At 42.2% G+C, this 57671-nt stretch carries 57 protein-coding genes and 1 pseudogene (2 of these 58 cut by a window edge); 38 read left to right on the top strand and 20 right to left on the bottom strand.

Annotation, left to right across the window (positions count from 1 at the left end):
• Window positions 1-4: the end of a response regulator gene (locus RMX89_RS01630; protein WP_292814634.1), read on the top strand. It extends 446 nt beyond the left edge of the window; the window shows 4 of its 450 coding nt (coding positions 447-450); the start codon falls outside the window, past its left edge; it ends in the stop codon at window positions 2-4.
• A gap of 5 nt (window positions 5-9) precedes the next feature.
• A complete protein-coding gene (locus RMX89_RS01625) occupies window positions 10-2292 on the top strand; it encodes a response regulator (RefSeq protein WP_322687761.1) in 2283 nt (760 codons plus the stop codon).
• Between the two features lie 274 nt (window positions 2293-2566).
• Here the strand turns inward: RMX89_RS01625 and ychF are convergent, their stop codons facing one another.
• The 3 genes from ychF to yidD all read right to left on the bottom strand — a co-directional run bounded on the left by ychF (window position 2567) and on the right by yidD (window position 4361).
• A complete protein-coding gene (gene ychF, locus RMX89_RS01620; RefSeq protein WP_322687686.1) occupies window positions 2567-3658 on the bottom strand; it encodes a redox-regulated ATPase YchF in 1092 nt (363 codons plus the stop codon).
• Between the two features lie 44 nt (window positions 3659-3702).
• Window positions 3703-3930, bottom strand: coding sequence for a hypothetical protein (locus tag RMX89_RS01615; protein WP_322669727.1), 228 nt, complete (start codon window positions 3928-3930; stop codon window positions 3703-3705).
• A gap of 194 nt (window positions 3931-4124) precedes the next feature.
• Entirely contained in the window at window positions 4125-4361 is a 237-nt protein-coding gene (gene yidD, locus RMX89_RS01610; protein WP_012412579.1) for a membrane protein insertion efficiency factor YidD, read from the bottom strand.
• Between the two features lie 61 nt (window positions 4362-4422).
• On the opposite strand from yidD, the gene RMX89_RS01605 reads away from it, so the two are divergent.
• Window positions 4423-5127, top strand: coding sequence for an SEC59/DGK1/VTE5 family protein (locus tag RMX89_RS01605; protein WP_322687685.1), 705 nt, complete (start codon window positions 4423-4425; stop codon window positions 5125-5127).
• Window positions 5128-5404: 277 nt separating this feature from the next.
• On the opposite strand, the gene RMX89_RS01600 is transcribed toward RMX89_RS01605, so the two are convergent.
• Window positions 5405-5782: a hypothetical protein gene (locus RMX89_RS01600; protein WP_322687684.1), complete on the bottom strand. Its 378-nt coding sequence runs from the start codon at window positions 5780-5782 to the stop codon at window positions 5405-5407.
• Window positions 5783-5911: 129 nt separating this feature from the next.
• On the opposite strand from RMX89_RS01600, the gene RMX89_RS01595 reads away from it, so the two are divergent.
• Window positions 5912-6100 carry a hypothetical protein gene (locus tag RMX89_RS01595; protein WP_322687683.1) on the top strand — a complete coding sequence of 63 codons (189 nt, stop codon included), beginning with the start codon at window positions 5912-5914 and terminating at the stop codon, window positions 6098-6100.
• Between the two features lie 300 nt (window positions 6101-6400).
• Here RMX89_RS01595 and RMX89_RS01590 read toward each other — a convergent pair whose 3' ends face one another.
• Window positions 6401-7303, bottom strand: a complete 903-nt coding sequence (locus tag RMX89_RS01590) for an alpha/beta fold hydrolase (RefSeq protein ID WP_322687682.1) — start codon at window positions 7301-7303, stop codon at window positions 6401-6403.
• 448 nt (window positions 7304-7751) lie between these two features.
• On the opposite strand from RMX89_RS01590, the gene RMX89_RS01585 reads away from it, so the two are divergent.
• The 5 genes from RMX89_RS01585 to RMX89_RS01565 all read left to right on the top strand — a co-directional run bounded on the left by RMX89_RS01585 (window position 7752) and on the right by RMX89_RS01565 (window position 11459).
• Window positions 7752-8306: a thioredoxin family protein gene (locus RMX89_RS01585; RefSeq protein ID WP_322669723.1), complete on the top strand. Its 555-nt coding sequence runs from the start codon at window positions 7752-7754 to the stop codon at window positions 8304-8306.
• Between the two features lie 71 nt (window positions 8307-8377).
• Window positions 8378-9106: a UMP kinase gene (gene pyrH, locus RMX89_RS01580; RefSeq protein WP_322669722.1), complete on the top strand. Its 729-nt coding sequence runs from the start codon at window positions 8378-8380 to the stop codon at window positions 9104-9106.
• Entirely contained in the window at window positions 9093-9641 is a 549-nt protein-coding gene (gene frr, locus RMX89_RS01575; protein WP_322677384.1) for a ribosome recycling factor, read from the top strand. Before pyrH ends, frr begins: the two co-directional genes overlap by 14 nt.
• 194 nt (window positions 9642-9835) lie before the next feature.
• Window positions 9836-10957 carry a geranylgeranyl reductase family protein gene (locus tag RMX89_RS01570; protein ID WP_322687681.1) on the top strand — a complete coding sequence of 374 codons (1122 nt, stop codon included), beginning with the start codon at window positions 9836-9838 and terminating at the stop codon, window positions 10955-10957.
• Window positions 10958-11033: 76 nt separating this feature from the next.
• Window positions 11034-11459, top strand: coding sequence for a hypothetical protein (locus tag RMX89_RS01565; RefSeq protein WP_322687680.1), 426 nt, complete (start codon window positions 11034-11036; stop codon window positions 11457-11459).
• A gap of 18 nt (window positions 11460-11477) precedes the next feature.
• Here the strand turns inward: RMX89_RS01565 and RMX89_RS01560 are convergent, their stop codons facing one another.
• A complete protein-coding gene (locus RMX89_RS01560; RefSeq protein WP_322687679.1) occupies window positions 11478-12035 on the bottom strand; it encodes a Uma2 family endonuclease in 558 nt (185 codons plus the stop codon).
• Between the two features lie 122 nt (window positions 12036-12157).
• On the opposite strand from RMX89_RS01560, the gene lysS reads away from it, so the two are divergent.
• A complete protein-coding gene (lysS, locus tag RMX89_RS01555) occupies window positions 12158-13681 on the top strand; it encodes a lysine--tRNA ligase (RefSeq protein ID WP_322687678.1) in 1524 nt (507 codons plus the stop codon).
• Window positions 13682-13899: 218 nt separating this feature from the next.
• Here the strand turns inward: lysS and purF are convergent, their stop codons facing one another.
• From purF to RMX89_RS01540, 3 genes are all read right to left on the bottom strand, one after another.
• Window positions 13900-15399, bottom strand: a complete 1500-nt coding sequence (purF, locus tag RMX89_RS01550) for an amidophosphoribosyltransferase (protein WP_322687677.1) — start codon at window positions 15397-15399, stop codon at window positions 13900-13902.
• A gap of 346 nt (window positions 15400-15745) precedes the next feature.
• A complete protein-coding gene (gene purL / locus RMX89_RS01545; protein ID WP_322687676.1) occupies window positions 15746-18142 on the bottom strand; it encodes a phosphoribosylformylglycinamidine synthase subunit PurL in 2397 nt (798 codons plus the stop codon).
• Window positions 18143-18918: 776 nt separating this feature from the next.
• Window positions 18919-19404 (bottom strand): allophycocyanin subunit alpha-B, encoded by a 486-nt coding sequence (locus tag RMX89_RS01540; protein WP_094348587.1) that lies wholly within the window; start codon window positions 19402-19404, stop codon window positions 18919-18921.
• A gap of 289 nt (window positions 19405-19693) precedes the next feature.
• Between RMX89_RS01540 and rlmD the strand changes: the two genes are divergently transcribed.
• Window positions 19694-21064 (top strand): 23S rRNA (uracil(1939)-C(5))-methyltransferase RlmD, encoded by a 1371-nt coding sequence (gene rlmD / locus RMX89_RS01535; protein WP_322687675.1) that lies wholly within the window; start codon window positions 19694-19696, stop codon window positions 21062-21064.
• Between the two features lie 426 nt (window positions 21065-21490).
• Complete coding sequence (locus RMX89_RS01530; RefSeq protein WP_322687674.1) at window positions 21491-21940, top strand: anti-sigma regulatory factor; 450 nt, start codon at window positions 21491-21493, stop codon at window positions 21938-21940.
• Window positions 21941-22008: 68 nt separating this feature from the next.
• On the opposite strand, the gene RMX89_RS01525 is transcribed toward RMX89_RS01530, so the two are convergent.
• Window positions 22009-22287 (bottom strand): DUF6439 family protein, encoded by a 279-nt coding sequence (locus RMX89_RS01525; RefSeq protein WP_322687673.1) that lies wholly within the window; start codon window positions 22285-22287, stop codon window positions 22009-22011.
• Between the two features lie 125 nt (window positions 22288-22412).
• On the opposite strand from RMX89_RS01525, the gene RMX89_RS01520 reads away from it, so the two are divergent.
• The 11 genes and pseudogenes from RMX89_RS01520 (at window position 22413) to RMX89_RS01470 (ending at window position 34773) form a co-directional block, all read left to right on the top strand.
• Window positions 22413-22775: a hypothetical protein gene (locus RMX89_RS01520; protein WP_322687672.1), complete on the top strand. Its 363-nt coding sequence runs from the start codon at window positions 22413-22415 to the stop codon at window positions 22773-22775.
• A gap of 137 nt (window positions 22776-22912) precedes the next feature.
• The gene (gene asnS / locus RMX89_RS01515) at window positions 22913-24304 is read left to right on the top strand and encodes an asparagine--tRNA ligase (RefSeq protein WP_322687671.1); all 1392 of its coding nucleotides are present in this window, start codon (window positions 22913-22915) and stop codon (window positions 24302-24304) included.
• A gap of 83 nt (window positions 24305-24387) precedes the next feature.
• Window positions 24388-24618 (top strand): DUF2281 domain-containing protein, encoded by a 231-nt coding sequence (locus RMX89_RS01510; RefSeq protein ID WP_229456950.1) that lies wholly within the window; start codon window positions 24388-24390, stop codon window positions 24616-24618.
• On the top strand, window positions 24612-24851 hold the full coding sequence (locus RMX89_RS01505) for a type II toxin-antitoxin system PemK/MazF family toxin (protein WP_322687670.1): 240 nt from the start codon (window positions 24612-24614) through the stop codon (window positions 24849-24851). The genes RMX89_RS01510 and RMX89_RS01505 overlap by 7 nt, the downstream gene beginning before the upstream one ends.
• A 173-nt stretch (window positions 24852-25024) precedes the next feature.
• Window positions 25025-25144 (top strand): annotated as a pseudogene (locus tag RMX89_RS01500) (amino acid--tRNA ligase-related protein); the annotation flags it as partial.
• Window positions 25145-25395: 251 nt separating this feature from the next.
• Complete coding sequence (locus tag RMX89_RS01495; RefSeq protein ID WP_322686716.1) at window positions 25396-25872, top strand: chemotaxis protein CheW; 477 nt, start codon at window positions 25396-25398, stop codon at window positions 25870-25872.
• 21 nt (window positions 25873-25893) lie between these two features.
• Window positions 25894-27165 carry a CheR family methyltransferase gene (locus tag RMX89_RS01490; protein WP_322687669.1) on the top strand — a complete coding sequence of 424 codons (1272 nt, stop codon included), beginning with the start codon at window positions 25894-25896 and terminating at the stop codon, window positions 27163-27165.
• Window positions 27166-27848: 683 nt separating this feature from the next.
• On the top strand, window positions 27849-29426 hold the full coding sequence (locus RMX89_RS01485; protein WP_416211956.1) for a methyl-accepting chemotaxis protein: 1578 nt from the start codon (window positions 27849-27851) through the stop codon (window positions 29424-29426).
• 187 nt (window positions 29427-29613) lie between these two features.
• The gene (locus RMX89_RS01480; protein ID WP_322687668.1) at window positions 29614-31383 is read left to right on the top strand and encodes a methyl-accepting chemotaxis protein; all 1770 of its coding nucleotides are present in this window, start codon (window positions 29614-29616) and stop codon (window positions 31381-31383) included.
• Between the two features lie 9 nt (window positions 31384-31392).
• Window positions 31393-32133 carry a chemotaxis protein CheW gene (locus RMX89_RS01475; protein ID WP_322687667.1) on the top strand — a complete coding sequence of 247 codons (741 nt, stop codon included), beginning with the start codon at window positions 31393-31395 and terminating at the stop codon, window positions 32131-32133.
• Between the two features lie 381 nt (window positions 32134-32514).
• Window positions 32515-34773, top strand: a complete 2259-nt coding sequence (locus tag RMX89_RS01470; protein WP_322687666.1) for a hybrid sensor histidine kinase/response regulator — start codon at window positions 32515-32517, stop codon at window positions 34771-34773.
• Window positions 34774-35012: 239 nt separating this feature from the next.
• On the opposite strand, the gene RMX89_RS01465 is transcribed toward RMX89_RS01470, so the two are convergent.
• Window positions 35013-35414 (bottom strand): hypothetical protein, encoded by a 402-nt coding sequence (locus tag RMX89_RS01465; RefSeq protein WP_322687665.1) that lies wholly within the window; start codon window positions 35412-35414, stop codon window positions 35013-35015.
• A gap of 271 nt (window positions 35415-35685) precedes the next feature.
• On the opposite strand from RMX89_RS01465, the gene RMX89_RS01460 reads away from it, so the two are divergent.
• The 3 genes from RMX89_RS01460 to RMX89_RS01450 all read left to right on the top strand — a co-directional run bounded on the left by RMX89_RS01460 (window position 35686) and on the right by RMX89_RS01450 (window position 38819).
• Entirely contained in the window at window positions 35686-36663 is a 978-nt protein-coding gene (locus tag RMX89_RS01460; RefSeq protein ID WP_322687664.1) for a chemotaxis response regulator protein-glutamate methylesterase, read from the top strand.
• A 196-nt stretch (window positions 36664-36859) separates the two neighbouring features.
• On the top strand, window positions 36860-38254 hold the full coding sequence (locus RMX89_RS01455; protein WP_322687663.1) for an ATP-binding protein: 1395 nt from the start codon (window positions 36860-36862) through the stop codon (window positions 38252-38254).
• Window positions 38255-38510: 256 nt separating this feature from the next.
• Window positions 38511-38819, top strand: coding sequence for an NIL domain-containing protein (locus tag RMX89_RS01450; RefSeq protein WP_322669699.1), 309 nt, complete (start codon window positions 38511-38513; stop codon window positions 38817-38819).
• Between the two features lie 70 nt (window positions 38820-38889).
• Here the strand turns inward: RMX89_RS01450 and RMX89_RS01445 are convergent, their stop codons facing one another.
• Both RMX89_RS01445 and RMX89_RS01440 read right to left on the bottom strand, forming a co-directional pair.
• Window positions 38890-39567 (bottom strand): response regulator transcription factor, encoded by a 678-nt coding sequence (locus RMX89_RS01445; protein WP_012407592.1) that lies wholly within the window; start codon window positions 39565-39567, stop codon window positions 38890-38892.
• 605 nt (window positions 39568-40172) lie between these two features.
• Complete coding sequence (locus tag RMX89_RS01440) at window positions 40173-40367, bottom strand: hypothetical protein (protein ID WP_322686726.1); 195 nt, start codon at window positions 40365-40367, stop codon at window positions 40173-40175.
• 301 nt (window positions 40368-40668) lie between these two features.
• Here RMX89_RS01440 and groES point away from each other — a divergent pair, with 301 nt between their 5' ends.
• The 3 genes from groES (at window position 40669) to RMX89_RS01425 (ending at window position 43647) form a co-directional block, all read left to right on the top strand.
• Entirely contained in the window at window positions 40669-40980 is a 312-nt protein-coding gene (groES, locus tag RMX89_RS01435) for a co-chaperone GroES (protein ID WP_094348596.1), read from the top strand.
• Between the two features lie 133 nt (window positions 40981-41113).
• A complete protein-coding gene (gene groL / locus RMX89_RS01430) occupies window positions 41114-42748 on the top strand; it encodes a chaperonin GroEL (protein WP_322686727.1) in 1635 nt (544 codons plus the stop codon).
• Between the two features lie 95 nt (window positions 42749-42843).
• A complete protein-coding gene (locus RMX89_RS01425; protein ID WP_322687662.1) occupies window positions 42844-43647 on the top strand; it encodes a DUF4351 domain-containing protein in 804 nt (267 codons plus the stop codon).
• 19 nt (window positions 43648-43666) lie between these two features.
• Here the strand turns inward: RMX89_RS01425 and RMX89_RS01420 are convergent, their stop codons facing one another.
• Together RMX89_RS01420 and RMX89_RS01415 are read right to left on the bottom strand one after the other, a co-directional pair.
• Window positions 43667-44086, bottom strand: coding sequence for a hypothetical protein (locus tag RMX89_RS01420; RefSeq protein ID WP_322687661.1), 420 nt, complete (start codon window positions 44084-44086; stop codon window positions 43667-43669).
• Window positions 44086-44946, bottom strand: coding sequence for a ParA family protein (locus RMX89_RS01415; RefSeq protein ID WP_322687660.1), 861 nt, complete (start codon window positions 44944-44946; stop codon window positions 44086-44088). Before RMX89_RS01415 ends, RMX89_RS01420 begins: the two co-directional genes overlap by 1 nt.
• A 100-nt stretch (window positions 44947-45046) precedes the next feature.
• On the opposite strand from RMX89_RS01415, the gene RMX89_RS01410 reads away from it, so the two are divergent.
• The 6 genes from RMX89_RS01410 (at window position 45047) to RMX89_RS01385 (ending at window position 50144) form a co-directional block, all read left to right on the top strand.
• Window positions 45047-45826: a class I SAM-dependent methyltransferase gene (locus RMX89_RS01410; protein ID WP_322687659.1), complete on the top strand. Its 780-nt coding sequence runs from the start codon at window positions 45047-45049 to the stop codon at window positions 45824-45826.
• Between the two features lie 74 nt (window positions 45827-45900).
• A complete protein-coding gene (locus RMX89_RS01405) occupies window positions 45901-46737 on the top strand; it encodes an urease accessory protein UreD (protein WP_322687658.1) in 837 nt (278 codons plus the stop codon).
• Window positions 46738-46779: 42 nt separating this feature from the next.
• Complete coding sequence (ureA, locus tag RMX89_RS01400) at window positions 46780-47082, top strand: urease subunit gamma (protein WP_322687657.1); 303 nt, start codon at window positions 46780-46782, stop codon at window positions 47080-47082.
• A 21-nt stretch (window positions 47083-47103) separates the two neighbouring features.
• A complete protein-coding gene (locus RMX89_RS01395; protein ID WP_322687656.1) occupies window positions 47104-47409 on the top strand; it encodes an urease subunit beta in 306 nt (101 codons plus the stop codon).
• 62 nt (window positions 47410-47471) lie between these two features.
• On the top strand, window positions 47472-49187 hold the full coding sequence (gene ureC, locus RMX89_RS01390) for an urease subunit alpha (RefSeq protein WP_322687655.1): 1716 nt from the start codon (window positions 47472-47474) through the stop codon (window positions 49185-49187).
• 3 nt (window positions 49188-49190) lie between these two features.
• Window positions 49191-50144, top strand: coding sequence for a transposase (locus RMX89_RS01385; RefSeq protein WP_322687654.1), 954 nt, complete (start codon window positions 49191-49193; stop codon window positions 50142-50144).
• A gap of 109 nt (window positions 50145-50253) precedes the next feature.
• On the opposite strand, the gene RMX89_RS01380 is transcribed toward RMX89_RS01385, so the two are convergent.
• On the bottom strand, window positions 50254-50673 hold the full coding sequence (locus RMX89_RS01380; RefSeq protein WP_322687653.1) for a hypothetical protein: 420 nt from the start codon (window positions 50671-50673) through the stop codon (window positions 50254-50256).
• Window positions 50674-50682: 9 nt separating this feature from the next.
• Window positions 50683-51027 carry a CU044_2847 family protein gene (locus RMX89_RS01375; protein WP_322687652.1) on the bottom strand — a complete coding sequence of 115 codons (345 nt, stop codon included), beginning with the start codon at window positions 51025-51027 and terminating at the stop codon, window positions 50683-50685.
• 186 nt (window positions 51028-51213) lie between these two features.
• Here RMX89_RS01375 and RMX89_RS01370 point away from each other — a divergent pair, with 186 nt between their 5' ends.
• Together RMX89_RS01370 and RMX89_RS01365 are read left to right on the top strand one after the other, a co-directional pair.
• The gene (locus tag RMX89_RS01370) at window positions 51214-52359 is read left to right on the top strand and encodes a hybrid sensor histidine kinase/response regulator (protein WP_322687651.1); all 1146 of its coding nucleotides are present in this window, start codon (window positions 51214-51216) and stop codon (window positions 52357-52359) included.
• Between the two features lie 189 nt (window positions 52360-52548).
• Entirely contained in the window at window positions 52549-53931 is a 1383-nt protein-coding gene (locus RMX89_RS01365) for an aldehyde dehydrogenase (protein WP_322687650.1), read from the top strand.
• A 155-nt stretch (window positions 53932-54086) separates the two neighbouring features.
• Here RMX89_RS01365 and RMX89_RS01360 read toward each other — a convergent pair whose 3' ends face one another.
• The 3 genes from RMX89_RS01360 to RMX89_RS01350 all read right to left on the bottom strand — a co-directional run bounded on the left by RMX89_RS01360 (window position 54087) and on the right by RMX89_RS01350 (window position 55974).
• Window positions 54087-54692 carry a sulfite oxidase-like oxidoreductase gene (locus tag RMX89_RS01360; RefSeq protein ID WP_322687649.1) on the bottom strand — a complete coding sequence of 202 codons (606 nt, stop codon included), beginning with the start codon at window positions 54690-54692 and terminating at the stop codon, window positions 54087-54089.
• 295 nt (window positions 54693-54987) lie between these two features.
• Window positions 54988-55161, bottom strand: coding sequence for a 50S ribosomal protein L32 (gene rpmF, locus RMX89_RS01355; protein ID WP_094328804.1), 174 nt, complete (start codon window positions 55159-55161; stop codon window positions 54988-54990).
• A gap of 321 nt (window positions 55162-55482) precedes the next feature.
• Window positions 55483-55974 (bottom strand): hypothetical protein, encoded by a 492-nt coding sequence (locus tag RMX89_RS01350; RefSeq protein ID WP_094348614.1) that lies wholly within the window; start codon window positions 55972-55974, stop codon window positions 55483-55485.
• A gap of 203 nt (window positions 55975-56177) precedes the next feature.
• Between RMX89_RS01350 and RMX89_RS01345 the strand changes: the two genes are divergently transcribed.
• Window positions 56178-57671: the 5' portion of a caspase family protein gene (locus tag RMX89_RS01345; protein WP_322687648.1), read on the top strand. It continues 384 nt past the right edge of the window; the window shows 1494 of its 1878 coding nt (coding positions 1-1494); the start codon lies at window positions 56178-56180; its stop codon lies beyond the right edge, outside the window.

The following is a 57671-nucleotide window of genomic DNA, read 5'->3' as shown; positions in this document are numbered from 1 at the left end:
GTAGTGGAAATGGCAGGTAAAAATATTATTAAAGTCTTGTTAGTAGAAGACAACCCTGGTGATGTCTTATTGTTACAAGAGTTATTCAAAGAAGTTACCACAGTTATAGTTGAGTTGATGCCCGTTGAACGGCTTTATGAAGCACTCAACTACTTAACAAACGAAATTTTTGATGTAATTTTGTTAGACCTCTCGCTGCCAGATAGCCAGGGATTACAAACTTTTGTCATGGCTCATAATCAGGCAAAAGCAACTCCAATTATTGTGCTGACGGGTATAAATGATGAAACCCTGGCAACTAGGGCAATGCAAAAAGGAGCGCAAGATTATTTAGTGAAGGGGCAAGTAACTGGCGACTTGCTGGTGCGATCTATGCGTTATGCCATCGAACGTCAGCAGGCAGACAACGCACTGCGGCAGAGTGAGGAGCGATTTCGGGTTGCTCTGAAAAATTCTCCAATTTTTGTCTATAACCAGGATAGAGATTTGCGGTACACCTGGGTTTACAATCCGCCATCTGGATTGACAGTTGAGAAAATATTGGGCAAGCAAGACTTAGATATCGTCCCAATAGAAGATGCTCAACATCTAATTGCAATTAAACGTGGAGTGTTGACTACAGGCATCGGAACGCGAGAAGAAGTATCAATTACCATCAAAGATACAACGCGATATTACGATTTAACTGTCGAGCCACTACGGAATGAAACCCAAGAAATTGTTGGAGTGACATGCGCCAGTATAGATATTAGCGAACGACAAGCTGCGCTACGCGACCGCAAATTGGCACAAGAAAAAATTCGCGAACAAGCAGCATTACTAGATGTCACCACAGATGCTATCTGCGTCCGAGATTTAAACAATCAAATTATCTTCTGGAATAAAGGTGCAGAAACACTTTACGGTTGGCAAGCTACAGAGGCTTGGGGTAAAAATGCTAGCGAACTTTTGTATGACGAACCTTCACCGGAAATTGAAGCGGCTCTATTGCAAGCTATTAGTAAAGGGAAGTGGCAGGGCGAATTAACAAAACTTACTAAAATGAACAAAGAAGTCCTTGTGGCTAGTCGTTGGACTCTGGTATGCGATGAACAAGGAAAACCCAAATCAATTCTCACCGTTGACACAGATATTACCGAGAAAAAGCACCTAGAAGCCCAATTATTTCGCGCTCAACGCCTGGAAAGTATTGGCACTTTAGCTAGTGGTATTGCTCACGACCTCAACAACATCCTGACACCGATTTTGGCAGGAGCGCAACTGCTACCGCTAAAATTTCCTAATGCAGATGAGCGGACTCGTCATCTCCTAGAAATTTTAGAAATTAACGCTAGACGCGGTGCTGATTTAGTCAAACAGGTGCTGTCCTTTGCGCGGGGTGTAGAAGGGAAGCACATCACTTTGCAACTCAAACATATAATTCTGGAAATTGCCAAGATTCTTAAAGAGACCTTTCCCAAATCGATAGAAATCAGCACTAATGTACCGCAAGATTTGTGGATGGTTTCTGGAGATAGTACTCAACTGCATCAAGTGCTGATGAACCTCTGCGTTAACGCCCGCGATGCTATGTCCAATGGTGGTACTTTGAGTATCTCTGCCGAAAATATGTTGATTGACGCAAATTATGCCCGCATGAACCTAGAAGCCAAAGAGGGGCCTTACATAGTGATTACTGTCTCCGATACTGGAGTTGGGATTCCGAAACAAATGCTAGATAGAATTTTCGAGCCATTCTTTACTACAAAAGATGTTGGACAGGGCACTGGTTTAGGACTTTCCACAGTATTGGGAATCGTTAAAAGTCACGGAGGTTTTGTAAATGTGTATAGTGAACTGGCAAGTGGCACTAGCTTTCAAGTTTACTTGCCAGCAGTGGGGGGAATGGAAACAATTAGCCCCGAAAATTTGCCACCACAGACAGGACATGGAGAATTGATTTTGGTTGTCGATGATGAAGCCGCCATTCAAGAGATTACGACAACATCATTAGAAGCTTACAACTACAAAATCTTAGTTGCCAATGATGGCATTGAAGCGATCGCGCTATATGCTCAAAATAGAGACAGAATTAGTGCTGTCCTCATGGATATTATGCTGCCCTCACTGGATGGTTTAACAGCCATACGTACCTTGCAAAAAATTAACCCCCAAGTCAAAATTATTGCCAGCAGTGGACTTATGTCTGACAAGAAGCTCAGTGCAGTAGCAGCTATTGGTGTCAATACATTTTTGTCAAAGCCCTATACTGTCAACGAATTGTTGCTTTCTTTGCATAAAGTACTATCATGAATTAAATAATTGCGTAAGTATCCTGTTAACTGTGGGTACAAAATGCTGCTTTATTAAGTAGGTGCAAATTGTTTAGATTTGATATGATTGAGCATCCGTTAACAGACTCATTTTACCGATACTCACAGCTTGGCTATATTGTGGGTGGAAGTAGCTACTAGATAGATTTGGAGGATTGCTGGTTTATTTGCGATCGCCTTGCATATTTATGGCGATCGCAACTTAGCGTAACTTGACCATTATCTTCTCGATAACGGCCACTCATTAATTACATCTATACATTAAATCGGAACAACATTACATCCCCTTCCTGCACAACATACTCTTTCCCTTCACTGCGAACCAACCCTTTCTCCTTCGCAGCATTCATCGAACCAGTTGTTACCAAATCTTTATAAGCAACAGTTTCGGCGCGAATAAATCCCCGCTCAAAATCACTGTGGATTACACCAGCAGCTTGAGGTGCAGACATTCCCGCATTAATTGTCCAAGCGCGGGTTTCTTTGGGGCCGGAGGTAAAATATGTCCGCAAGCCTAGAAGCGTGTAAGTTGCCCGAATCAATGATTTCAAACCGCCTTCTTCCACACCTAAAGACGCGAGGAAATCAGCTTTATCTTCTTCTGGTAATTCCACTAATTCAGCTTCAACTTGAGCCGAAACTATCACAACTTGGGCATTTTCTGTTGCTGCAATTTGCCGCACTGTTTCGACAAAATGATTACCAGTTGCCAACTCATCTTCAGATACATTGGCAGCATAAATAATTGGCTTATAAGTCAGCAGTTCCAATCCTTTAATAATTACTGCTTCTTCTTCATTCAAGCTTACCTGACGCACCGATTTACCTTCATTTAAAGCCGCAGCTAATTTTTCTAAGACTGTGATTTCAAACTGTGCATCTTTGCTGGTACGAGCTAGTTTACGAGTACGATCAATTCGCCGTTCAATTTGTGCTAAATCTGATAAACCCAGTTCTATATTAATGATTTCAATATCTCGCGCTGGATCAACAGAACCAGCAACGTGGATAATATCATCATTTTCAAAACAACGTACCACATGGACGATCGCATCAACTTCCCGGATGTGGGACAGGAATTGATTCCCTAATCCCTCACCCTGACTTGCACCTTTAACTAAACCGGCAATATCTACAAATTCAACCCGCGCCGGGATAATTTGTGCCGAACTGGCAATCTTAGCAAGAACATTTAACCGTTCATCCGGTACTGCGACAACGCCGACATTCGGTTCAATCGTGCAAAAAGGGAAGTTAGCTGCTTCAGCTTTGGCATTAGCAACTACAGCATTAAATAAAGTAGATTTTCCGACGTTGGGAAGTCCGACAATTCCGGCTCTTAGCATTTTGGATTTTAGATTGGGATTTTGGATTACATTACCAAGTTAATCTAAACAGGTTCCGGTATGGTTTGGGGAATTGTCCCTGGAACCGTCTGAGGAATGGGAGCAGGTACTGGTTCAGGTACAGGCCCCGGTAACGGTTGAGGAATCGCTGGCCCCGGTACAGGTTCGGGACTAGGTAGCGGATTCGGCTCAGGATTGGGGCTAGGTAGCGGACTCGGCCCAGGAGTAGGAATTTGTGGTTCAGGTATAGAAATCGCAGTAAAATTAATCATCGTAAGTCTAAATTAAATTATTCAACCTTCCCACGCTAGATGACAACCTCATCTGTTGACATCTCCCCAAATAGCTATACCCACCAACACATCCTTTAATAATTTACCCCTCTTCTCATTCTCCGCGTCCCTCTGTGCTTCCCTTTGCGCCCCTTTGCGTTTAAAATCCAACCTCAATTCCCCACCGCACAAAACTACTCCTCCTTCACCTTTTCCACCACCTCTGGCACTGGATCGTAACCACCCGGATGAAACGGATGACAGCGCAAAATCCGCCGAGTTGCCATCCAGCTACCACGCAACACACCAAATCGTTCAATAGCTTCAATAGCATACATCGAACAAGTTGGTTGAAAGCGACAAGTCGGGAGAAACAAAGGCGAGATAAACATTCGGTAGCCCCGAATCAGCCAAATAAATAATAATTTCATTGCAGCTACCCAAATCTTATAAATTAGTAACAGGGGTAAAAATTTTCATTTTGTTGCATCTTTGTTAATTACATTTTCTGACTTCACCTCAATTCCGGTTTTCTGGCTGCAAATTGCGTCGGCTGCAATCTGGGTGTTACTCATCCTTCTAATTGCATTGGTGGTAAACCGCTTCGCCAACGAGCCAGAAATCGTGCGGAAGATAGTTCATATTGGCACTGGTAATGTGATTTTAATCGCCTGGTGGCTAGATATTCCCGCCAGTGTAGGGATTACAGCTTCTATTTTAGCGAGTGCAATCACCTTATTATCCTACCGATTGCCCATTCTTCCTGGTATTAATAGCGTTGGACGGCAAAGCTTAGGGACGTTTTTTTACTCTGTCAGTTTCGGTATTTTAGTTGCCTGGTTCTGGTACTTGCAACAACCCCAATACGCAGCACTAGGAATTTTGGTAATGACTTGGGGAGATGGATTAGCAGCCTTAATTGGGCAACGCTTTGGTAAACATAAGTATAAAGTTTTTGGGACAGAAAAAAGTTGGGAAGGTTCCCTAACTATGATGCTTGTTGGCTATGTTGTCAGTAGTTTGATTTTAGTTGGAACTCAAGGAAACAGTTGGCAAAGTTGGGCGATATCCCTGATAGTGGCAATTATAGCTACGGCTTTAGAAGCTGTTTCATTTTTGGGTATTGACAATTTGACAGTTCCTTTAGGTAGTGCAGCCCTTGCCTTCTTTTTAAGTAACTTAGTTTTGAGTTACTAAATTGCATTGAGTACTATTCCTAATTGAGCAAATAAGAGATAGCGCCAAAAATTCATCCTTAGCTACTTTTTTAAACGCAGAGGAACACAGAGTTAAACGCAAAGGTACACAGAGTTTTGCCAAAGTTAATTCGCTATGAATTAAAGAAATGTTGTACTTAGTTAATAAAAATAGTACTTTTCAGTTGAGTCCAATACGGGTAAGCAAGTTTGTAGTAAGGACTTTAGTCTTTATTTTCTAAGTACTAAAGTCCTTACTACAAATCTTCAAAACTAATTTACTGGTTTAGTAGTCCGATCGCAATTTCAAGATACATCTTAGCCTTGTGCAAGTTAAGCAAGCTTTCTTGGTCGTATCTGTCAGGGTAGCTCATAGCCTTTCCTTCCATTGTCAGCTTAATCAGCGCCGCTTGCTCATCTGTGGGTGAGTTCATCTCATCTACTACACCTTCAAGAAATTGAATAACGCTAAAACCTGGTGACTTCAACCCTCTTCCTTGCCTTAGTTGCGCGAGTCCTATCTGTGGGAATGCCATTAAGGTAACAATCCAACTGGTCTTGTACCCTCCGTTCCCAGTAGGCTTCAATCCGTAACGCCTACACAAGTCTCTCAATTCAGCAATAGTTTTGATTTCGAGTTCTGACCTTGTGAACATAAAATAGAGTTACCTCTTGTAAAAGTGGTATCGGTGGTGAACTTGTTTTGTAGACTGGGTATCGCCACCGATATAAAACTCTATTCTAATGGTTTCGTTCGTCTCAAGCTATATTTACATCTCTCAACAATGCCTAATCCTAAAGGGAACCCTCAAAATTTTGAACCAGCGCAACCAAAGGGAGATAAGCCATTAACTGACCAATTGAGTTTTAGAGTCTCTAAGGAAATGAAGGAAGAGGTAAAGGCTAAGGACGATCCTCCTGAATTTTGTCGCCAAGCTATCCAAAAAGCACTAGATGAAGATAAGAATAAGTAGTTATACCAATTTGAAAAAAGAATGGGACAAATAGACTCTTTGTAGAGACGCGATGAATCGCGTCTTTACCCAAGGATGTGTTGCAATCATTAATTGAATTGGTATTAAAAGTTTTTGGACTAAAACTTCAAGAACTATAATAAAGCCCTCCTATTAGAGAGGGCTTTATCGCTAAGTCAAACTCTTAATTTAATTAAGACCATAGTCCTATTGCCAATTTTTCGTATCGGCTCAATTAACAAAAAATAAATATTTTTGATTATATTCAACACCATCCATTACGTGAAAATTGAGCCGAGTTTATGACTGCGATCGCTCCAAAATCCAATCGAGTAAAATCGGATTGACTAACTCCGGCGCTTCATCTTGAGGACAATGCCCCACTCCCTCTAAAGGAATAAACTTTTCTACTTGCCCAAAGTTAGCTAATTCTCTCCCTAACTTAATTGGTTCCCACGGATCGGCCGTTCCCCACAAAATAATCGCCGGACACTGTAACAATGGTAAAAGGTCTTCAGGCAATGGCCCTGTAGAATAAGAAGTAAAAGCCAGAAACACAGCCCCAGCCCCCGGATCGCTTGCTGGTGAAGTGAGAATATCTACCAACTCATCTGTTACCATCTCAGGATTCGCATAAGCTTGCAGCAAAATTTTCCGCACCGTTTTCGGTTTGGCGAGTTGATTGAAAAAGAAATCGCCAACTGGTTTAATAGATAGCACCCGTTGCAGCAAAGGCGCTCCGTAACGACGAGATAAAGGTAAAGTTACCCGTTTGCGATCGTGCAACAGCCGTAAAGAACAGTTGAGTAAAGCAACTCCCAAGGCAATATCTGGGTTGCTTACTGCTGCTTGCATAGCAACAATACAGCCAATGGAATTTCCCACTAAAAAAGCTGGCTCACCCACTACTTCACGGCAAAAATCTGCTACTTGTTGTCCCCAAGTTTCTAGTGTGTAGTTAATTTTTTCACCAGGCTGAGGTTTTGCAGAAGCCCCAAAACCAATTAAATCGATCGCATAAACACGGCAATTTTCCGCTAATACCGGAATATTTTTTCGCCAGTGCCACCAAGAAGCACCAAATCCATGCACCAGGACAACAGCTGGCCCAGTAGTTCCTTGGGTTTGGTAACAGATCGGAAAATCTTGCCAAATCCAGGTTTTTGTAGAGTTAAGTGCTGTTTTTGAACTTGAGGTTGTCATGGGAAATTTGATGTAAAGAATGCTAAAAGCTTTTTAGCAGCAAAGCACAAGTAAAATTGTTTTGAATTTGCAGAAAATTTATCAGATTTTCAAAATAAATCTTTGGCTCTAGTGATAGCCTATACATATACCACAAAAGCTTCTAAGCTGATAGTTTTATCCAGTATAGAAAGTTTTCATCTTATTGATAGAGGTAATTTACTCACAACTGAGATGATGTCAGTATTAAAAATCATAACGTTTCTAATATGAGTAATATTTGGGCTATTTTTTAGATGTGAGTGAATTAGCATCAGTGCTAGATTCAGTAGTTTTACAATTTACGATCGCAAATTTGGTCTATAAGATTGGCGAATATGAGGCATCGGCTAAGGGGTGGTTTGCAACTGGAAACTGACGCTGAATTTAACAATATTTTTCTTGTTCCTAGTTCTGCGGGCCAGAAATCATGAATCTACTAGAAACAATTGATACTCCCGTTGGGAGCTATGCACCAGATTTTGAATTGCCAGGAATTGATGGTCAAGTACACCATCTCAGGCGTTATCTTGAGAAGTTCCGAGCAGTCGGCGTTATTTCTATGTGTAACCACTGCCCTTATGTCGATCGGTATTTAGGCAGACTAAAAAACATTCAAGCCGAATTTGCCCCAAAAGGCTTCACACTAATTGGACTCAATGGTAGTAATGTTGACTACGACACTAGGTCAAGCTTTGAAAATATGAAAGCTTTTGCCCGACGTCACCAGTTGAATTTCCCCTACCTGTGGGACTCAACGCAAGATGTGACCGGCAGTTTCGGCGCAACAAAAACACCAACAGCCTTTCTCATAGATACTAACGGTATAGTCCGCTATAAAGGTAAAATTGATAATCATCCCCAAGAACCATTACCAGTGGGAGAGGATTATTTGAGAACTGCGATCGCTTCTCTGTTTAAAGGTGAAGAAATAGCCATACCACAAACAGAACCAGTAGGTACTACATTGATTTGGCGTAACTAGACATAGATAGTCCCTGTAACTGTTATCTTAAATTGGAGGCAATTGCAACTTTTTTGATAAAGCGTAACTTCATGGGAACGAATTACCGACGGGTTTTACTCAAACTGAGCGGTGAAGCCTTAATGGGCAACATGGGCTATGGCATTGATCCAGAAGTAGTCAAAGGAATAGCACAAGAATTAGCAGAGGTGATAGCGACTGGTACTCAAATCGCCATAGTTGTTGGCGGTGGCAATATTTTTCGTGGCGTTAAAGCAGCGTCGGCGGGGATGGACAGGGCAACCGCTGACTATATCGGGATGATTGCCACGGTAATGAATGCCATGACGCTGCAAGATTCGCTAGAACACATAGGAGTACAGACGCGGGTGCAAACCGCGATCGCTATGCAAGAATTAGCAGAACCATATATTCGTCGTCGTGCCATCCGTCATCTTGAAAAAGGACGGGTGGTAATTTTTGGTGCTGGTTCAGGAAATCCCTTTTTTACTACAGATACGACTGCGGCATTAAGAGCAGCAGAAATCGATGCTGAGGTGATTTTTAAAGCCACCAAAGTAGATGGAGTATATGATGCCGATCCTCATATTTATCCTGACGCCAAGCGTTACAATAGCTTAACCTACGCGCACGTTTTAGCCCAAGATTTGCGGGTGATGGATAGTACTGCGATCGCCTTGTGTAAAGAAAATAATATCCCAATTCTGGTATTTGACCTAACGGTGCGAGGAAATATCCACCGAGCAGTCTTGGGAGAATCCATCGGCACCCTTGTGGGAGGTTCTTGTGAAATTAGCTGAAGCTGAAAGTACGATGCAAAAAACCGTTGAGGCAACTCAACGAGCTTTTAACTCGATTCGCACTGGTCGCGCCAATGCGAGTCTATTAGATAAGGTATTGGTGGACTATTACGGTTCGCCTACTTCCTTGAAATCACTGGCAAATATTAGCACGCCGGATGCTACGACAATCTTAATTCAACCCTACGAGCGCAACACCCTAAACATCATTGAGAAAGCTATTTCCCTCTCAGATGTGGGTTTAACACCCAGTAACGACGGTTCTGTAATCAGATTAAATATTCCGCCTTTAACAAGCGAGCGTCGTAAAGAATTCGTCAAAATGGCATCCAAGTATGCTGAAGAGGGTCGTGTTGCTATTCGTAACATTCGCCGTGATGCTATAGACGCCATTCGCAAACAGGAGAAAGCCTCTGAAATCTCCAAAGATGAATCGAAAGATCAACAAGATAGCTTGCAAAAATTGACAAATGAGTATACTGCCAAAATAGATGCACTGTTGGCAGAAAAAGAAAAAGACATCACGACTGTTTAAAGTCTAAAGTCTTAAGCATAAAGGCTGAAGGATAATGGATAAATTCTTCAGCCTTTATCTTTTCTTAAGTTATTGCATAAATCCTAGAAAAATTGATCGACCAAGTAAGTAGACATGAATAATTAAAGTAGGAACAATTCATAAATTGCCCCTACTCAATAGAAAATAAACTAATCCTGGAGCAAAAATTCAATATGTACGACTGCATCATCGTCGGCGCTGGGCCAGCTGGTGGAACAGCTGCATATCATTTAGCCAAGCAAGGCCGCTCAGTATTAGTGTTGGAAAAAGAATCTCTGCCAAGATATAAACCTTGTGGTGGTGGTGTATCTCCAGCGATCGCTCAATGGTTCGACTTTGATTTTAGCCCAGTAATTTCTGTAAAAGCCGACTCCCTTCGCTTTACCTGGAATTTGGGCGACCCCGTAGAAACAAAAATCGCTACCAAAGAACCAGTCTGGATGGTGCGACGAGATATTTTTGACCATTTCCTAGTGCAGCAAGGGCAAAACCAAGGAGCTGAACTACGAGATAATACGGAAGTAACTGGTATTGAGTTTCAAAGTGACTATTGGCAAGTTAACACAGCTAATGGCTCAGTTACAGGTCGCTACTTAATCGCGGCTGATGGTGTCAAAGGGTCAATGGCAAAATGGCTCGGCTTCAAAGACCGTAAACGCCGTTTAGCAGGAGCTTTAGAGGCAGAAGTGGCCGCGGAGGTAAAGGATAAATCTACAATTCATTTCGAGTTTGGCTTGGTGAAAAACGGCTACATTTGGAACTTCCCGAAGGCAGACGGTTATTCTATTGGTGTCGGTACATTTGTCGGCGGCAAACCCCAGGATTTTAAGAAAATTTTAGATGAGTACGCGCGATCGTTTAATGTAGATATCAAAACTGGCAAGCAATATGGCTATCCTCTTTGCTTGTGGGATGGCAACCAAAAGTTGCATACTCAAAATGCAGTTTTAGCTGGGGAAGCTGCTTGTGTAGTCGATCCCATGACAGCAGAAGGCATTCGTCCGTCAATTTTTAGCGGTTTGATTGCAGCAGGAGCCATAAATGAGGCTCTTTCTGGTGATCTCAATGCTTTAGAAAAATATAGCGAAGCCATTAATGAACAGTGGGGTACTGAAATGGCTTGGGCACAAAAATTAGGTGGGGCATTTTATCGCTTTCCAGCCATTGGCTACAAAGTTGGCGTTAAGCGCCCCTCTGGTGCCAAAATTATGGGTAAGATTATGTGTGGAGAACTGCGCTATGGCGATGTTGCTGGTCGCGCCTTAAAGCGTTTAATTCCTGGTTTTGGAGGTTAATTAACCAAACCAGTTGCTCAAGCAACTTGTTAAAGGTAAGCAAACATCCGCCACTGTGTAATAGGCATTTCTCAATATGGCAATTCACTTGACAAAACGGCTTTCTGTGTTCGCTGCTATTCTAGCTCTTGTCCTTTCCATGCCGGGAATTGCCTTAGCTGCACCCGTTCAACTCCATACTATTTCTGGTGTCATTTTTGCCCAAACTACCAAAACTGCAAGCTACTCTAACTCGTCGCAGATTAACCTGACTCCCTTACAACGCCAAGAACTCCAGGCTGTGCGTCAGCGAAGAAACAGAGAAATTGAGGCAGTCTTAAGCAGATCGCAACGCGATCGACTTAATCACAATCTCCGGGCTGGTAATAATATTAAGCAAGCCCTAGAAAAACTAAATTTGCAACCAGAACAGCAAGATTTAGTAAAAGCGATCGTGCAATTTACTAACTTGAAAATGAAAGCTATTTCATCCAGGCATCTGCTAAAAATAGCAGATAAATAAAGGTTTGATTTGTAAAAATTATGGAAACATTTGACTAATTTGGACTTCAATTTCTGGAAATGCAATCAAGGATAATGTTGCATCCTCCTGCAAAATAAATTCAAGATTGTAACCTTCTAAACCCGGTTCGCGGAAAATATAAACCTGATGCTGATTCACATCCAAAATCCAGTAGTCATAAATTTCTGCTTTCGCATAAAGAGGCGCTTTTTGTTTACGGTCTGTTTCTAATGTTGTATCGGCTACTTCAATCAATAAAAAGATTTCATTCGGTGCGGGATGGCGATCGATATACTTTCGCGCATCAATGCGGACAACAGCAATATCTGGCTCAGGTTCCGAGTATTCGCTCAACTGAATGGGATCTTGCACCCGAACTAAGGCAACTTCTGCTAGCAGCCGCTTGAGATAATCAGATGCACAAAGCGTTGTCGCTGCATGGGGAGGATTTTTGGCGCTCATCGGGATAACTTGCCCATCAATCAGTTCTACCCGTTCATCCTCTGTAATAATACCCGTTTCAAACATTCGGTGATATTCGTTTACAGTCCACAGGCGCACTCTAGTTTGTGTCATTGGATTTCCTTTAGCGATACCTACGGTGGGCTACGCCTACGCACATCACTTTTAGGCGATTATCTTTTACTCTCAACTTTGGCAGCATCTATAATTAATCTTGCCCTATTTAGTTCGTTACCATGTCGGAAGAAGATATCCGAGCCGCAAGGCTGGAAAAAGTAGAACAACTCAAGCAGCTAGGGACTAACCCTTATGCCTATCGTTGGGAATCCACCCATCATGCAGCGCAGTTGCAAGAAAAATTTGCCGATTTATCCAGTGGCGAAGAAGTTGATTTGGAAGTTGCCATAGCTGGACGCATTATGGCGCGTCGCGTTTTCGGTAAATTGGCTTTTTTCACCTTGCAAGATGAAACCGGTACAATTCAGCTTTATCTGGATAAAAATCGCATCCAAGAAAGCATGGCAGATATTGATGCTGATGCCTTCAATCATTTAAAACAACTCACAGATGCAGGCGATATCCTGGGAGTTAAAGGTACTATTAAACGGACTGAAAAGGGCGAGTTATCTGTCTACGTTAAACAATATACTATCCTCACTAAATCCCTGTTGCCCCTACCCGACAAGTGGCATGGATTAACGGATGTTGCCAAGCGCTATCGTCAGCGCTACGTTGACTTGATTGTTAACCCGGAAGTGCGGCAAACTTTCCGCCGTCGCGCTCAAATTACTGCCGGCATTCGCCGCTATTTGGAACAGCAGGATTTTTTGGAAATTGAAACTCCAGTTTTGCAAAGTGAGACTGGGGGTGCAGATGCGCGTCCATTTATCACCTACCACAACACTTTAGAAATGGAATTGTATCTGCGAATTGCCACAGAACTCCATCTCAAGCGGTTGATTGTGGGTGGTTTTGAAAAGGTGTTTGAATTGGGGCGAATTTTCCGCAATGAGGGAATTTCGACTCGACACAATCCCGAATTTACGACGATTGAAATTTACCAAGCCTACGCCGACTACAACGATATGATGGCGTTGACTGAAGGGATTATTACTACTGTCGCCCAAGAGGTACTCGGCACATTACAAATCACCTACCAAGGAGAACCGATAGATTTAACACCACCTTGGCGACGAGTAACAATGCACGATTTAGTTAAAGAATTTACAGGCTTGGATTTTAATTCGTTCCAAAGTTTGGAAGAAGCAAAAACAGCAAGTAAAAATGCTGCTATCCCTGGTATAGATGAAGCTCAATCAATTGGTAAGTTACTAAATTTAGCCTTTGAAGAGAAAGTAGAAGCCAATTTAATTCAACCGACCTTTGTAATTGATTACCCTGTAGAAATTTCGCCTCTAGCAAAACCTCACCGTTCTGTGCCTGGTTTGGTGGAAAGATTTGAGTTATTCATAGTCGGGCGAGAAACTGGGAATAGTTTCTCAGAGCTTACCGATCCCATCGACCAAAGAGAACGTTTAGAAGCCCAAGCGGCGCGGAAAGCTGCTGGTGACTTAGAAGCCCAAGGTGTAGATGAAGACTTTCTTACCGCTTTGGAATACGGTATGCCACCTACAGGTGGTTTAGGGATTGGGATCGATCGCTTGGTAATGTTATTAACCGATTGTGCCAGTATTCGGGATGCGATCGCTTTCCCTTTACTCAAGCCAGAAAAATCAGAATCATCCCCAGAAGAATCCTAATCTTACACCCCATTCCTTAATCCCCTCCTCGCTTGCGGGGCTAAAGTGTACACACATCCTGTCAATTAAGCCCAAACCTTGGATTTACCCCCCTTAATCCCCCCTTGCAAAGGGGGGAAATCCGGTTCTCCCCCTTACCAAGGGGGAGTTAGAGGGGGTGAGAAGGACTTGTGTGTACACCGTAGCTTTGGCGGGGTGGGGTTCTTCTGTTGAAGCCCTTATACCACTACCTTTTCTAAAATCAGCTTAGAACGTTTCACTTGCTCAGGAATCACCACAGGATAATCTCCGGTAAAGCAGGCAGAACAGAAACTATTGGTGTCTTCTCGTGTCGCTTCTAGCATTCCTTCCCAACTCAGATAAGCGAGGCTGTCTACTTCCAGTTGCTTGGCAATTTCTGCTACTGACTTGGTAGCAGCAATTAGCTGATCCTGAGAATCGGTATCGATACCATAGAAGCAGGGATGAGTTACAGGCGGAGACGAAATTCGCATGTGTACCTCTACTGCACCTGCTTCACGTAAGGTTTTGACTAGTTTACGGCTGGTAGTACCCCGTACAATCGAATCATCTACAATAATTACTCGTTTACCTACCAGCACATCTTTGAGGGGGTTGAGTTTCATCCGCAGACCCGATTCCCGCATGGTTTGGGTTGGTTGAATGAAGGTTCGCCCAACATAGCGATTTTTAATCAGTCCTTCGCCGTAAGCGACACCAGACGCTTGAGAAAATCCAATGGCAGCAGGTATACCAGAATCAGGAACACCAAAGACAATATCGGCATCTACAAAAGATTCTTTAGCTAGCTGGTGTCCTAATCGCATTCGATAGCTGTACAAACTCTCGTTGTGCATGACGCTATCAGGGCGGGCAAAGTAAATCATTTCAAAGATACACAATTTCCGCTCAGATTTTTGACTCCAATGATAAGAAGCTAAACCTTCTTCAGTAATCCAAACTAATTCACCTGGTTCTACATCTCGCAGATATTCGGCTCCAATGATGTCTAAACCACAAGTCTCGGAAGCCAAAACGTAACGGACTGGATTACCTGCCAAAGTGCCGATTACTAAGGGGCGGATTCCATTAGGATCGCGGACACCCATAACGCCGACGGGAGTGCCAATAACTAAACTAAAGGCTCCTTGGCAACGTTGAAATGCCTGAATTCCACCTTCTAGCCAATCAGCGCCCGTATCTATGGCTTCTGCGATCGCAAAAGCGATCATTTCTGAGTCTGTTGTTGTCACTAAGTTACATTTATTCTCAAGCAACTCTTGACGTAGTTGCACAGTATTGACTAAATTACCATTGTGTGCAAGAGCTATTGAACCTAAACGGGTTTCTAGTACTGCGGGTTGGGCATTAACTTTGCGGCTAGAACCTGTGGTGGAATAACGAGTGTGACCAACAGCAAGACTACCAGGCAATTGATCCAAGACAGATTCATTGAAGACTTGAGACACCAAGCCCATATCTTTATGGAGATGTACCTTTGTCCCCTCAAAAGTGGCAATACCAGCTGATTCTTGACCCCGATGCTGGAGGGCATACAATCCAAAGTAGGTCAGTTTAGCAACGTTTTCTCCTGGGGCGTAGATGCCAAAAACACCACAAGCTTCTTCTGGCTTGTCAGGTTGATTTTCATGACTATTGATTGGGTTGTTGGTCTGGTCGGGGTATTCATCCGAAGTGACAGAATGAATAGAAATCATGCTAGCTTTGCTCCTGGTGGGGGGGGTCAATCAATTTTGGATTTGAGACTTCGGCTACGCTCAGTCGAACGATTGACGATTTTGGATTGATCGCACCGTGTAAAGATGCGGCTTGGGATTTTAGAATGGCTATTTTAGATTTTTTGCCCAGTAAGAGCAAGATATGAACTAGAAGCAACGCCCCTAATCCAAAATTTAAAATTCAAAATCTAAAATTGGTAGTCAGTCACTGGGATTATTAGATGGCTGGGGAGTTCTTAACAAATCTTTAACCATCCATTAAAACAGTACCGTAAATTTGCTCAGAGACGCTAAAAGTTGTGAGTGAAGTCTAAATACTCAGCATTCAGCGCTCAGAAGTAGTGGTATGGATGGCGAGACGTTTGGCGATCGCATGGGAATAGCGATCGTTCATATCTTCGATACTAACTTTGATTAAGGTTTGGTTATCAGTGGTGAAAACCCCTAAACCCGTCTCAAAATTGCTAACTACACCCAGTTTTTGCCACTCTTGACCGAGATGTTCCTGTAAATATGATTCCCAAATTTCTTGTTGTGCTGATGCTACAGAAACTAAAATTCTGGCACCACCTTCGGCAAACAACACCTCGTCAAGTCGGTTTAACTGTGTTTGCGCTATTTCTAAATTGATTTCGGCACCAAGGTTGCCAGCAAGACAAGATTCGGCTAGTGCGATCGCCACTCCCCCTTCAGCAGAATCGTGAGCTGAACGTACCCAACCATTACGAATTCCTTCACGACAAACTTTCTGGACGCGGCGTTCCAAGTCAAAATCAACCCGTGGTGGTTTTCCGGCAACAGTATTGTGGATAGTAGCTAAATACTCAGATGCTCCCAAACTGATTTGGGATGCCAGAGGTAATCCCAGAAGATAAATCACATCGCCGGATGCTTGCCAACCTTGACCACAAATTTTGGTTAGATCGGGAATCAAGCCCACCATACCGACAACAGGAGTGGGATAAATGGGTTGTGGGATGCCTTGAGAATCAAGAGTTTCGTTGTACAAAGAGACATTTCCGCCTGTGACTGGTGTCGCCAATTCTCGGCAACCTTCCGCCAAACCGCGACAAGCTTCTGCCAATTGCCAGTAACCAATGGGTTTTTCTGGAGAGCCAAAATTCAGATTATCCGTCACCGCCAAAGGTTCAGCACCCACACAACTAAGATTGCGTGCAGCTTCTGCCACCACTGCCTTAGCTCCTTCGTAAGGGTCAAGATAAACATAACGAGGATTGCAATCTACCGTTGCCGCCACACCGCTTTGGGCATTGAGGGTTTCCTTGTCTCCTTGTCCTCCTTGTCCCCTTGTCCCCTTGTCCTCTTCCAAAGGGCGTAAGCGGATAACAGCCGCATCTGCGCCACCTGGAAGCATTACTGTATTATTTTGTACCTGATGGTCATACTGACGATATACCCAATTTTTAGAAGCGATCGTGGGTGTATCGAGCAAAGTTAAGAGAATATCATTCCAACTTTGCAGTCCTCCTGGAAGTTCTATTCCAGCAGTTGTGGAAGGACGTAAGGAATCAGGTGTCCATTCCCAAGCTTGACGCGCATATTCTGGTGCTTCTGCCAATAACTCCCGATTATATAGTGGGGTATTCTCCGCCAAAGCTTCAGCGGGAATTTCTGCTGCTACTTCACCCTGAAAGAGAATTCGCACAATAGGATCGGCGATGACTGTACCAGCAACAACGGCTTGAAGTCCCCAACGGTGGAAAATGTCGATTAATTCTTGCTCGCGCCCTTTATGAGCAACAAACAGCATTCGTTCTTGAGATTCCGAAAGCAGATATTCATAAGGAACCATCCCTATTTCTCTGACGGGAATCTTATCTAAATCTAGTTCAATTCCCACACCGCCTTTTGCCGCCATCTCTGAGGTAGAACAGGTGATTCCCGCAGCTCCCATATCTTGGGCGGCGACAACTGCACCCGTTTTAAACGCCTCCAGACAAGCTTCAATTAACGACTTTTCCAAAAAGGGATCGCCCACTTGCACAGCAGGGCGATCGTCTATGGATTGATCGCTCAATTCTGCACTAGCAAAACTCGCGCCTCCCATACCATCGCGCCCAGTGGTGGAACCAACATACAGCACGGGGTTGCCTAAGCCAGATGCTCCAGATTTGACGATTTCTGAGGTTTCCATCAACCCCAATGCCATAACGTTCACCAGAGGATTACCAGAGTAAGCAGAGTCAAAGTAGACTTCGCCGCCAACGGTGGGTACTCCCACACAGTTACCATAATGAGAGATTCCTGCCACCACACCGCTAAACAGCCGTTGAGTTTTGGGATCTTCTAGGGAACCAAAGCGTAACGAGTTTAATAGGGCAATGGGACGCGCACCCATTGTAAAAATATCTCTGAGAATACCTCCGACTCCTGTTGCAGCTCCTTGAAAGGGTTCGACTGCTGAGGGATGGTTGTGAGATTCAATCTTAAAAGCTAGTTGGAGTCCATCACCCAAATCTACAACACCAGCATTTTCACCAGGCCCCACGAGGATGCGGGGGCCATCGGTGGGAAATTGTTTGAGTAGAGGTCGAGAATTTTTGTAACAGCAATGCTCAGACCACATGACACCAAACATTCCCAGTTCAGCTTTGTTGGGATGACGGCCTAGCCGACGGACAATTTCTGCGTATTCTTCTGGTTTAAGACCAACAGCCGCAATTTCTTGGGGGGAAAAAGCTGGTTTTGAGGTTGCAGTCATGGAAGTAATGCACTCTGGGGGGACAGAGCATTATTCTATCGATTTACTTGCCCTGTAAGTACAGTTCTTAATTGAAGCGCGATCGCTCTTTAATTTAAACTCTAACTAAATACTTGTATTTCCATGTTGGTAAATAATTGGTAGAAAATGCTTGTGCAGTCTTTTTTACAAGCAAACTTATTTCTTTGATGGAGGAGTAGTAAAACCCCAGAATACACTCAACAGGATTATTTCGACCATGAGATAGACAAGATGAAGATCAATAGCACACAAAATGCTTTAGTCTGTAAAGATAACTTTATTTTTTAATCTTGGTGAAATTTCTAGCTCCTTTACTTACGTGAGTCTAGTCTCACTCAGAGATTATTCGGGTATATGCAGTTTAGATGTAACAATCAAGTGACGAGAATCACACATATCGATGATTAAGATCGTCCCCCAGCGATCGGTAACTAGGCATAATTAATGACAACTGAACTCTAGCCGAGTCATTAATAGGGAACACACTTAATAGCCGACAGTCTTAATCAAGGACTGTCGGTTTTTTGTATTTGTCATTAGTCATTGGTCATTGATCATTAGTCAAATGCCCCATGCTCATATCCATTAAATTTCCCCACAACTGGTTGGTAACTTGACAGAGATTTTGCCACAGCCACTACCAAATGTGGGGAAGGTACGATCAAATTGGGGATCTTATGCCTATCGAGTGCTAATGTTTCGCACTCACTCTAGTAGACCGGAAGTATATTCTTAGAACCAGCACACACTTTGTATTAAGACATCGCTTGAATGATGTAATCAAAGTAAGGTGCTGCTTCAGCAGCGTCTTCCGCACTCAGTAAGCTAAGGGAGGCTGTTTTGAGGGAATTAATCGCTTCTACCATTCCAGGCACGGGAACGCCCAATGAATTGTACATTTCCCGCACACCAATCAAACCAATTTTTTCGATTGGCTCTTTGTCACCGGCAAGTACACCATAAGTAATTAGGCGTAAGTACCAGCCAAAATCACGGATACATAGAGAGCGTTGGCGTTCGCCGTAAGCATTACCTCCAGGGGAGATAAAGTCAGGACGCTTCTGCCAAAGTTGTTTAGTTGCTTCTTGAACTATCTTCTTTTCGTTTTCAGCTAAGGTAGCCGCAATCCGCGTCCGTTGTACACCGGTTTGCAAAAAGTCTTTGATATTTTTAAGTTCGCCACTGCTGGGATAACGCAGTTCGTCGTCGGCTTTGAGAATAACTTGGCTAATTACAGTCATGATTATTGAAATCACCTGAAATATTATCTGTTAGTTTAGCGAGTTGGAGGTACACAAGTGAAGGGATAGGAGCTACTTATGTATTGAATTTATCTATTTGGGGGAGTGGGGAGCAGGGGAGCAGGGGAGCAGGGGAGCAGGGGAGGCAGGGGAGGCAGGGGAGGCAGGGGAAGAAGAATTAATAACTAATGTCCAATACTTCGACTTCGCTCAGTACAAGTGCCCAATGCCCAATACCCAATGCCCAATGCCCAATGCCCAGTAACAAATGACAAATGACAAATGACAAATGACTAAAATAATTTGGCAACAGGGTGAATTAATTGAAGTGACGATCGCTAACCTGAGTGATACAGGTGATGGTGTGGGACGCGCTGATGAGCGTGTAGTGTTTGTCCCAGATACTGTCCCAGGCGATCGCGCCATTGTCCGCTTGGTACACGTTAAACCAAAATACGGCCACGGTAAGCTCCAAGAGCTATTGGAGCCATCCCTCCACCGTATCCGACCTAGCTGTATTGTGGCGGATAAGTGTGGTGGTTGCCAGTGGCAGCATATTGATTATGATTACCAGCTAGTAGCCAAGCAAAATCAAGTTATCCAAGCAATGGAGCGCATTGGCGGTTTTATCCAACCACCAGTAGATCCGGTACTTGCTGCCCCTTCTGCTTTGGGCTACCGTAACAAATCTACATATCCTCTCTCGCTATCGGCAACAGGACAAGTACAAGCTGGTTACTATCAAAAAGGTAGTCACCAATTAATTAATTTAAATCAATGTCCAGTCCAAGATGCGCGATTAAATCCCTTACTTGCCGAAGTTAAGCAGGATATTCAACAGCAAGGTTGGCAAATTTACGACGAACACCGCCACCAAGGAAAAATTCGCCATCTCGGTTTACGCATTGGGCGACACACTGGGGAAATGTTGCTGAGTTTGGTGGTAAAGGACTGGAATTTATCAGGAATTGCAACCCAAGCCCAGGAATGGTTAAAGCGCTATCCGCAGTTAGTCGGAGTGTCGCTCAATCGCAATAGCGATCGCACAAATGCTATCTTTGGATCAGAAACCCGTTGCATTGCTGGAGTCCCCCACCTGCGTGAAAATTTTGCTGGACTGGAATTTCAAGTACGCCCAGATACATTTTTCCAAGTGTATACCGAAACAGCAGAGGCACTATTACAGGTAATTCAATCAGAACTCAATCTTCAAGGGCATGAGTTCCTAGTTGATGCCTACTGTGGTATTGGGACTTTAACTTTACCCCTGGCCAAAAAAGTACGAATTGCTACAGGATTAGAAGTGCAACCAGCAGCAGTAGAACAAGCAATTTTGAATGCCCACCGCAACGGAATTGATAATGTGACTTTCCTTGTCGGGGCAGTAGAGAAATTGCTTCCCCAAATGGGCACAATACCAGAAGTAGTAATACTCGATCCGCCACGTAAGGGGTGCGATCGCGCAGTCATAGACACTTTACGGCAATTGAAACCATATAGGATCGTTTACGTCAGCTGTAAAGTAGCTACCCTCGCCCGCGACCTGAAATTGCTTTGTCAAGATGGGCAATATACCATCACACGGGTACAACCTGCTGATTTTTTTCCTCAAACTGCTCATGTTGAAGCTGCCGCCTTTCTTGTGTTATCACATTGTTGACAAGGTTAGTAATTCCTTCAAAAAAACTGAAATTTGAAATTTTTAGTCTAGTGCATACTAAAGATGCTAAAATTGAATTAAGCGAAAAATAAAAATTCATTTTGTTTAAATAAATTCAAGTAGCATAGGTTCTGAAAAATATGAAGAAGATTGTGTGAATGATAAATCGGCAACTAATTAGAGTATGCCAATACTCTCTAAAATTAACAGCATATTCTGAATTTGCTGACCTCATTATCAAATTTCTTCCAGCCGATATATCTAAACAATCGCAATTCATAGTTATAGAGCCAATGCTCCCTAGCATTTTCAAAATTTAGTTTTAAAGACGCAAGTTTGAAGGCAGCATGACCACCTCAAGTTTTATCAGGGTGACTGTAATAGCAAACTGATGTCTAGCTAACTGAAAGCTATGGGGTTTCTCTTGTGATTACTATTTCACTCCGTCCAGTTGGACGTTATTGGGGCACTATTAGTTTTGCCTCAACCCTCTACCTTTGTCCCATATTAGACTTATTGTTGGCAGAAATTCCAGCAAGATTACAAGCAGAACTGCGGCTAGGACTTCAAGAAGCCCTAGTCAACGCAGCTAAACATGGTAATAATCTCGATCCGAGTAAAACAGTTGTAGTTCGTTTTTCCGTAATAGATAATCAATATTGGTGGATAATATCAGACCAAGGTAGTGGCTTTACTCCTTCATCTACTATTAATGAAGAACCAACAGACTATCTTCCACCAGATGAGTCAGAAAATGGTCGTGGTTTATGTCTTCTGCATCAAATCTTTGATCGGGTAGAGTGGAACCGCAAAGGCACAGAATTGAGGCTTTGTAAACAAATAGAAAATCGCCGAGGATTATCTCTGCGGCGGTAGGGTAGTTAGGGGTTAGGAGTTAAAAGTTAGGAGTTGAATAATAATTCATAACTCCTAACTCTTAACTTTTAACTTTTTCCGTGAGTCGGACAGGGAGGGGCAGAAATGGAGCGATCTAACCAACCAACTGCTTGTTGTAATCTCGCTTGAGCTTCTTCTGGCTGATTCTTTAAAAGATACACAATAGCTGCTGCCACTTGTTCATTAGCGCGGGAATTGCGGTTAGACTTGAGGCGATGCCAATCGTTAGGGGAAATGCTCAGTCTTTCCATCAGGGCTTGAGCTAGTTCCAGAGTACTAAGTTCATTCAGTTGACTGGTTTTCGGCAGCTGGGTAGATTGAGACATAATTATGAGTCCTTTGTCTTTTGTCCTTCGTCCTTTGTCCTTCGTCCTTTGAAAAATTACAAATGACAAATTACAAATGACAAATGACAATTGATTAATATTTAATCTTAGTTTACTACTTGTAAATGAAGCCGCCAAAACAATCACAGCCGTCAGCAGAAAATCCCGAACCAGATTTTGAACAGGAACTAGAGGAAGTAGAGCGATCGCTCCTATCCTTAAGAGAACGTTACGATCGAGTGCAGCGCGATCGCCAACAACAGGCACAATGGCAACAGCATAGGGATCGACTAAAGCACAATAAATCTCAGACACCAGAAATCAAAGCAGAGTTACGGCACATTCAACAGCAGTTGGAAAGGCTAGAAGTAAACTTAGAAAGCCAGTTATTTTCTTGGCGTAGCCTCAAAAAACCTTTCTGGCAAGTAGTCCGCTTTGGTGGAATGGGCGTTATCATAGGCTGGATATTAAAGTCTTATGCTGGATAAATCCAATTTTGGACTTCGGCTTACTTCGACTTCGCTCAGTACAAGTCGCTCAGTCGAACGATTTTGGATTGGGTTTAATGGTTAAGATTCTTTAATATTTTTACTTACTAAGTTGACGAAATATTAAGTTGTAAAATATGGCAAATCGACGGATTGCAGAAATATTGCGAAGTGGCCAACCTGATGAGTCCCTCCAAGTGCAAGGCTGGGTGCGGACGAAGCGCGAGTCCAAAGGGTTTGCTTTTATTGAAGTCAATGACGGCTCATCACTAGCTAATTTGCAAGTCGTCATTAATCAGGATTTGCCAGATTACGAAGCTATATTGAAAAAATTAAATACAGGTGCTGCTGTCGAAACGACAGGGTTACTAGTGGCTTCTCTTGGTAAAGGACAGCGAATTGAGTTGAAAGCCGAGACAGTGAAAGTTTACGGTGAAGCTGATCCCGATACATATCCCCTGCAAAAGAAACGCCATTCCTTTGAGTTTCTGCGAACCATTGGACATTTGCGATCGCGTACTAATTCCTTTGGTGCAGTTTTCCGCGTCAGAAATGCTTGTTCGACAGCAATTCACCAATTCTTCCAACAAAGAGGCTTTTTGTGGGTACACACACCCATCATCACCGCTAGCGACTGCGAAGGCGCGGGTGAACTGTTTAGCGTTACCAGTTTAGATTTAAAGAATATCCCCCGCACAGAAAATCAAGCAGTAGATTACAGCCAAGACTTCTTTGCTAAACCCACATATTTAACAGTTAGCGGCCAGTTGGAAGCGGAAGTGATGGCGATGGCCTTTAGCAATGTTTACACATTTGGCCCTACCTTCCGTGCAGAAAATTCCAACACCTCCCGTCACCTAGCAGAATTTTGGATGGTTGAGCCAGAAATGGCTTTTTGTGACTTAGAAGGCGATATGGATTTAGCTGAGGCGTTTCTCAAGCACATTTTTAAATATGTGTTAGAAACTTGCCCAGAAGACATGGAATTTTTCAATGAACGCATTGATAAATCTGTTTTGGCAACAGCCGAAAATATTATTAATAATCAGTTTGAACGCTTAACTTATACAGAAGCCATCAAACTTTTAGAAAAAGCTGATGTTAAATTTGAATATCCAGTGAGTTGGGGTCTAGATTTACAATCAGAACACGAACGGTATCTAGCTGAACAGCAGTTTAAAAAGCCAGTAATTGTTACAGATTATCCAGCCCAAATCAAAGCTTTTTATATGCGCTTGAATGACGATGAAAAAACCGTCCGCGCAATGGATATTCTTGCACCCAAAATTGGCGAAATTGTCGGCGGTTCCCAGCGTGAAGAACGTTTAGAAGTATTAGAACGCCGCGTATTAGCGCAAGGGTTAAAACCAGAAGATTTGTGGTGGTATCTTGATTTGCGTCGTTATGGTACTGTTCCCCATGCAGGTTTTGGACTGGGTTTTGAACGACTTGTGCAATTTATGACGGGTATGGGAAATATCCGTGATGTGATTCCGTTCCCGCGTACACCCCAAAGTGCTGAGTTTTAGTTTAAATTTTAGACCTGGCCATTTCTAATCGCCAGGTTTTTGACTTTTGTGGATAAACAGAAATCCATCTGAGAAGATTTATCATGAGCATACAAGACCAAACTATTGGGAAAATCCGGCAAATGCCAGAAGCTTTAGTTCAGGAAGTAAGTGATTTTATCGACTTCCTATTAATGAAGCATAGCGGTAAAAACTGGGAACTATGGCTTCAGTTTAGCGAGTCGTTAGAAATAGTAGAATCAGATTTTTCAGAATATTTATCTAATTTAGAAGATTATGAAGAACGCTTGGCGCGTGGAGAAATCCAGTGGTAGATATCTCAAGAGGAGATGTAGTTTTGTGCGATCTAAATCCTGTTAGTGGTACAGAACAAGCAGGGATTAGACCTGTCGTAGTAGTGCAAATTGATCGGGCAAATGCTGTTAGTACCCATACCATTATCGCACCATTCACCTCAAAAATTAGACGTGCTATTTTACCCTCTCATGTGTTTGTACCTGCTGGCATCGGTGGTTTAAACCAAGATTCTGTTGTGCTTTGTGAGTAACTTCGGGTTGTTGATAAATCAAGAATTATCAGAGTGATTGGTCATTTAGATGATAATTATTTAGATGAATTGGCAATAGCTTTATGTACTATCCTTGGGTTAAGGATTATGAACAATGATAATGATTGATAAATATTAGGTATTCTCAGATCATTTATTTATATAGTTATTGAACTGTTCGCCATACGGGTTTTGGGTTGGGTTTTGAACGACTCGTGCAATTGATGACGGGTATAATAAATATTCGTGATGTAATTCCGTTTTTGCGTACACCACAAAGTACTGAGTTTTAGTTTGAAACCCAGGCGATTATAAATCACGTCTACAAGTCATCTTTGAAGTTTTCGGCAATAAATTTACAGATATTGTCATACATAGCAGCTTTCAAGAATGGGTATCATGTATTGCTGATAAAAATTAAATTTGTTAGTCTTGGGTTTCCTTGCGTCAATCCAGCCTACTATTACTACACATCGGAGGATAGGCATCTTGCATAGCCTACAAGGAACATCAAAGCTAGCAATGGAGATGTAAATTAGTGTTAATGCTACTTCTCAATATTGGGAATGAGCGATATGCCATAGAAAGCCGACAGGTTATAGAAGTAATACCACTTGTTGTACTCAAAAGTTTGCCCCACCAGCCTGAGCATATCGCTGGTGTTTTTAACTATCGCGGACGCATTGTACCAGTAATTGATTTATGTCAGTTGATGCGTGGTAAACCCTCCAGTGAGTATCTGAGTACTAGAATTGTCCTAGTCAATTATTGGGGAAGTAATAATACAGAACTTCAGGCTCCCTATATTTTGGGTTTGATGACAGAACAAGTTGTAGAAACATTACATCAGTCTGAGTCTGAATTTGTCGATCCCAATATTCAGATAGATACAGCGCCATATTTGGGCAAAATGATTGTAGATGATCGAGGGATGATTCAGTGCCTTCGCATTGAGTACTTGTTGTCAGAAGCGCAGCAAGTCAATCTCTTGCCAGAAAGTCATCACAATACTAGATTTTAGATTGGTCTGAAGACTCTATAAATGGCACAATCTGTTATTCAAGCTTTACTAAAAAGCAAGATTGGTTTAGATGCAAATTCTATTGGTGCTGATGCGATCGCTAGTGCAATTTATCAACGCATGGCAGATTGCGGCATCACGGATATTGCTCACTATCTAGGTAAGTTACAGGGATCTACCCAGGAATGGGAAGCACTGATTGACAGTGTAATTGTTCCAGAAACTTGGTTTTTTCGAGAACCAGAGTCTTTTGCATTTCTGAAGCATTACGTATTATCTGAATGGTTGCCAAAAAATCCCCAAAACGTACTGCGGGTTTTGAGTGTACCTTGTGCAACGGGTGAAGAACCATATTCCATTGCGATCGCTCTTTTGGAAGCAGGATTAAATCCGACGAACATTCACATCGATGCTGTTGATATTAGCAACAAGTGCCTACTAAAAGCGCAACGAGCAATCTACCATCAATACTCGTTTCGCGGCAATAGCCAATCGTTTCAAGAGGGCTATTTTCAGGCAACTGAGGCAGGATATCGCCTGTGCGAACAGGTAAAATGTATGGTGAATTTTCTGCACAGTAACTTAGTAGATACCGATTTTTTATTGGGTACGCCGCCCTATGATATTGTCTTTTGTCGTAACCTGCTGATTTACTTTGATAGTGCTACCAAGGTACATACTATTGGAGTTCTAAAAAGGTTGCTAAACCCGCAAGGTTTGCTATTTGTTGGACATGCTGAAGCTTGGTTATTATCGAAAACTGAATTTGTTTCAGTTCGTCAAGATTCAGTAGTTGCTCATCGAAAGTCCCCAGCGTGCGAAAATATTCGCAAAAATCATCATCCCAATCTTCACAAACAAGACTTTACAAGCAAAAATATCGATGTTCTCAACAAGCGACAACTACCCAACAAAAACCATTCCAAGTTTGCCGCACAACCGAGATTGAATCTTCCTCCTCAAAACCCCATATTACCAAAAGACCTGAAGGAAAATTTGTTAGAAACAGCCAGAAACTTAGCTAATCAAGGTCAATTGAATGAGGCTGCTAAATTATGCAATGACTATCTGAACCAAAATCAGGTCAGTATTGAAGCGTATCTTCTACTTGGTCAGGTACAGCAAGCAATGGCACAAAATGAGCAGGCGGAACAATCTTTTCAAAAAGCAATCTACCTGCAACCTACCCATGAAGAGGCACTTATTCATTTGGCATTACTCAGAGAACATCAAGGAAATATTGGTAGCGCAAATATCCTTTGGCAGCGAATTCACCGACTAAAGAAGAAGTGAATCAGGATAGCGCTTAATAATTTGTTTCAAAATTGAATATGCAAACTGTTAATCTCGTTTACGATCTGGGAACTCTAAGAATTGCAAGTATTTCAAAAGACTTTTGACATCATGTTCAAAAATATTTACAACAAATGAATCAGTCATAAAGGCTTATATCTGTATGAGCCTACCCATATAACCCAATACGGCTCAGTTAAAGGTTACTGGCAACAATTTTGGGTTTTCGAGACGCGATAAATCGCCGTCTCTACAAGTGTTTTGTTGCTCATTCTGAACTATTTTGCTATATAACCTTCATCTGCCTCTGGCAAAATTTACTTTTGCAAAAAATCTAATTGGCAAATTGGGTAAACCTCAAACAATTTCTATCCATCCAGAAACATACATTAAAACCTCATCCATTTGGAAACTTGGAGTAGTGCGGACATCTTGTCCGCTAATATCAGCAGGAAGCAAGATACTCACACTACTTGAAAAATATGGTTCTCAAAATAGATGTGGTTTAGTATAGGTGGTGGAAATAGTTATCCAATTTTAAAAGCTGACTTTCGCATTTTACCTAATACACCTATTTGGAAAAAGCCAAACATCAAAAATATATGCAACAATGAATTAGAATTAATCAATTTGTCATTGGTGGATTTGGAATCATTGTTATCTTAACAGGTATTGCTAGTTTTGTGGCTAAATCAGCAAACGATTCTCTAGCTAATTCTGCTACTTTAGTAACGCATACCTATTCAGTTAAATTGGATTTAAAAGAAATTGAAAAAATTTTAGTTGATGCTGAAACTGGACAAAGAGGATTTATTATTACAAACAAACAACAATATTTAGAGCCTTATAAAATTGCTAAAAATAACCTGAAGGATAAATTTAAATATTTAAGAAAAAAGATTTCAGACAATCAAAAGCAAGTCCAGAGTTTAGATAAATTTGAGGAATTATCGCAAGAAAAGATGAGCGAGTTAGAAACAACGATCGCTCTCAAAAAAGCTGGTAAAGAGCAAGAAGTACTAGCTCTAATTCTTTCAGATAAAGGTAAAAATATTATGGATGCAATCAGACAAAAGCTTAGTGAGATGCTGCAAACAGAAGGGCAACTTTTAGAAGAGAGGCAAAAGCAAGCAAGTCAATTTCAGGCATTTGCAAATTCCGTTAATTTCGCTACTTTCTTCTGTATTATGATTGTTGCATTCATTGTCTCACTGGTTATTGTCCGCATTCTCAGTCTTTCTTTGAGTCGCTCTTTGCAGTCAGCATTTAGTCTAGCAGAGCAGGTTTCTGCCGGTGATTTGACAATTCAGGTTGAAGTTACCTCAGATGATGAAATTGGCAAGTTAATGGCTGCATTAAAAAACATGATTGCTAACCTAAATACTCTTGTCCGTCAGGTGCAAAATTCAGGTATTCAGGTAACTACTTCGGCTACTCAAATTGCTGCTTCTGGTAAACAATTAGAAGCGACAATTTCTGAACAAGTAGCCTCTACGAATGAGGTAACTGCTACTGCTAAAGAAATTGCTGCAACTTCTAGGGAACTGGTAAATACTATGGAACAAGTTGCGACTACCTCACAAATCACGACGATGGCTGCTAGTACTAGCCAAAAAGATTTGGTTCGTATGGAAGCCACTATGCGGCAATTGGCAGAAGCCACCAATGCGATCGCTGCTCGACTGGGAGTAATTAGCGAAAAGGCGAATAACATTAACAACATTGTTGTCACGATTACGAAAGTGGCAGATCAGACAAATCTACTGTCGTTAAATGCTGCTATTGAAGCTGAGAAAGCTGGAGAATATGGTTTAGGTTTTGCGGTTGTTGCTAGAGAAATTCGCCGACTGGCAGATCAAACTGCTGTTGCGACTCTCGACATTGAACAGATGGTAAAACAGATGCAATCGTCAGTCTCTACAGGTGTGATGGAGATGGACAAATTTGCTGCTGAAGTTGGACGAAGTGTAGAAGATGTTGCCAGCATTAGTTCTCAAGTTGGGCAAATTATCCAACAAGTGCAAGACATGGCTCCTCACTTTGAGTCTGTGAACCAAGGTATGGAAATCCAGTCGGTGGGAGCGCAACAAATTAGTGATGCGATGGTGCAGTTGAGTAGTACTTCAGTGCAAACAGCCGATTCTCTGCGGGAAATTAATCATGCCATAGCTCAACTCAATCAAGTTGCTCAAGGATTGCGTCAAGAGATTGCCCGCTTTCAGGTGAAAACAGAATATTCTAGTTTAACTCCTCAGCAATAAATCTAATCAACAATTGAAGAAATATCTCAAGACTTTTACATCATCAGTAAAATCTAGTCTCTGAACTAAGCTACCTACTTAATAATTTGTTTACAAATAAAAATACAAACTGTTCATCTTGTTTGTGATTTGGGAATTCTAATAAACGAATGAATTTTACAGCAGCAGAGGAACAGTAGGATATCCAATGTTCAAGAACATCACCTTGCAAACCCGGTTGATCGGTTCATTTTTATTCATAGGACTGATTGTATTCACAATGGCCTTGCTGGGATGGTACGTTACCAATGAGTTAAATAAGTCAATTAACGAACTAACTACGAATAATATCCCCAGCTTGTCCGGGGTATGGAAGATTAAGGAAGGTCAGATACAAATTCAATCGGCAGAACGATTATTATTTAATCCTGAAATCAGTGTTAGTGAAAGAGATAGTGCGATCGCTGAAATTCAGGACGCTTGGAAACAGATTAACGAAGGTATTATACAGTACGACGCGACTCCATCCGGCCTAGAAGAATTAAAAGAGTATAACTTACTTAAAGACAAATTGGAAGTTTGGAAAAAAATTAATGAAAAATTATTAAATCTTGAACAAGAACTAAATCAGAATGGAATTAAAAATCCTTGGAAAAAACAACTTGAATTAATCCGCCAGACACAAGAATTATCAGCTAATTTCCCTAGCATTCAAAATACATTTGAATTACGTAAACGGATAAGTAATGAGGTAAAAAATCAAGAATCTCCGGTATTTAAAACAACTAAAGCTCAAGCAGTAAAACTTTTGAATATTAATGAAAACTTGATATCAACTACACAAAAGGAAGTCGAACAAAATGTGGGACGCAGCGTTTTCTGGATTTCAATAGGAATTGGCATTGGCCCGATAACTGCAATTCTTCTTGGGTTTGTAATCGCTCGACAAATTACTTATCAGATTTTTAGTGTTATTAGAGTTGCAGAGCAAATTTCTCTGGGAAACTTAACAACTCAAATCGCGGCTGACTCTAACAGCAAAGATGAAATGAACAGACTCTTAACAGCTTTCCAAACTATGACTCAGAATCTGAACACTCTGATTCGTCAGGTACAGCATTCAGGCATACAGGTTACTTCCTCAGCGACTCAAATAGCAGCTTCAGGTAAACAGTTAGAAGGGACGCTCATTGAGCAAGTAGCTTCTACTAATGAGGTGGCTGCCGCTACCAAAGAAATTTCCGCTACCTCCAGGGAATTAGTAAGTGCAATGGAACAAGTTGCAACCATTTCCCAAATCACAACTACAGCAGCGAATAATAGTCAAAAAGATATAGTGCGGATGGAAACCACTATGCGGCAGTTAGCAGAAGCGACTAATGCGATCGCAGCTCGATTGGGAGTAATTAGCGAAAAGGCAAATAGCATTAATACTATCGTCGTCACAATTACCAAGGTGGCAGACCAAACGAATCTGCTGTCGTTAAATGCGGCGATCGAAGCCGAAAAAGCTGGAGAGTATGGCTTGGGCTTTGCTGTTGTGGCTAGAGAAATTCGCCGACTAGCAGATCAAACCGCCGTTGCTACCCTCGATATTGAGCAGATGGTGAAGCAGATGCAATCGTCAGTCTCTACAGGTGTGATGGAGATGGACAAGTTTGCCGCAGAAGTTGGGCGGAGTATAGGAGATGTTGCCAGTATTAGTACACAGGTTGGGCAAATTATCCAGCAAGTGCAAGACCTGAATCCGCGATTTGAGTTTGTCAACCAGGCTATGGAAACCCAATCTGTGGGAGCGCAACAAATTAGTGAGACGATGGTGCAGTTGAGCAGTACCTCTGTGCAAAGTACGGATTCCTTGCGGGAAATTAATCATGCCATAACCCAACTTAACCAAGTAGCGCAGGGATTGCGTCAAGAGATTGCCCGCTTTCAGGTGAAAACAGAAGACATTATACCCCTGCACCAATTCTCTTGAGCAGCCCTTATGAACCCCGCTACGCCATTAAATATTGAACGTTGTTGGAATTTTATCGGCATTGAGGGCGATCGCTCCTGTCCCCAATTAGCCACTTATACCCATTGCCGCAATTGTCCCGTTTACTCTACTGCTGGACGCTATTTGCTAGAGCGCTCCATACCTGAAGATTATCGCCATCAGTGGACTGAGTTACTAGCTAAATCTAGAACTGATGAAAATTCCCAGATATCCCATACTTTAGCCACCACTGAAATCACGGTTGTGATTTTTCGTCTGCAACGGGAATGGCTAGCACTTTCTGCCCAAATCTTCAAGGAAATTTCTCTTTCTAGCGTGGTTCATACCCTACCGCATCGCAGCAACCAAATCTTGCGGGGATTGGTAAGTATCCGAGGCGAATTGCTATTGTGTATTTCTTTGAGCGATCTTTTGAATCTGGAAACTGCCGATACAGCAGTACAAACCCTCAGTCCAGTGGTGTATTCGCGCATGGTGGTGCTGGAAAAGGCAGATAAAACTTGGGTGTTTGGTGTCGATGAACTTTATGGAGTACACCGATTTCACCGGGATGAGTTACAAGATCCGCCTAAGAGTCTAACTCAAACTTATACAAAAGGATTATTTCACTGGCAACCTGGCGCGCAAATGGAGCGATCTGCCTCTGGCGGCAGCGCTTCGCTAACGCACAGTGTCAGCTATTTGGATGATGAATTGTTATTCACCACCTTAGCTAGGAAGGTGCTGTAATCAAAGACCTAACCCCCCAACCCCCTTCCCTACAAGGAAAGGGGAAGCTTAAACTCCCCTCTACTCGTAGGCTACGGTGGTGTACACAAGTCTTTTAAAGTTGCTGCGGAACGTAGGGTGGGTTAATTTTTGTAGGTCGATGCAACAAAGGTGCGAGTCGATACAACAAACGTGCAGGGCGATGCAACAAAGGTGCGAGTCAATACAACAAACGTGCAGGGCGATGCATCAAAGGTGCGAGTCGATACAACAAACGTGCAGGGCGATGCATCAAAGGTGCAGATTAAGAGACTTGTGTACACCACCGTAGCCTACGAGGAGAGGGGTTGGGGGAGAGGTTCTTCCAGGATTAATGAATCGGTGTTCTAGGAAGGTGTAGTAATGTTAGAAGAATTTGATGTCAGCAATCTTTCCTTGCTTGATTTATTCAACATGGAAGTAAAAGCTCAAGTTGTGGTATTGAACGATCGCCTATTGGCACTGGAGACGAAGCCCGATCCCCAAGAAGAACTGGCAGCTTTAATGCGGGCAGCCCATTGCATCAAAGGCGCTGCGCGAATTGTACAAATCGATCCGGCTGTCAACCTTGCTCACGTCATGGAAGACTGCTTTGTGGCGGCTCAAGAGGGAAAAGTTACCTTAACTGCCGATCGCATTGATGTATTGCTGCAAGGGGTAGATATGCTCTTGCGGATAGCTCAAATGGTTACAGCCAACCCAAATTTACAGCTGTTAGAAGATGTTGGCATTCAATCATTGATAAGTGCGATCGCTAATATCCTAACTCCAGAGGCAACCTCTACAGAAATTCATCCCCTAATCACAACAGCGCAGTTAGAAGACAACCAACAGACAACCCTGATTTCCCCATCCCCATTAGAAGAACTGGGCATCACCCAAAATCAGGCGGTGCGAATGAGTACTGAAAATTTGAATCGCTTAATGGGTTTAGCAGGAGAGTCTTTAGTTGAGGCGAATTTATTAGAACCATTTGCTAACTCTTTGCTGAAACTGAGAAGCAATCAGGGGGAATTGTCCAACTTACTGGAGAAGTTGCAGGAGTTATTGGGCAAATATCATCTGGATCGGCAAATTAAGGAAACCTTGAGTGCAACTCATCAAAAAGCTCACGAATGTTACCAGATGATAAGCGATCGCCAAAACGAACTAGAACAATTTTCTCAGCGTTCTGCTAACCTTGCCCAGCGCTTATATCAGGAAGTTATTGCTACTCGAATGTGTTCCTTTGCGGATGGGGGACAGGGATTTCCGCGGATGGTGCGCGACTTAGCAAGACAATTGAGTAAACGGGTGAAACTGGAAATCGTCGGTAAATCTACTTTGGTAGATCGAGATATTCTAGAACGTCTGGAAGCTCCATTAACTCATATCCTGCGGAATGCGATCGATCATGGCATTGAATTGCCCCAGGAACGTCTAGCAGCAGGAAAGCCAGAAGAAGGAATTATTCGGATTGAAGTTACCCATCGCGCCGGAATGTTGTTTATCACCGTTGCAGATGATGGGCGGGGAATCGATATCGAGTTTTTGCGCCAAGTTGTGATCGGCAAACAACTGACAAACCCGCAAATGGCAGCCCAACTTACCGAAGTTGAGTTGATGGAATTCTTATTTTTGCCTGGTTTCTCCACAACCCAAACTGTCACCGAAATTTCGGGTAGAGGTGTGGGGCTGGATATCGCCCATAGCACAGTGCGGGAAGTTGGCGGCACACTACGGGCGGTTTCTGTGTTGGGAAGGGGTATGACCTTTCACTTGCAGTTACCATTGACGTTATCTGTGATTCGCACCCTGTTGGTAGAAATTGCTGGCGAACCCTATGCTTTTGGGCTAACGCGCATTGAACAGGTGTTGATATTATCGAAGTCTAAGATTGCTGTATCGGAAAATCGCCCATTTTTCCTGATAAATAATCAACCTGTGGAGTTGATTTTAGCAAGTCAAGTTTTAGAGTTAGCCTCGCCTGCGGTAAATATAGAATCGCTATCAGTTATTGTGATTAGCGATCGCCTCAATCGTTACGGATTAGTTGTAGATCGGTTTCTCGGTGAATGCAATTTGGTTGTCCGCCCCCTAGATCCCCGCCTTGGTAAAGTCGCCAACATTAGCGCCGCCGCTCTGATGGATGATGGTTCGCCAGTGTTGATTGTCGATGTTGAAGATTTGGTACGTTCTATTGCGAAGGTGTTTTCTAGCGGACAACTTTCTCAGGTAAATCAGTCTGCTCATCAGGCAGTTACCAAAACTTACAAGCGAGTATTAGTGGTGGATGATTCGATCACTGTGCGCGAAATGGAGCGCAAGCTTTTGGAAAACAATGGTTACAAAGCGGAAGTGGCGGTTAATGGCATTGATGGTTGGAATGCAATCCGTAGCGGCGATTATGACTTGGTGGTGACAGATATTGATATGCCCCGGATGAACGGCTTTGAACTCACCAGCCAGATCAAAACTCATGCCAAGTTGAAGCAAACACCCGTGATTATTGTTTCTTACAAAGACCGAGAAGAAGACCGACTGCAAGGGTTAGAAGCAGGTGCAGACTACTACTTAACTAAGAGCAGCTTTCATGATGACACTCTGTTAAAGGCGGTGATTGATTTAATTGGAGAAGCTTGATAATAATTCGTAATTCGTAATTAAGAAAGTAAGATTTTAGAACTAGCACTTTCAAGGTGACGAACGAAGATACGTTGTTTCAGTGCTACCATTTTGAATCCTCCGCTCAGATTTTGGGCTTTTTGAATGTTGAAATTAGCAATTCTCGTTTCAAATTTCACCACCTTGAAAGGGCTGAATCTAGGACTTACGCATTGACAAAAAATCTCATCCATCTCCCTGTACTGTCTGTCTAGTAATCAGGATTCTTGCCGAATTTGGTTTCTGATAAAAAGTTGTTCTGCATTAAGTAGGATGACTAGTAGCCCTACAGATGCTCTGGCGATTACCGGAGTTGTCCAGTTGTGATTCACCAGGTCGGGGATGGTTATAACAAGCATCAATACAATGATGAATATTGGTAGAATCATCACAATATTCCGATCCCAAGCAGGTTTATCGCGCAGTCTCGCTTCGCTTTGTAGTACGCGATTACGCCAAAATGGAAAAGTACTTAGGACAGAGGTAAGGTATAACAGTCCAGCATTAATTAGCAGAATTGTTTTAACGTTTGGAGTGATGTCAGAATTTCCAAAGAAGATCGCTGTTAGGCAAGCTCCCGCTGCTAGATACAGAAAAGTAAACAGGGTAAAGTGCTTCATTGGTTACTCCTTATGCTTTATAAACTGGAGTTTTGACTATATGGCAAAGGCATTTAAATTATATAGGACTAGTCCTTTCAAGGTGACGAACAAAGATACATTGTTTCAGTCCTACCATTTTGAATCCTCCGCCGAGATTTTGGGCTTTTTGAATATTGAAATTACCAATTTTCGTTTTAAATTTCACCACCTTGAAAGGGCTGATCCTAGATTTAATCTGGGTTTTTATCTGTTGTATTTGTCGCGTTATTTTGGAGAAATGTCATAATTTGTGAGAATTGCGATCGCTAACGATATGTTCATGGCTGTAGAGGTACTGCGGCGGGCTGTGGTAAAAATACCAGGTTACAAGCTGGCGTGGGTTGCCTACGATGGTGCGGAAGCTGTGAGCAAGTGTGCGGCTGATACTCCTGACTTAATTTTGATGGATGTGCTGATGCCCAGTATGGATGGAGTAGAAGCTACTCGGCATATCATGAGGCAATCTCCCTGCGCGATTGTGATGGTAACAGCTAGCGTTAATCGCTATGCAGCCAAGGTTTTTGAAGCAATGGGCTATGGAGCCTTGGATGCCATCAATACGCCAATCTTAGGCGATGATGGGTTACTAAATAAAATTGCCACGATCGCCTGTTTAATTGGCAAATCTTCACATCGGCGATCGCCACCTGTCCATCACTCAAAATCACTTCCACCTCTAATCGTTATCGGGGCTTCCACTGGTGGGCCTCAGACATTGAAAACTATTCTCTGCCAATTTCCCCAAGACTTTCCCGCGGCGGTGGTTATTGTTCAGCATATAGATGCCCAATTTGTCCAAGGTTTTGCCGCCTGGTTGAATGAGCAAATTCCTTTGCCTGTGCAAATTGCGATCGCAGGTTCTACACCACAGCCTGGTAAAGTTCTGCTTGCTGGCACAAATCTTCATTTAGTGATGCGTCCCAACCTCACCTTTGCCTATGACAAAGAACCACTACATTTTTTCTATCGTCCATCAGTTGATGTTTTCTTCAAGAGTGTGGCTAAAAATTGGACTGGAAAGGGGATTGGGGCGTTGCTAACGGGGATGGGTGGAGATGGCGCTCAAGGCTTAAAACAATTGCGCGAAGCAGGTTGGCATACTATTGCTCAAGACCGCAAAACTTGCGTTGTTTATGGTATGCCGAAAGTAGCAGTGGAATTAAAAGCTGCGGTAGAGGTTTTGCCAGTTGAGGCGATCGCATCAGCCTGCATCAACTTTACGGCATAATGCTTAATTAAGCAGTGTTATTTTATACTTTGAATAAACCTATGTGTATGAAAGCAGATACTTAAAACACCTTTACGAAGTATTGCAAAACACTAATATATTTCGATACTGAGATATAATTGCGACAATTGCCGATTAGTAGATTTAACTGGCTAGTTTGTAGTATTAAAAACAAAGACCTATTTAGAGGTACTAAATGAACCTGCAAGAAACAGCACTCTTAGAAATATCTCCAAAGACAGCAAGATTATCACCAAACTGGAGTCAACCACAAACTCCACAAGCTGCGCCATTTATTCTGAATGCCAAAATATCTACAGTCAGACTTTTGCTAATTGACGATCAGGTAATTATCAGCGAAGCCTTCCGTCGGATGGTTGCGACAGAAACAGATATATCCCTTCACTATACAAGCAATCCGGCTCAGGCTATTCAAGATGCGATCGCCATAGAACCAACGGTGATATTTTTGGATATGGTCATGCCAGATATCGATGGATTAATGTTACTGCGTTGGTTTCGCTCTCATCCAGTAACTCGTGATGTACCAATCGTTATGTTATCCAGCAAAGAAGAAGCAAAGCTCAAAGCAGAAGCTTTTACTGAAGGCGCTAATGACTACTTAATCAAATTACCAGATCCAGTTGAGTTAATTGCCCGCATTCGTTATCATTCCAAAGCTTACAATAACCTCAAAGCACTCACTACTGCAACTGCTACTGCCCAACTTCAAGCACAACAGTTAGAAAATACCTTACGAGAATTACAAACTACCCAAGTTCAATTGATCCAGACAGAGAAAATGTCTAGCTTGGGTCGGATGGTTGCAGGTTTAGCGCACGAAATTAATAATCCTGTTAATTTTATTCACGGTAATTTTAATCATCTAAATAACCATGTAAACTGTCTTTTAAATTTAATCCAACTATATCAACAAGAACATCCAGATTCCTATTCTTTGTTTGAAGAGAAATTTGGCGACTTTAATATTGATTTCATCATCGATGATTTACCAAAAATTCTTTCATCCATGAGGATAGGAACCGATCGGATTCGTGACATCGTGCTGTCCCTAAAAAACTTTTCTAGACTCGATCAGTCAGATAAAAAAGCTGTTAATATTCATGAAGGTATTGAAAGTACTTTATTACTTTTAAATCATCGACTACAACCAAAAATTGAAATTATAAAAAAATATGGAAATCTCCCACCAGTTCAATGTTATCCAGCACAACTAAACCAAGTATTCATGAATATCCTTAGTAATGGCATTGATGCTTTACTAGAGCTAGATAATCAGATCCCAAAGCAAATTGTGATTCAGACTGAAGTAACTGAATTAGAAACAGTCATAATTACATTTAGAGATAACGGTGATGGAATAGATTCCGAGATTCAAAGCAAGATATTCGATCCTTTTTTTACAACTAAACCTATCAACAAAGGAACGGGACTAGGTTTAGCAATCAGCCATCAAATTATTGAGAAACATCAGGGAAATATCCAGTTAAAGTCTGAACTTGCTCATGGAACTGAATTTACGATCGAAATTCCAATAGCATTATCTGTTAATCATAAAAGCAACACTTGAATTAAGATTTCACCGGAGAATTATTCTCCAAGGTGTTTATTCATTTTTCAACAAAGTTAACTTATAAGTTAGTAAGTTTATAATTTACTTAAACGCGATCGCACTTTTATAGTAATCCATAATTCATCTCATCGAATCTTGATGATGAATTATGAATCATTTGCTACTGTTTGCGTGCATAGGATGAGTAACGCTAGTGTTAAAAGAAGTCGTACAAAGCCAAACCCTCATCCCAGAAGTCGAATAGGAAGCTAGAATGGCAATTCCAAATAAACAAGTAAAATATAATACTGATATTTTAGATAATAGACGCACCCAAACTCGCATCCAGGTTCGTATTCCTAAAGACTTGCATGAGGAACCAGTCATTTCACGACTGGTTTCTCACTATGGGATCACAGTAATTATTGCTACTGCCGAGATAAGCGCAAACGTGCCACAATATAGCTGCTTTGATCTGGAACTACGGGGCACTGTTTCCCAGATTGAAAGTGCCTTGACTTACCTGGATGAACTGGATTTAGAAGTTTTGCACCAATCCAGCCCTGAAGAAGATGGTTGGTAAATATTAGTTAGGAGTTAGGAGTTAGGAATTAAAAAATTCATAACTCCTAACTTTTAACTCTTAACTTTGTTTAGGCCATTTGATTTTCAATCGCCCACCGCGCTAGTTCAGTGCGATTGTGGAGATTGGTTTTGCCCAACATATTGGACACATGGCTTTCAACCGTTCGCTGACTAACATTGAGTTCTTCAGCAATTTCACGGTTAGCTAAACCCCTAGCAACAAACTGAACTACTTTCAGTTCGGTTGGGGTTAATTGCACATCGAAGGGAACCTGGATACGGGAACCGTTTTCGCCTCCTTTTGCTTGGTGTTCTTTCCAACGGATAGTTTGTTTCAGCGAGGACTCAACTTGCGCTACGAGTTCTTCTGGTTCAAAGGGCTTGACCATATAAACATCAGCACCTTTATTCAGACCCTTAACTCGGTCTGCACTTTGTCCCTTAGCTGAAAGGAAAAGAACCGGAATCCAGCTGGTGCGTTCGTTTTGCCGGACTTGTTCCACAAAAGTATATCCGTCCATTTCCGGCATCATCACATCGCAGATGATCATGTCTGGAACATCTTGCTCTAAAATTTCCAGAGCTTCACGTCCATTTTCAGCGGTGATGACTTCATATCCCCGGAATTCCAAGTAATCCTTCACCAGCAAGATGAGGTTAGGGTCATCATCAATCAATAGAAGTCGTTTGTGATCTTTCATGCTGGGCTCTTTCATAGCAGTGGCACTTGTCGCGCTTCGGTCCATCAAAGTCTTGAATATTTATCCTCTATGGTGGGTTATTCGAGATGTTGTCCTTTTCCTACTTAACTTGCCTTTGCTGTCTCGAAGTCTCAAAAATGCCGAGCACTTTCAATAGACTAGTAGCTCGATAGCAAAAGTCCAGCAAGGATACGTATAGCAGTAGTATCTATAATGCGCTATTATATATCGCTTTGAAAGGGGCGGGGTAAAAAACACTGATTAAATAATAATCTTTCGGACTCACAAGTAAGTATTGGCTTAAAGATGACCCTACCTCAAAACCAACCCGCACTTTCTTAAAGCCTACTGCTATACCATATCCTTTCGTTGTTAAGCCTCTATGAGGTGTTCACAAGAAACTAGGGAAGTTTCAGGCAAAAGATGGATTGAAAACGCATATTCTTCTACCACCTTATTACCTATTCAGTGTTCTCGGACGATCCGCAGAGTAACTTCCGGGTTTGCTTGGCGATACCAGACACCATCAGGGTAAATCACCATTATGGATCTAGAACCAGAAACACGCAAGCAGTTGGCTTTAGTTTTATAGACGCAAATAGAATGACTTTAGTACGGCTCATCGAGTTTTAAATCTTTAAGTCGCTTTTTTAAGTAATCCCAGAATTCCAGACTAGCTCGTTTTGAGCAGCAATTGCCTGGTCAGCGCAAATAAAAATGTCTCGCTGAATTTTTGCAAGTCCTAAACTTTCTACACAATTACTCAGGGTCTCATGTTCCAAAGATTGAGTTTTTTTAGGGATTTGATGGTTGGACTGGATCGCTGTCACTGTATTGTTACTCATCGAGTGGCTCCCTGATTACAGTTCCATAACAATTTGCAAGCTTTGCAAATAAAGTTGACTGGAGAGTAGGGAATGGGGAATAGGGAAGAATTTTCATAACTCTTAATTCTCCACTCCCTACTCTCTTCGTAACTTACAGAACAAAACCCGCAAGGTATAAATAATTAAGCATTTATACTTAAGTACATCTATGACCTTCTAGTTCGGGAACCCGTACTCAAGGCATTCTTGCCATTGGACGCCAATTTTCGGTAAATTAGCACTCAGGAGTTGAGAGTGCTAAACTCTGGAGAAAATAATTATGGCAGCTTTATCTCTAAGCGTTTCTACAGTTAAACCTTTAGGCGATCGCGTTTTCGTAAAAGTGAGCGCCTCTGAGGAGAAGACCGCAGGTGGTCTGTATTTGCCCGATACCGCCAAGGAAAAGCCCCAAGTAGGGGAAGTAGTGGCTCTTGGCCCTGGCAAGCGTAATGACGACGGAAACCGTCAGGAATTAGAAATTAAAGTCGGCGATAAGGTGCTGTACTCTAAGTACGCTGGCACTGACATCAAGCTCGGCACTGAAGAATATGTACTGCTTTCTGAAAAAGATATTTTAGCAGTTGTTATCTAGTGGTCATTGGTCATTAGTCATTAGCCAATGACAAAGGACAAATGACAAATGACGTAGATGCCCTCCGGGCGGCTTCCCGAAGGGTAGAACAAAAGACAAATGACAAATGACAAAGGACAACTAACAATAAATTATGGCAAAGCGCATTATCTACAACGAAAACGCCCGTCGCGCCTTAGAACGAGGCATTGACATCCTGGCTGAGGCTGTAGCTGTTACCCTTGGCCCCAAAGGTCGTAACGTAGTCCTAGAAAAGAAGTTTGGCGCACCGCAAATCGTCAATGACGGTGTAACGATCGCCAAAGAAATCGAATTAGAAGACCACATTGAAAACACTGGTGTAGCTCTGATTCGTCAAGCTGCTTCTAAGACCAATGATGCTGCGGGCGATGGTACTACCACCGCTACCGTATTAGCTCATGCGATCGTCAAAGAAGGCTTGCGGAACGTTGCAGCTGGTGCTAACGCGATTTCACTGAAGCGTGGTATTGACAAAGCTGCCAGCTTCCTGGTAGAAAAAATTGCTGAACACGCCCGTCCAGTGGAAGATTCCAAAGCCATTGCCCAAGTTGGTGCGATCTCGGCTGGTAACGACGAAGAAGTTGGTCAGATGATTGCCCAAGCAATGGACAAGGTGGGTAAGGAAGGCGTAATTTCCCTAGAAGAAGGGAAATCTATGTTCACCGAGTTGGAAATCACTGAAGGGATGCGCTTTGATAAAGGCTACATCTCTCCTTATTTCGCTACCGATGCTGAACGGATGGAAGCGGTTTTTGATGAACCTTTCCTACTGTTGACTGATAAGAAAATTGCTTTGGTACAAGACCTTGTACCAGTGTTAGAGCAAGTAGCTCGTGCTGGTCGTCCTTTGGTAATTATCGCCGAAGATATTGAAAAAGAAGCTTTGGCAACCTTGGTAGTAAACCGTTTGCGCGGCGTACTCAACGTGGCTGCTGTTAAGGCTCCTGGCTTTGGCGATCGCCGCAAAGCACTATTAGAAGATATCGCCGTTTTAACTGGTGGTCAACTAGTTACCGAAGATGCTGGTTTGAAGCTAGATAACACCAAGCTGGATAGCCTGGGTAAAGCTCGCCGGATCACTATCACCAAGGACAGCACTACAATTGTTGCCGAAGGTAACGAAGCTGCTGTTAAGGCTCGTGTCGAACAGATTCGTCGTCAAATCGATGAAACCGAATCTTCTTACGACAAAGAGAAATTACAAGAGCGTCTTGCTAAACTCTCTGGTGGTGTTGCTGTAGTAAAAGTTGGTGCAGCAACCGAAACCGAAATGAAAGATAAGAAACTGCGCCTAGAAGACGCTATCAACGCCACCAAAGCTGCTGTAGAAGAAGGTATCGTTCCTGGTGGTGGTACAACTCTGGCTCACCTGGCTCCCGACTTGGAAGAGTGGGCAAAGAGCAACCTTAAGGATGAAGAGTTGATTGGTGCTTTGATTGTCGTTCGTGCCTTACCCGCACCTCTGAAGCGGATTGCTGAAAATGCCGGTCAGAATGGTGCTGTTATTGCTGAACGCGTGAAAGAAAAAGACTTCAATATTGGTTACAACGCTGCAACCAACGAGTTTGTTGATTTGTTAGCGGCTGGTATTGTTGACCCTGCCAAGGTGACTCGTTCTGCTCTGCAAAACGCTGCTTCCATCGCTGGTATGGTGTTGACAACCGAATGTATTATAGTTGACAAGCCCGAACCTAAAGATAGCGCTCCTGCTGGTGCTGGTGCTGGCGGTGGCGACTTCGATTACTAATACTTTGTAGTTACATAATTTGTTAAAACGGCTGCTTCCCTTGTGGAGGCGGCTGTTTTTTTGTGTCATGCAGAAGCGTATAGAAGAGGAAAAAAGTGAGTTACGACAATGCTTGTAAATATTTAGCTGAACAGTACCCAGCTGAGTTTGTGCGTTGGTTGCTTGGGGTAGAGGTGCAACAAATTGAAGTCTTAAAAACCGAACTCACGCTTGAGCCAATTCGTGCGGATTCTGTGACATTTTTGCAAGCAGCTAACCAAATTTTGCATATTGAATTTCAAACTTTAGCGAAATCTAATCCGGCGCTTAATTTCCGAATGCTCGATTATTCTGTGAGGTTGAAGCGTCAATACCGTTGTCCTGTAGTGCAAGTACTAATCTTTTTGCAAGAAACTACTAACGAAATGGCTTTTACTAAAGAATATCGGGACAACACAACGATTCACCAATATCAGGTTGTTCGTCTTTGGGAGCAAGATTCAACACTATTTTTAGTTAATCCGGCGCTGTTACCTTTAGCAAGTTTGACGCGAACTGACTCGCCGCAAACTTTACTGGCACAAGTGGCTGAACAAGTCGCTACAATTCCAGATAGGGAAGAGCGACAAAATATCGCGGGTTGTGTAGAAATTCTGGCAGGTTTGCGGTTTGACAAGGATTTGGTTCGGCAATTTTTGCGGGAGGATATTATGAAAGAGTCTGTAATTTATCAAGATATCGTTCAAAAAGAAGCGTTTAAATTGATTAGTCGTCAGCTTAGACGGCGTTTTGGTGATATTGATGGATCATTAGTTGAGCAGGTTCGGAATTTATCTGCCGAACAGTTAGAGAATTTGGGAGAGGAACTGCTTGATTTTTCGGAAATTGCTGATTTGATAGCTTGGCTAGAACAGCAATAGAGAAATTAATAAAGCTGCATCATATTTTAGAGATTGAAGCTGCAAGTAGTTTTCCGCTTTTATCTTGAGCTTGCAATTTTTGAATAATATCCTCAATAATACTATTCAAATCTTTCCGGCGGCGCATAGAGCGTTTCGGGTCAAGTTGACCGTGTTTCAATAATTCTCTAACCTGTTCTCCTAGCTCAGTTAAGTAAAACCTCAGTTGTTCTTCACCCTGTTCGCGTAAAATTTGCCTACATTCAGTTAGGATAAGATCGCCATTTTCAAAAGTTTTACTAGCGTCTGATTGCTTTGGTGTTGCTTCGGACAATTTTTTACTTTTTTGAGCGTTTAAACTGTTCGTTAAACATTTTTCTACAGCCTTGGCAAGTTTGGGATCGGATTCTACTACTTCTGCGATCGCTCTTAATAAATCTGCAATTTGTGATGCTTCCATTATCTACCTACTCTGTGAATAAATTCTTTAGCTAAGTTCAGCATCGATTCGTGAGCATCGCCACCATATTTTTGTTTATATGTTAATTCAATACTCAAATCTAAACTTTCGGCAATTTTTGCTCTTTCTGGAATTTTTGTTTGAAAAACGGCAGGAAAAAAAGGATGCCCGATAATAAAATTTAAATTCTCAGTTTGGGCTAAAGTTCCGTTATAACGTGAAATTAGAGTTCCTACTGGTTTTAGGCTGTGTTCAAAATCTCTGTTAAACTTTTCAATATGGTCAAGTAGTATTTCTAACCCGTGAATTGACATTCGGTTCGGAACACAGGGGATTATACAAGCATTACTAGCTAGAAACGCACTTTTAACTATTGTGTTAATATTTGGGGCACAGTCTATTAAAATGTAGTCATAATTATTCAATAATGGTTTTAGTATTGTACGAAGAAGCTCAACAGGTTTTAAGTTTAAAGAATAATAGCCTGATGGTAAATCTTCCTGGATTTCAAATAGCCTTGGGCTGCTAGGTATCAGATGTAAGTGGGCAAAAGAATTTTTATTTCTAACATTTGAAATATTATCTTTAGCTATAAACTTCTCATGTTTTGCACTGTCTAAAAAATATTCAGGGTTTTTAAATAAGAAAGGCAATGTCAATCCTCTATTGTTAAATTCCTTTTCCCAAACCTCTTCAGACATTAAAGCACTAGTCAAATTACTTTGAGGATCAAGGTCAATAGCAAGTACACGCTTTTTGTATATGGTATCGCCGGCTAAATATTCCGCTAATGCCATGACGATGGTAGTTTTGCCAACTCCACCCTTGAGGTTACAAATGCTTATCACTTTAGCTGTCATAATTTCTGGTAGATTGACGCATTTCATGAACTACAGTTCTATGCTTCCCTGAAAATACGCCTAACTAACAAGGTTTATTTTTACTTTTACATAAAAACTTATGAGTCAAATTAATCCTGAAACAACCCCCTTACATACCTTAAACCCACTCAATCGATTTTCTGAAAGAGCAGAGGATTATGTAAAATATCGACCTAGCTACCCCGCAGATGCAATTGATATTATCTTGGAAGGATTAGGTGAAAATTCACAACTCGTAGCAGCAGATATTGGTGCAGGTACAGGAATTGCTTCAAGACTGTTAGCTGAACGGGGAGTTAATGTCATAGCCATAGAACCAAACGCGGCGATGCGAGAAGCTGCTAAACCACATCCTTTAATAGAGTTTCGTGATGGAACAGCAGAATTTACCCAACTATCTGATAATTCAATTGATTTAGTTACTTGTTTTCAAGCTTTCCACTGGTTCAATTCCGAACCAACTTTATTAGAATTTCACCGCATTTTAAAACCATCAGCACGCTTGGCTGTCGTGTGGAATAACCGCGATAAAGAAGATACCTTAACTACAGAATATAGCCGAATAGTCCGCGAAGTATCTAATAATCACCCAGCAGAATCTAGAATGCAGTCGGTAGAGCCACTGTTAGTAACTCCCTATTTTATTAACATCCACGAATATACTTTTACTTATAGGCAACAGTTAGATTTAACTGGACTTATTGGGCGAGCAATGAGTGTTTCTTATTTGCCACGTGAAGGCTTGGCATACGAACAGCTTATTGATAGGTTTCAAGAATTATATCAGCGCTTTCGTAATGAGAGTGGTTTTATCTATATGGTCTATCGCACTAGCGTACACCTGGGCGAAAAACAATGATAAATTGCAAGTAAAGTAGCAGAGAATGCATTAAATAAATATAAGATATCTAAACTTTAATCTTGAATTTATAAATGACCTGCAATCCGCAAGCAGCAGAAGGTTGGCATGGCAAACTTAATTTAGTCTATGCCGATCGCCAGGGTAAAACCCAATTAATTTACGATCGCCAACAAGCGCCCCTGAAGGTACAACGTCCATTTTACCCAGAAGGGGAAATTTGTCATAGCGTCATTTTACACACGGCTGGGGGAATGGTGGGAGGCGATCGCTTATCCTCTAACATCCACCTCCAAACCCAAGCCCAAGCCCTAATCACTACAGCTGCTGCAAGCAAGATATACCGCAGTAATGGCTTACAAGCTAGACAAAACATCGAGATGCAAGTTGATGCTGGTGCTTGTTTGGAGTGGTTGCCGCAAGAGACAATTTTATTTAACGACGCGATTTATCGGCAAGATTTACGGGTAGAATTAGCAACCGGGGGCAGTTGGTTAGGCTGGGAAATTACCCGATTTGGTCGCAGTGCTAGAGGAGAAAAATTCTTGCAAGGAGAATGGCGATCGCACACGGAAATTTGGCAGCAAGATGTTCCCTTGTGGATCGATCGGCAATGGTTACAGGGTAGCGAAGAAACTTTTCACAGTCCCCACGGTTTGGCTGGAAAACCAATAGTAGGTAGTCTAGTTTGGGTTGGTGGTGCAGTTTCATCAGAAATTGTCGAAAAAACGCGAAATTTATGGGATGGGAAAGGAGAAGCGGGTGTTAGTCGGTTACAACATGGATTATTGTGTCGATATCGCGGTGCTTCTACATCTGAGGTTAGAAACTGGTTTATTAATGTTTGGCAGTTGCTGCGAGTTTCTTTTTTAAATCGTGGTAATTGTATACCAAGAGTGTGGCAGCTTTGAACGAACCACGAAGGCGCGAAGGACGCGAAGGAAGAGGCAAGAATGCAACTTACGCCGCAGGAAAAAGATAAGCTATTAATTTTTACAGCTGCTTTATTAGCAGAAAGACGTAAAGGAAGGGGTTTAAAACTGAATTATCCTGAAGCAGTTGCTTATATTTCTGCTGCAATTTTAGAAGGTGCAAGGGATGGGCAAACTGTAGCTGAATTAATGAGCTATGGTACAACTTTATTGACGCGGGAGGATGTTATGGAAGGAATATCAGAAATGGTGCATGAAGTACAGGTAGAAGCGACTTTTCCTGATGGGACAAAGTTAGTAACAGTACATAATCCAATTCGTTAATTTTTAATTTTTTAATTTATTATGATTCCTGGGGAAATTATCACAACAGAAGGTGAAATTGAACTAAATGTTGGTCGTCCAACTATAAAATTGCAAGTGTCAAATACAGGCGATCGCCCCATACAAGTCGGTTCCCACTATCACTTTTATGAAGTCAACACCGCCTTAAACTTTGACAGAGAACAAGCGCGAGGAATGCGCCTCGATATCCCCGCCGGAACCGCAGTCCGCTTTGAACCAGGCGACGAAAAACAAATAACTCTAATCCCCCTCGTTGGTACTCGCCAAGTCTACGGCTTCAACGCCAAAATTAACGGAAACCTCTAAAAACCTCCGCGTACCTCCGCGCTTCCCTCCGCGTCCCTTTGCGTTAAAAAAAAGGATTTTATATGCCTTACAGAATGGATCGCCGCGCCTACGCCGAAACCTACGGGCCAACAGTAGGCGATCACATCCGACTTGCAGACACAGAATTATTTATTGAAGTTGAACAAGATTTCACCACCTACGGCGATGAAGTAAAATTCGGCGGCGGTAAAGTTATCCGCGATGGAATGGGACAATCCCCCATTTCTAAAGCCGATGGTGCTGTTGATTTAGTAATTACTAATGCTTTAATTCTCGATTGGTGGGGTATTGTCAAAGCAGATATCGGCATTAAAGATGGCAAGATTTTCAAAATTGGTAAAGCAGGAAATCCTTATATTCAAGACAATGTAGATATTATTATCGGCCCCGGAACTGAAGCCTTAGCAGGTGAAGGAATGATTCTCACTGCTGGCGGTATTGATGCCCATATTCATTTTATTTGTCCCCAACAAATTGAAGTGGCGATCGCTTCCGGGATTACTACCATGATCGGTGGCGGTACTGGCCCCGCCACAGGTACAAACGCTACTACCTGCACCCCCGGCCCTTGGAATATTTACCGAATGCTGCAAGCTGCTGATGCTTTTCCCGTCAACTTAGGATTTTTGGGCAAAGGTAACGCCAGTCAACCCCAAGGACTTGTAGAACAAGTAGCCGCTGGTGCAATGGGGTTAAAACTTCATGAAGACTGGGGAACTACACCCGCAGCAATTGACACTTGCCTTAGTGTTGCTGATGAATATGATGTGCAAGTAGCGATTCATACTGATACCCTGAACGAAGCCGGATTTGTTGAAGATACGATCGCCGCTTTCAAGAATCGCACCATCCACACCTACCACACCGAAGGCGCAGGCGGAGGACACGCACCAGATATCATCAAAGTTTGCAGCCAAGCTAACGTTCTGCCATCTTCTACCAATCCCACACGTCCTTACACCGTCAACACCTTAGACGAACACCTGGATATGTTGATGGTATGCCATCACCTCGATCCTGCGATCGCCGAAGATGTCGCTTTTGCCGAATCTCGCATCCGTCGAGAAACTATTGCCGCCGAAGACATTTTGCACGACTTAGGTGCATTTAGCATGATTTCCTCCGATTCTCAGGCAATGGGAAGAGTGGGCGAAGTGATAATTCGCACCTGGCAGACATCTCACAAAATGAAGGTGCAACGAGGAAGTCTTAACGCACAAGGAACAGAGCAAAGAGCAGATAATTTTAGGGCAAAAAGATATGTTGCTAAATATACTATAAATCCTGCGATCGCTCACGGAATTGCTGAATATGTGGGTTCAGTGGAAGAGGGAAAATTAGCAGATTTGTGTTTGTGGCGTCCCGCGTTTTTTGGCGTGAAACCAGAGATAGTGATTAAAGGCGGGATGATTGCATGGTCGCAAATGGGCGATGCTAACGCCAGTATTCCCACACCGCAACCAGTTTATATGCGATCGATGTTTGGTAGTTTTGCAGGGGCGCGTCATGCCACATCGTTAACTTTTGTTTCCCAAGCAGCTTTAGAGAAAGAAATTCCCAGCCAGTTAGGTTTACAAAAGGCAGCAGTTGCAATTTCTGGGACACGCCAATTGAGTAAGCGAGATATGAAGCTGAATGATGCACTACCCCACATTGAAGTTGATCCAGAAACATATCAAGTTAGGGCAGATGGTGAATTGCTGATTTGCGAACCTGCAACAGTTTTACCAATGGCACAGAGGTACTTTTTGTTCTAATTCATGACCGAGCAACTTACTGATTACGATAGTCCTTGGAAAGAAGTTATTGAGCTATATTTTCCCCGCTTTCTGGAATTCTTTTTCACCCAAGCTTATGGCGAAATCGACTGGACGCGACCTTATGAATTTCTAGACACAGAACTGCAACAGCTAGAACCAGATGCAGAAATTGGGCGGCGCTTGGTCGATAAAGTCGCAAAAGTTTGGCTACTGGATGGAGAGGAAGCTTGGGTATTGGTTCATGTGGAAGTCCAAGGGCAATATGACAGCCAATTTGCCGAACGGATGTACACATATAATTACCGCTTGTTTGACCGCCATAAAAAGCGAGTCATTAGTTTAGCAGTTTTAGCAGATGAACAAGTGAATTGGCGACCTTCCAGCTACAGCTATCAACTGGGAGGATGTCGCGTCAGCTTAAAGTTTCCTGTGGCGAAACTGTTGGACTATGAGCAAAGGTGGGAAACCTTGGAGCAAACTAGCAACCCCTTTGGTGTAATTGTGATGGCGCATCTCAAAACCAAGGCAACACAACGAAATCCACAAAATCGGCTACAGTGGAAACTAAGCTTAGTCAGACGGCTGTATGAACGGGGATATAGCCGGGAAGATATTCGGGAACTATTTCGGTTTATCGACTGGATAATGGTTTTGCCAAAAGAGTTGGCACTTAATTTTAAAACAGAAGTAAGAAGTTACGAGGAGGCAGATAGAATGCGGTACGTAACTAGTATTGAAAGGCTAGCAAAAGAAGAAGGAATTGTCGAAACTGCTAGAGAAAGCATCATTACCGTTCTAGAAACGCGCTTTGGAGAAGTGCCAAGCTCTATTATCGAAGTTATCAATGGGATAGAAGAACCATCTGTGCTAAAAATGCTTCATAAAAGTGCGATCGCAATTCCTACCACAGCAGAATTTCAACAAGTTTTAGATAGTCTCACCTCTGGAGAATGAGCGATCGCCTATTTTTTGATAAGAGTTCGATCGCAATTTTTTCTACAACAGAATTTCAGCAACTCTTAGATAATCTCACTTCTGGGCAATGAGCGATCGCTCTGATGCATTAACGTAACACGTCGATGCATTGGCATAACACGTCGATGTCTTGGCATAACACACCGATGCATTGGCATAACACGTCGATGTATTGGCATAACACGCCGATGTATTGGCATAACACGCCGATGTATTGGCATAACACGTCGATGCATTGGCATAACACGTCGATGTCTTGGCATAACACACCGATGTATTGGCATAACACGTCGATCGCCTGTTTTGTGGTGAGAGTGCGATCGCCTAAATAAACCAACTCAACCCCTTGCCCATTGATTCGCACTTCTTCCCAACCCCCTGCCAATTCAAGTACATGAGCGCAGGTGAGTAAATGTCCATTGGGTGAGATAAAAAAGCCTGTGCCTTGGATGCAACCTTCTGGAGTAGCGATCGCCACGGTACAAGCTTTAACTAATTCCCAATTCATGAAAATTTATTACTTGTTTTCTTCAAGTGCCAGTTTCCAAGTTATTTTCACCTTCAGTAATGCCTGCCCAGTGGATTCGACCACATAAACCGAGCCTTTGGCGGTAAAATTTACCCCAAACTCAACTTCTTTGCTTACAGGTTGTGATTCTTGCTGCAAGGTACGAAATGCCTTTGTAATTGGGCGACACCTGCGAACAATCAATTCCTTAACTGCATCGAAGTTAGCCTCTACTTTTTCTATGAGTAACTCACCAGTGGGCGATACACGACCTACTGATGCATCTGGTAGTTCAACTGCTACCAAAATCGTGCCCCCATCCTCTGTATTCAGTTCTAGAAGCTTACAAGCCATAATTTAATTAGCTTGTGGCTATATCTAAAAAAGGTAAGTAAAGTTGTTTTGAAAGTCAATTTGTATAAATTTGTTAGATAAACAATTTTTTTTGAAGAAAATATATCTAAGGGTAATATCTAGTAAAACTATACCAAGAAAGCAATTTCTCTAAAAATTTACTTTTACCCCGTACCTTACATCTATATGACTTCACAATCTTCTCGTTCTGACAAAATTCTGGTTGTCGATGACTCTCCTGATAACGTGTTTTTGATCAAAACTATTTTGGAGGAAGAAGGTTACACCATTAGCACCGCCGAAAATGGTATTTCAGCCTTAGCAGAATTAAAAGCATCGCCTTGTGACTTGGTTCTGCTGGATCTGATGATGCCAGGTATGGACGGGTACGAAGTCACCAAGCACATTCGCGGTGATATGAAATTGGCGCAATATATCCCCATACTGCTGATCACTGCCCACGATGCGCCCAACGTCGCCCACGGACTAGACTTGGGTGCTGATGATTTTATCCGCAAACCTGTAACAGTAGACGAATTGCTGGCACGAGTGCGATCGCTCCTACGCTTAAAGCATAGTATGGATGAACGTGATGAAATTGCTCGTCAGCGAGAAGATTTTGTCTCCCGTCTCACCCACGACTTACGCACTCCCTTGGTAGCTGCCGATCGAATGTTGATGCTATTTCAGCAAGGGGCATTGGGAACATTATCAACGCAAATGCAGGAAGTAATCGCCATCATGGCCCGTAGCAATATCAACCTGCTTTCTATGGTGAATACTTTATTGGAAGTTTATCGTTTTGAAGCGGGTCGCAAAAGTTTGGCGTTTCAACCGGTTAATCTGGGTCAATTACTAGATGAAGTGACTGGAGAATTGTCACCCTTAGCTCAAGATAAAACACTGTCCCTAAATTTGGATGTTACTGAAGAGTCAGTCACAAATACAGTGATGGGCGATCGCTTGGAACTACATCGTTTATTTACCAATCTCATCGGAAATGCGATCAAATTTACCGACTCCGGGTCTATTACTATTCGTTTTACTTCTCAACGCCATTTCAACAAAAGTAATCAATCTCAGTTCTCTGAAACATCCAATTCCGTTGACTACATTAGAATTGAAATAGCGGATACTGGCCCAGGTATTCGCCCTGAAGAACAAGCCACTATATTTGAACGATTTCGCCAAGGCAGTCATAAGAGTTCTGGTAGTGGCTTAGGACTGTATCTTGCTCGTCGAATTGTCGAGGCACATCAAGGCATTATTCTGCTTAATTCCGAGTTGGGCAAAGGTAGTATATTTATTGTGCTTCTACCCACCAAAGCATGAAAAACTAGTAATTATAAATTATGAATTATAGAGTTTTTTACCCTGGTAGTTCATGATTTATAACCTTACTAATATCTAACGATAATTTAAAGTAAAAAACTCACTTAAAAATCAAATGCTAAAAATTGAATAATTAAAGATGCTGAAATAATAGTATTAAGATGAAATAGTTTTTGAGAGGAAAAAACAATGATTACCACTGAATTATCTAATATTGGGAATATTCTCCAGACTCAGCGAGATTTTTTTCAAACGGGCAAAACTAAAGATGTAAATTTTCGCATTGAACAACTGAAAAATCTGAAGCAAGCAATCATTGAGCATGAACAGTCAATAGTCGAGGCATTAAAAACGGATTTACATAAACCAGAAGTAGAAACTTACCTTACAGAAATCAGTGTAATTAAGGATATTGATTACGCCATCAAACATCTTCAAAACTGGACTAAACCCCAAAAAGCAGCGGTTTCCTGGGATTTTTTTTCCTACTCAGCCAGAATTTATCCAGAACCATTAGGGGTTGTCTTAATTATTGGGCCTTGGAACTATCCATTTCAGTTAATTATCTCACCGTTAATAGGTGCGATCGCAGCCGGTAATTGTGCAATTATCAAACCTTCAGAAATTGCTTCTCATACGTCTGATGTCATTGCTAAGATTATTGCCAAACATTTTGACCCTGCTTATCTTGCAGTGGTTGAAGGAGGCGTAGAAGCAAGTCAAAAACTACTTGCAGAAAAGTTTGACCATATCTTTTTTACTGGTGGTACAGCCGTCGGCAAAATCATCATGGCAGCAGCGGCAAAATATCTCACACCAGTGACTTTAGAATTGGGTGGCAAAAGTCCTTGTATTGTAGATACTGACATTAATCTTGAACACAGTGTCAGACGAATTACTTGGGGCAAATTCATTAATGCTGGACAAACTTGTATCGCCCCCGACTATCTTTTAGTTAATAAAACAATCAAAAAAGATTTAATAAATGGTCTGGAAAAATCTTTAAAAGAATTTTATGGTGATAATCCTGTAAACAGTCCTGATTATGCCCGGATTATCAGTGAAAAACACTTTGAGAGATTAGTTAGTTTTCTTAAAGACGGTGAAGTTGTCATCGGTGGAGAAAATCAACCTTCAGAGCGTTATATTGCCCCAACACTGATTGATAATGTCTCCCTAGAAGATTCTGTCATGCAGGAAGAAATCTTTGGGCCCATTTTACCCATCATTGAATATACTGACATTGCAGAAGCGATCGCTTTGATTAACTCTAGACCCAAACCCTTGGCGTTATACTTATTTTCTCAAGATAAAAACCTGCAAAAGCGAGTTTTGCAGGAAACTTCCTCTGGTGGAGTTTGTATTAATGACACAGTGATGCAGGTTGGTGTCTCGTCTTTACCATTTGGTGGAGTGGGAGATAGCGGTATCGGCAACTATCACGGCAAAGCTAGCTTTGACACCTTTTCCCATAAGAAAAGTGTATTGCAAAACTCCTTCTGGCTGGATTTAAAATGGCGATATGCTCCATATCAGGGCAAATTGCCGCTAATCAAGAAACTTCTGGGTTAAAAAAAGTTATGAGTTATGAGTTATGAGTTAGGAGTTATGAATTATGAATTTTTAACTCTAAATTCCTAACTCCTAACTTCTAACTCTTAACTATTAAATTTAGCTCCAAATTCCTAACTCCTAACTCCTAACTTCTAACTCCTAACTATTAATTATTAAAAGCTAAAAGCGTTGCTGTAACGCTCCTCAGCCCAGGGTTCACCACGGCGATGGTAGCCATTGCGCTCCCAAAAACCAAGTTCTTCAGCAGCTAAAAATTCCAAACCATTAATCCACTTAGCACTTTTCCAAGCGTAGAGGTGGGGTACAACTAGCCTCATCGGCCCACCGTGTTCAGATGGAAGGTCTTCACCAAAGACTTTAAAAGCAAAGAAGTTTTCTTCGCGCAGAAAATCTTCTACAGAAATATTGGTGGTGTAGCCGCCATAGCAGTGTTCCATAACATGGGCTACTTTCGGGTCTAATTCAATCAGACCCATAAAATCTGTAACTTTAATGCCAGTCCATTTGACATCAAGTTTAGACCAGCGCGTTACACAGTGGAAGTCAGCTGTGAATTCGTGTTGAGGTAGCGCCATAAAATCTGACCAACTAAAGGTAGTAGATTTTGCTAAACCCCAAACTCGAAACTCCCATTCCTCAGTGCTGACTTTGGGAGTTTCGCCGTAAGTTAATACGGGGAAACCTTTAGCTAAGTGTTGACCAGGAGGGACGCGTTCGCTTTCTTCTTTACCTGGTTTATGAAAAAATTTTCCTATCATAATTAGAGAAAAATAAGTTTTCTCAAGATGTTTACAAGCTTTTTTGCTGAGTTGCCAACAGCACCAGATGTTTTACTCTTTATATAAACTCTTGAATGATAGGTAATGGGTAATGGATATTTCCAATTACTCACTACCAATTTTTTTCGATCTAATGAGCTTATGTAGAGTGTCTATGACTCATAATGCAATCAGGAAAGCTAAGAAAAAGCATTTATCTAGCGATCGGAAGTTTGATTGTTGAGTTTGGCAATCAAATCTATCGGTGCTATTCGTGCTTTTCCTGACTGAAAAATTATGATTCTTCTTCCTCTTCTTCAGCAGCTGGATAAACAAATGTAGAACGTCCAGTCAAAATTGACTTACCCAAAGATAGGGCTTTTTGAGCTTCAACGACGGCTTTATGCCTCCAGGTAGCTCGACGTTTATCTCGTTTTGATTTGGAAGTTTTCTTCTTAGGAACAGCCATGTCAGCAGATATCGCGATTTTTGACAACCTTCTTATTCTAGGCCATCCACTGACGCCAAAGACAATAGTTGAGTCAGGAATAAGTAAGTTGGGTTAAGACTGACACTAGGACGCGGGAACAGCAAGAATGACTTTCTTTTAAGGACTGACAAGAAATAATTATCCATCTTGTGGGGTGGGCATCCTGCCCGCCCTGAATATGGGACGGGTGAGGACACCCATCCCACAAGAAAATTTGGGATATTTTTTATTTGGAAGTCCCTAAGTTCCCCCAAGGTTCCGAGCCAAAAAAGCTTCGGCTCGGACTTCTAGCTCAACCCGTCATTTTGGCGTTGACACAGCGCTAGCTGCTGGAACTTGATTAGAGTTATTTTCAAAGAAAAGTAAAGATCGCGCAGTTTTGAAGTAAGTGGCCCAATTTTGAGCATCAGGACGCGATCGCCATTGAGGACGACTGACATCTAATGTCAGGACTGGTGCGATCGCTCCATAATTTTGTACGGATACAATTATGGAAACATCTGTCACCAAGATATCTTGGTCGAAGCTCCTTTGAGCAGCTGCCCTAGCGACCGCTTCCGCTCTCCTGAGAACGGTTTCATAGTTTTCTTCTGGCAGGCGGTCAATAGCTAGATCGACTCTAGCGGTGTAAGCTCGCACAAGCTGCGGTGCGATCGCTTCCATCAAAAACCACGCAGGAACAGTAGATATGAGCAAAACTACTAAAGGAATTATCCGGATTCTTCTGGCAATTTGGCTAATAACTGAAAAGGGAGCGAGCGATGATGGTAGGTGAGCAGAAATTTTGCTCATGACCTTCTATCTCCTTAGTAATGATCTGTTATTGAAATTAGGTAAAGGTATTTTCCGGCTAAATAACGTAATAAAAATTACATTCTAACTTAAGATTCAATCAGAATCACCTAGACTATAAGACATAGGTTAGCTTTGTTTGATTTGACAAAGCCAACCGCAATTTTAAGACCAGCAAACAACAATAACTGACAAAGAGCGGGATGGCAAATTACTGGGCGATCGCGATTGGTATCAATCAATATCAGTTATTTCAACCTTTAAGTTGTGCCCAAGCAGATGCTGAGGCACTAGAAGATTTTTTGGTGACAGAGGCAGGTTTTCTCCCCAAGCACTGTCTAGTCATGACAGATACTTCGCCGCCGATTGGGGATAGATCGACTTACCCGACGAAGGAAAATATTTTGCTGCTACTTGAAGATTTGGCAGCAACAAGTTGGCAACCGGAAGACTATCTGTGGTTATTTTTTAGCGGCTATGGAGTTAATTACAAGGGTAAAGATTACTTAATGCCAGCAGAGGGGAACCCGGAACTGGTGCAAGAGACTGGCATAGAATTGCGATCGCTAATGCAAAGTCTGCAACTTGCCGATCTGAATGTATTGCTACTACTCGACATCAACCGCGCTTTTGGTACTCAAGCGGATGCTCCCGTTGGTGAAGAAACAATAGAACTAGCCCAAGAACTACAACTGGCGACTATTCTTTCTTGCCAACCAGAGCAATTTTCCAATGAGAGTAGCGAATTAGGTCACGGATTCTTTACAGCAGCTTTGTTAGAAGCTTTGCGTTCTGGTAATGGCAGCAACTTGGCAGATTTAGAAAGCTACCTCAGCCTGATCGTGCCAAAGTTATGTCACCACCACTGGCGTCCTATCCAAAACCCCGCCACGATCATCCCATCAAGGCAGCAAGTAATCTTGCCAAAATTGGCAATGGAAAATAATTTTCAACCAGAACCCGTAATTTATCCTGAAGAATCCTTTGCTGTTGCCCTTGCAGCTCCTCGTCTCGACGATTCCGCTAGAACTTCAGCAGATCCAGGCAGACGGGGAGAAGTTAGTGTGAACTCCTCCCAACAGGCGAAAGGTCAAAAAGCCCAGGAGTCGGGTAGCAGATTAGTTTCCCAGCCAATGGCGGAAACTTCCTTGGGAGTGAATACCAAAGGAAGATTTATCCCTAATTCCTCCAAAGGTTACGTCTCTCGATTGCCAGCGAATCAGCCAAGCATCCCTTTTTGGAAACAGTTTATTTTGTGGGGCGGAGGCAGCTTGCTGGTAGCAGGTTTAATCGCCGTAGTTTTTCTACGAAATCAAGAAACTTTTAGAATTAAGCAAATATCAAGTGCATCACCCAATGCTACTGTTAGCGATCGCCAGGTTGTCGAGAATTTACCAAGCGATGTCTCCGACGGGCTACGCCTACGCACTCCACCAGTTAGACTCAAAAATCAATCTAGCGCCCAAATAACCTCTAGTTCCGAGTCGAAAAAGCGGAATCAAGCAGTATTAGACCTGGCGAAAATGTCGCTCAGACAAACTCAGGCGAGCGATTTGAGTATGGCGATCGCTACAGCCCGAAAAATTCAACCTGGCGAACCACTGTACGAACAAGCTCAGGAGAATATTAAGATTTGGAGCCAGATGATTTTAGATTTAGCAGAAGGTCGTGCTAAACAAAGACAGTATGCAAGCGCT

The sequence above is a fragment of the Nostoc sp. DedSLP04 genome (assembly GCF_034530775.1).
Classification (GTDB): Bacteria; Cyanobacteriota; Cyanobacteriia; order Cyanobacteriales; family Nostocaceae; genus Nostoc.
The sequence above is the reverse complement of the archived record's forward strand: the minus strand, read 5'-3'. Positions and strand labels throughout refer to the sequence as shown.

What these genes read in the sequence shown, in the direction of transcription:
- RMX89_RS01625 (WP_322687761.1), top strand. Translation starts at nt 10, where the DNA reads ATGGCAGGTAAAAATATTATTAAAGTCTTGTTAGTAGAAGACAACCCT.
- ychF (WP_322687686.1), bottom strand. Translation starts at nt 3,658, where the DNA reads ATGCTAAGAGCCGGAATTGTCGGACTTCCCAACGTCGGAAAATCTACT.
- RMX89_RS01615 (WP_322669727.1), bottom strand. Translation starts at nt 3,930, where the DNA reads ATGATTAATTTTACTGCGATTTCTATACCTGAACCACAAATTCCTACT.
- yidD (WP_012412579.1), bottom strand. Translation starts at nt 4,361, where the DNA reads ATGAAATTATTATTTATTTGGCTGATTCGGGGCTACCGAATGTTTATC.
- RMX89_RS01600 (WP_322687684.1), bottom strand. Translation starts at nt 5,782, where the DNA reads ATGTTCACAAGGTCAGAACTCGAAATCAAAACTATTGCTGAATTGAGA.
- RMX89_RS01595 (WP_322687683.1), top strand. Translation starts at nt 5,912, where the DNA reads ATGCCTAATCCTAAAGGGAACCCTCAAAATTTTGAACCAGCGCAACCA.
- RMX89_RS01590 (WP_322687682.1), bottom strand. Translation starts at nt 7,303, where the DNA reads ATGACAACCTCAAGTTCAAAAACAGCACTTAACTCTACAAAAACCTGG.
- RMX89_RS01585 (WP_322669723.1), top strand. Translation starts at nt 7,752, where the DNA reads ATGAATCTACTAGAAACAATTGATACTCCCGTTGGGAGCTATGCACCA.
- pyrH (WP_322669722.1), top strand. Translation starts at nt 8,378, where the DNA reads ATGGGAACGAATTACCGACGGGTTTTACTCAAACTGAGCGGTGAAGCC.
- RMX89_RS01570 (WP_322687681.1), top strand. Translation starts at nt 9,836, where the DNA reads ATGTACGACTGCATCATCGTCGGCGCTGGGCCAGCTGGTGGAACAGCT.
- RMX89_RS01565 (WP_322687680.1), top strand. Translation starts at nt 11,034, where the DNA reads ATGGCAATTCACTTGACAAAACGGCTTTCTGTGTTCGCTGCTATTCTA.
- RMX89_RS01560 (WP_322687679.1), bottom strand. Translation starts at nt 12,035, where the DNA reads ATGACACAAACTAGAGTGCGCCTGTGGACTGTAAACGAATATCACCGA.
- lysS (WP_322687678.1), top strand. Translation starts at nt 12,158, where the DNA reads ATGTCGGAAGAAGATATCCGAGCCGCAAGGCTGGAAAAAGTAGAACAA.
- purF (WP_322687677.1), bottom strand. Translation starts at nt 15,399, where the DNA reads ATGATTTCTATTCATTCTGTCACTTCGGATGAATACCCCGACCAGACC.
- purL (WP_322687676.1), bottom strand. Translation starts at nt 18,142, where the DNA reads ATGACTGCAACCTCAAAACCAGCTTTTTCCCCCCAAGAAATTGCGGCT.
- RMX89_RS01540 (WP_094348587.1), bottom strand. Translation starts at nt 19,404, where the DNA reads ATGACTGTAATTAGCCAAGTTATTCTCAAAGCCGACGACGAACTGCGT.
- rlmD (WP_322687675.1), top strand. Translation starts at nt 19,694, where the DNA reads ATGACTAAAATAATTTGGCAACAGGGTGAATTAATTGAAGTGACGATC.
- RMX89_RS01525 (WP_322687673.1), bottom strand. Translation starts at nt 22,287, where the DNA reads ATGTCTCAATCTACCCAGCTGCCGAAAACCAGTCAACTGAATGAACTT.
- RMX89_RS01520 (WP_322687672.1), top strand. Translation starts at nt 22,413, where the DNA reads ATGAAGCCGCCAAAACAATCACAGCCGTCAGCAGAAAATCCCGAACCA.
- asnS (WP_322687671.1), top strand. Translation starts at nt 22,913, where the DNA reads ATGGCAAATCGACGGATTGCAGAAATATTGCGAAGTGGCCAACCTGAT.
- RMX89_RS01510 (WP_229456950.1), top strand. Translation starts at nt 24,388, where the DNA reads ATGAGCATACAAGACCAAACTATTGGGAAAATCCGGCAAATGCCAGAA.
- RMX89_RS01495 (WP_322686716.1), top strand. Translation starts at nt 25,396, where the DNA reads ATGCTACTTCTCAATATTGGGAATGAGCGATATGCCATAGAAAGCCGA.
- RMX89_RS01490 (WP_322687669.1), top strand. Translation starts at nt 25,894, where the DNA reads ATGGCACAATCTGTTATTCAAGCTTTACTAAAAAGCAAGATTGGTTTA.
- RMX89_RS01480 (WP_322687668.1), top strand. Translation starts at nt 29,614, where the DNA reads ATGTTCAAGAACATCACCTTGCAAACCCGGTTGATCGGTTCATTTTTA.
- RMX89_RS01475 (WP_322687667.1), top strand. Translation starts at nt 31,393, where the DNA reads ATGAACCCCGCTACGCCATTAAATATTGAACGTTGTTGGAATTTTATC.
- RMX89_RS01470 (WP_322687666.1), top strand. Translation starts at nt 32,515, where the DNA reads ATGTTAGAAGAATTTGATGTCAGCAATCTTTCCTTGCTTGATTTATTC.
- RMX89_RS01465 (WP_322687665.1), bottom strand. Translation starts at nt 35,414, where the DNA reads ATGAAGCACTTTACCCTGTTTACTTTTCTGTATCTAGCAGCGGGAGCT.
- RMX89_RS01455 (WP_322687663.1), top strand. Translation starts at nt 36,860, where the DNA reads ATGAACCTGCAAGAAACAGCACTCTTAGAAATATCTCCAAAGACAGCA.
- RMX89_RS01450 (WP_322669699.1), top strand. Translation starts at nt 38,511, where the DNA reads ATGGCAATTCCAAATAAACAAGTAAAATATAATACTGATATTTTAGAT.
- RMX89_RS01445 (WP_012407592.1), bottom strand. Translation starts at nt 39,567, where the DNA reads ATGGACCGAAGCGCGACAAGTGCCACTGCTATGAAAGAGCCCAGCATG.
- RMX89_RS01440 (WP_322686726.1), bottom strand. Translation starts at nt 40,367, where the DNA reads ATGAGTAACAATACAGTGACAGCGATCCAGTCCAACCATCAAATCCCT.
- groES (WP_094348596.1), top strand. Translation starts at nt 40,669, where the DNA reads ATGGCAGCTTTATCTCTAAGCGTTTCTACAGTTAAACCTTTAGGCGAT.
- groL (WP_322686727.1), top strand. Translation starts at nt 41,114, where the DNA reads ATGGCAAAGCGCATTATCTACAACGAAAACGCCCGTCGCGCCTTAGAA.
- RMX89_RS01420 (WP_322687661.1), bottom strand. Translation starts at nt 44,086, where the DNA reads ATGGAAGCATCACAAATTGCAGATTTATTAAGAGCGATCGCAGAAGTA.
- RMX89_RS01415 (WP_322687660.1), bottom strand. Translation starts at nt 44,946, where the DNA reads ATGACAGCTAAAGTGATAAGCATTTGTAACCTCAAGGGTGGAGTTGGC.
- RMX89_RS01410 (WP_322687659.1), top strand. Translation starts at nt 45,047, where the DNA reads ATGAGTCAAATTAATCCTGAAACAACCCCCTTACATACCTTAAACCCA.
- RMX89_RS01405 (WP_322687658.1), top strand. Translation starts at nt 45,901, where the DNA reads ATGACCTGCAATCCGCAAGCAGCAGAAGGTTGGCATGGCAAACTTAAT.
- ureA (WP_322687657.1), top strand. Translation starts at nt 46,780, where the DNA reads ATGCAACTTACGCCGCAGGAAAAAGATAAGCTATTAATTTTTACAGCT.
- RMX89_RS01395 (WP_322687656.1), top strand. Translation starts at nt 47,104, where the DNA reads ATGATTCCTGGGGAAATTATCACAACAGAAGGTGAAATTGAACTAAAT.
- ureC (WP_322687655.1), top strand. Translation starts at nt 47,472, where the DNA reads ATGCCTTACAGAATGGATCGCCGCGCCTACGCCGAAACCTACGGGCCA.
- RMX89_RS01385 (WP_322687654.1), top strand. Translation starts at nt 49,191, where the DNA reads ATGACCGAGCAACTTACTGATTACGATAGTCCTTGGAAAGAAGTTATT.
- RMX89_RS01380 (WP_322687653.1), bottom strand. Translation starts at nt 50,673, where the DNA reads ATGAATTGGGAATTAGTTAAAGCTTGTACCGTGGCGATCGCTACTCCA.
- RMX89_RS01375 (WP_322687652.1), bottom strand. Translation starts at nt 51,027, where the DNA reads ATGGCTTGTAAGCTTCTAGAACTGAATACAGAGGATGGGGGCACGATT.
- RMX89_RS01370 (WP_322687651.1), top strand. Translation starts at nt 51,214, where the DNA reads ATGACTTCACAATCTTCTCGTTCTGACAAAATTCTGGTTGTCGATGAC.
- RMX89_RS01365 (WP_322687650.1), top strand. Translation starts at nt 52,549, where the DNA reads ATGATTACCACTGAATTATCTAATATTGGGAATATTCTCCAGACTCAG.
- RMX89_RS01360 (WP_322687649.1), bottom strand. Translation starts at nt 54,692, where the DNA reads ATGATAGGAAAATTTTTTCATAAACCAGGTAAAGAAGAAAGCGAACGC.
- rpmF (WP_094328804.1), bottom strand. Translation starts at nt 55,161, where the DNA reads ATGGCTGTTCCTAAGAAGAAAACTTCCAAATCAAAACGAGATAAACGT.
- RMX89_RS01350 (WP_094348614.1), bottom strand. Translation starts at nt 55,974, where the DNA reads ATGAGCAAAATTTCTGCTCACCTACCATCATCGCTCGCTCCCTTTTCA.